Genomic DNA, 56827 nt, shown 5'->3' with positions numbered 1-56827 from the left:
ATGCCCGGGCCGGGCCGGGCGGCTTCGCATGGCCGGGCGGGCGGCTTGCTTGGCCGGGCGGGCGGCTTCGCTTGGCCCGGTGCTGCCAGGCCGGTCCGGGCCAGGCGGCTTGGGCGCGCCGGGTGGTTTGGCTTGCCGGGTGCTGTGCGGCTTGGCCGGGCCGCGCTGGGGTCGGGCGGCTTGCTTGGGCGGGTGCTGTGCGGCTTCGGTTGGCTGGATGCTGCGCGGCCGGGCCGGGCCGGGCCGGGCCAGGCGGCTTGGCCGCGTCGGGTGGTTTGGCTTGCCGGGTGCCGTGCGGCTTGGCCGGGCCGCTCCGGGGTCGCGCGGCTTGCCTGGGCGGGTGCTGTGCGGCTTCGCTTGGCCGGATGCTCCGCGGCCGGGCCGGGCCGGGCCGGGCGGCTTGGCCGGGGCCGGGCGGCTTGGCCGCGCTGCGGGGCTCGGCCCGGCCGGGCCGCTTGGCTTGGCGGTGATGTGCGGCCTCGCTTGGCCGGATGCCGCGTGGCCGGCCCGGCGCGGGCCAGGCGGCTTGGCTTGGCCGCGCTGGGTGGTTGGCTTGGCCGGGTGCTGTCTGGCTTGGCTGCGCTGAGCGGCTTGCGTCGTTGCGGCGCCTGGGGTCGTCAGCGGGCCGGCGGGTTAGCGGCCGGGGGGCGCGCTACCGTTGGGGCGGATTTCCGGGGTCACGCCGCTGATCACCGACGGGTCCGTGGTGGGTTCTGGCTCGTCCTTGCCGACGACCTTGCGCTGCATCGTCACGTTCTGCTCGCCTGTGCCGCCCAGCTGGATGTCGTCGTAGGCCTTCAGCGCGTGCGTCTCGTCGAAGTACAGGACCGACATCATCAGCGGCGTCGGTTCCTCCTTCTCCAGTCCGCGCAGGCCTGCGCCCCCGCTTGAGCCCTCCACCAGCAACCGGGTCTCCTGCGGCGGCGGCGTCACCCCGGACGACGCACTCGGCGCCGGTTCGCTCGGGGCCACCGACGAGGAGGGTGCCGGGGACGGCGCCGCCAGCACGCTCACCTCGCGCTTGTGGGTGTGGCCGGCCAGCACCACCGGCACCACCCCGGACAGCGGTGGCGCCATCGCCGGGTCGTGCACCAGCGCCACGTCCACCTTCGTCTGTGCCGCGCGGATCGTCGTCGCCAGGCGTTCGCCGCTGGTCAGCAGGGGGGACGTGACCGGCTCGTCCGCGTCGGCCGGGGGGTTTTCGCTCTTGTCCGGCGTGAACTCCGGGTCGCCGATGCCCGCCAATGTCAGGCCGTCGATCGTCACCGTGGTGTCGTCGAGCACGATCGCGTTCTTCTGCCGGGCCACGGCCTCTTGGATCGCCAGCGAGTCGTGGTTGCCGCGCACGTACACGTACGGCACTCCGAGCTGGCCGATGTTGCTCACGTACGAGGTCTCGGCGTTGCTGCCCCAGTCCACGATGTCGCCGGTGTCGACCACAGCGTCGATGTCCCACTGCTTCACGACCGTACGGATCACACCCCACGACGTCGGGTTCAGGTGCAGGTCGGACACGTGCAGGATGCGGGTGGTGTTACCGGACGGCTCGAACACCGGCAGCGCCGACACCGTCGTGTAGATCCGGCTGACGTTGCTGACCAGCTGCTGGAGCTGGTCGGCGTACCGGCCGTAGTTGTCCGCGATGCGCCGTGCGTCACCGACCACCGCCGGCGCGTTGACCAGCAGGCCCTCGTACCTCGGCTCGCTGATCGAGTCCGGCCGGATCGTGCCCGCGGCCAGCCCCAGGCTGCCGCCGGTCACCACCAGCGCCAGCACCCCGGCCGCCGCCACCCGCCGGATGTTGCGGAAGATCAGCGCCGACAGGATCAGCGCGCACACGATCGCCGCGCCCAGCGCCCGCAGCCCCAGCTGCAGCACGCCCTTGGTCACATCGTCCACGGCCGACTGCCCGGCCGCGCTGATCGCCGTCGGATCGTCGATCAGCGCCTCGGTGCGTTCCTGGTCCAGCGAGCCCAGGTCCACCTTCAGGTGGATCGGGCCGTCGTGGCTGTCCAGGTGCAGCGAACCCAGCGGCGGGATCTGCACCTCCGTGCCGCCCTCGATCGACGGGCTGATCGACATGTCGGCCCGGAACGGGCCCACCGCGACCTCCGACTGGGCGAACAGCATCGTGCCGACGACGACGCCGGTCAGGCTGACGGCCACGACCGCCGCCCAGACGCACAGGCGCCGGGCCCACGGCCGCTGCCAGGTACGGCTCACCGCGTCGCGGGCCCGCAAGATCTTCTCGTTCATGGTCGCCGGCTCACCTGCCCCCGTGCGCTGGTCGTCAAACAGTGAAGACGGTCAGCTCCGGCCGGCTCCGCCGTCGGAGAACACCAGCCGGATGATCTGGTCGTCGTCCGGTCCCGGCTCGGCGCCCTTCTCCCGGTTGGACGTGGTGACCCAGAACGAGCCGTCGGGGGCGGCCACCAGCCCACGCAGCCGGCCGTACTCACCGGCCAGGACCGACTTGGGCTGACCCAGCAGGGTGCCGTTCTCGGTCATGTCGACCATCCACACCCGCTGGCCCAGCAGGCAGGCCGTCGCGACCATCCGCTCCAGCACCGCCACACCCGCGCAGGACGAGTCGCCGATCGGCCAGCTCACCACCGGAGCGGTGAGCTTGGCGTCCGAACTGGCGCCGTCCGCCTTCGGCCACCCGTAATTCTTGCCCTTCTCGATCACGTTCAGCTCGCCGGACTTCTTCTGGTCCGACTCACTGGCGTACATCTTCTTGGCCGCGTCCCAGGCTATGCCCTGCACGTTACGGTGACCGGACGACCAGACCGGCGAGTTCTTGACCGGATTCCCCGGTGCGGGTTTGCCGGCGGTGGTGATCCGCAGGATCTTGCCGCCGAGGCTCTTCGGGTCCGGCGCCTGGTTGCCGGTCGCCGAGCCGTCGCCCGTCGTGACGTAGAGCATGCCGTCCGGGCCGAACGCGAGCTGACCGCCGTTGTCGTTCGCCGAGTGCGGGATGCCGGTGAGGATCGGCTCCGGCTTGCCCTTGAGCTTGAGCTTGGCGACGCGGTTGTCCTTCGCCGTCGAGTAGTAGATGAAGACGGTGGCGTCGGTCTTGTATTTCGGGGAGACGGCGATGCCCAGCAGGCCGCCGTCGCCGCCCGGCTCCGGCTCGGTGAGCCGCTGCACCTCGGTGACCTTGAGTCCCTCGGCGTCCGACTCCGGACCGACCTGCAGGATGCGGGCGGTGTCACGCTCGGTCACCAGGGCGGCGCCATCGGGCAGGAAAGCCAGACCCCACGGCACCTCGAGGTCCTTGGCCAGAACCGTGGCCGCCGCCGTGGCCTCGCCGCCGCTGCTGCTGTCCGGATCGGCGGAGACGGACGGGGCCGGCAGATTCGGCGGTTCCCCGGCCACATCGGGCTCCGGCGGACCGAAGCTGCACGCGGTGGTCAGGGCCAGCACGGCGCCAAGGGTCACGGCGCCCGCTCGGAACCGGCGACTGCGCTCGATCACACGACCTCCTCGTTTCCCCGGTCCAGGGTAGCGGGGCCGGCTGGGACGTCCGGCACACCTGGATCTCCGGCCGGGCAGGCGGCGCCCGGCGCGGCTAGGTTGGCACGGTGAAGGTCTGGATCGCCCACGAGAAGGGCCGCGAGCTGCTCGGCGACGTGCCGGACGGCGTCGAGGTCGAGGTCTGCGCCGATGCGGCCACGCTGCCGTCGGACCCCACGGACGTCCGGTTCTGGGTGCCACCGTTCAGCTCCACCGTGCGCGCCTCCGACCTGCTGCCGAAGCTGACCGGCCTGCGGGTCGTGCAGCTGCTCTCGGCCGGTGCCGACAACTGGGTCGGCCACGTGCCCGCCGGTGTGCAGCTGTGCGACGCGGCCGGGGTGCACGACGCGGCGGTCGCGGAATGGGTCCTGGGCGCCACGATCGGCTCGCTGCGGCAGTTCCCGGCCTTCGCCCGCGCCCAGCAGCGGCGCGAGTGGGCCCCGGCGGCGTTCACACCCACCGAGGAGCTCACCGGCAAGCGGGTGCTCATCGTGGGAGCCGGTTCGATCGGCCGGGCCGTCGAGCAGCGGCTGGCCCCGTTCGAGGTCACCGTGACCCGGGTGGCCCGCACCGCGCGTCCCGACCAGGACGTGCACGGGGTCGGCGAGTTGCCCGGCCTGCTGCCGCAGGCCGAGATCGTGGTGCTGCTCGTACCGCTGACCGAGCAGACCCGCGGGCTGGTCGACGGTTCCTTCCTGGCGGCGCTGCCCGACGGGGCCCTGCTGGTCAACGCGGCACGCGGACCGGTCGTCGACACGGCGGCGCTGCTCACCGAGGTCGCCTCCGGGCGGATCGGTGCCGCGCTCGACGTGACCGACCCGGAGCCGCTGCCCGTCGGGCACCCGCTGTGGGAGCTGCCCAACGTCTTCATCACCCCGCACATCGGCGGGGCCGTCGTCGGTCTGCTGCCCCGGGCCTACCGCCTGGCGGGGGAGCAGCTACGTCGGTTCGCCGCCGGGGAGCCGCTCGTCAACCGGGTCGTCGACGGCTACTGAGTCGTCCCGGAGCTCCTGCCCGCCGGCCGCGATGACCGCGGGCAGGTCGGCGGTGGTGACGCCGGTCAGCCGGATCACCTTGCCGTCGGTGAGCAGGGCGGACACCCGGCCGCGGTCGTCCGGCCCGAGCTGGTCGACCCGGGACCACGGGATGTCGACGCTGCCGAAGAGCGCGCGCACCCGCAGGCCGGCCGGGCCCACGTCGGTGCCGGCCCGCAGCGCCCAGATCAGCACGGCCAGCGGGATCAGCAGCAACGGTGTCAGCTGCCAGGTCACTCCGGCGAACGGGGCGGTGCCCACGAACGCGATCAGCGCAGCGACGACGAGGGCGCCGGACTTGCGGACGCGCAGGGCGGGTCGACTCACGTTCTCATCCTCGCACCCGCCGGATGCGGCGTTTTTGTCGGACCGGGCGGGGATACTGCTGGCCATGACCGAGCTGATAGCCATCGGCACCAAGAAAGGCCTCTTCCTGGCCACGAGTGAGGACGACCGGCGGAGCTGGCAGCTGAGCCCCGCGCACTTCCCCGGCATGTCGATCTATGCCGTCGCCATCGACAACCGCGGACCGCGGCCCCGCCTGCTGGCCGGGGTGGACAGCTCCCACTTCGGCCCCAGCGTCGCCATCAGCGACGACTTGGGGGCCACCTGGGAGGAGCCGGATGTCGCCCCGCTGGCCTTCCCGGCCGACACCGGCGTGGCCGTCGAGCGGGTCTGGCAGATCACCCCGGCCGCCTCCGGCGTCGTCTACGCCGGGGTCCAGCCGTCCGCGCTGTTCCGCTCCGAGGACGGTGGCCGGACGTACGAGCTGGTCCGAGCCCTGTGGGACCACCCGCACCGGCCCGAGTGGGGCGCCGGCTTCGGCGGGCAGGCGGTGCACACCGTCCTGCCGCACCCCGACGACCCCGACCGGGTGCTGGTCGCCATGTCCACCGGCGGCGTCTATCGCACCACCGACGGCGGTGCGTCCTGGGCGCCGGCCAACACCGGCATCAAGGCCTACTTCCTGCCCGACCCGTGGCCCGAGTTCGGCCAGTGCGTGCACAAGGTGGCCCGCGACGGCGCCGACCCGGAGCGCTACTACGCGCAGAATCACCACGGCGTCTACCGCACGGTCGACGGGGGCGACACCTGGCAGTCCATCGCCGGGACGCTGCCGGCCGACTTCGGCTTCCCGATCGTCGCGCATCCCCGCCGCGGCGGCACGATCTGGAGCTTCCCGCTGGTCAGCGACGGGCAGCGGGAGCCGGTCGAGCTGCGCTGCCGGGTGTTCCGCTCCACCGACGCTGGTGAGCACTGGGAGCCGCAGCAGGCGGGCCTGCCCGAGGAGCCGTTCTATCAGGTGGTGCTGCGCGACGCGATGTGCGCGGACGACGCGGAGCCGGCCGGTGTCTATCTCGGCACCCGCTCGGGCGAGGTGTTCGCGAGCCGCGACGAGGGCGAGAGCTGGACGTCCGTGGCGGCGCACCTGCCTGACGTGCTGTGCGTGCGGGCGGCGAGCCTCTGATGCCGACAGTGCTGGTCCCGGGGATGCTGCGCGCCGAGGCCGGCGGCGCGGCGCATCTCGAGGTGGGAGACGGCGGGACGTTGGGCGCGATCCTGGACGAGATCCGGGAGCGGTGGCCCCGGCTGGAACGAAGGATCCGCGACGAGAGCGGTGCGCTGCGGCGGTATGTGAACGTCTATGTGGACGGGGAGGACTGCCGCCGCTCCGGCGGCCTGGATACGCCGGTGCCGGGCGGTGCGGAGATCCAGGTGCTTCCGTCGGTCGCCGGCGGCTGAGGGCAGGGGGCACGGACGCCCGGGCAGAGGATCGGCGCGGCCGGGCGGCTGACGGAACGGCCGCTGGCGCTGCTGGCTGCCGGGAAACGCTTGCGGAATCTTTCGGCTGGATTGCCCTGCGGCTGTCCATACCCGACGATCTCGACGTGCGCAGCGAGACCGCGCGCACGTAACCTGTCCGGGGGACACTCGTTACCCGGTGTGGGTGCAGTGACTTCCCCTGGTCGCCGCCGCCTGGTCCGCCCAGCCCTCACCGTCCGCAGAGGATCACCCCCCACGTGGCAGTGCAGCCCACCGCGCGTCTTGGCACCTGGCGCCACCGGGTGGCCTTCCTGGCCGCCCCGGCGGCGGGCGCCCTTGTGCTGGTCGCAGCCCTGATCGGCCTGATCCCCGACCCGGCCGCGCTGGCTGTCGGCGTCGGCGGAGTCGCCGTCTGGGCCACCGCCGTCCTGGTGCACACCGCCCTGGTGATCCACCACCGGGACGGCACGTTCGCGGCCTGTCGCGGCGCCGGCTTCATCGGGATGGGCGCGCTGGCCACCGGCGCGACCACCGCGGTGCTCGTCGCCGACCCGCCCGGCCGGGGTTTCTACGCCGCCGCCGGGGTGGGCGCCGCCGCGGTTCTCTACATTCTCGGCACCATGCTGCTGCCCGGCGCGGCCTCGACGGTCGCGGTCCGGCTGCGGCGCGCGTTCGACGGGCTGGGGCTCGGTGTCGCCGTGGGCTTCGCGGCGTACCTGGTCACGCCCATGAAGCACACCCCGGTCGCGGCGCTGATCTGTGTCCTGCTCGCCGCGGCCGGCATCTCGATCGTCACGGTGATCGTGCTGCGGGCCCGGTTGCACCGTCCGGCCGCGCTGCGGTGCGGCGGTGGCGCCATCCTCGTGCTGCTCTCGCTCTGTGCCGCGGCCGATCTCATCCTGTCGGACCGCGCCGGATGGGTCGTGACGGTCTTCGGTCTGCCGCTCGTGGCCGGCCTGGGTCTCACCGCGGAGGGGGGCTCCCGGCGCAACGTGCCCGACGCCCCCGCGCCGCGCGAGAGGGACCAGTACCTCTCCGGTTATCCGCTGCTCGCCGTGCCCGCCGGCATCGGGGTCGTCGCCGCGCTGTACCACCTCGCCTTTCTCGGGCAGTTCGACAAGACCGCCGTGCTGCTCGGCATCTCGATGGTCGCCGTCCTGACCATGCGCGAGCTGCTGGTCGTCAGCGACATCCGCCGCTACACCGGGCAGCTGCGCACCAAGGAGGCGCACTTCCGCTCGCTGGTCGCCGGCGCCACCGATCTGACGCTGGTGCTCGATGACAAGCTGACCGTCCGCTGGCAGTCGCCGGCTGCGGCCCGGCTCTTCGGTCTCGCCGATTCCGAGGTCATCGGCCGCACGTTCCTGGAGCTCATCCACGCGGAGGATGTCCCCGGCGCGCAGGCCGGCCTGGAGACGCTGCTCTCCGGCGAGCACGACGACGGCCCGCCTGCCCTGCTGACCGCCCGGATCCGCGACGGGCACGGGATGTGGCGCGACACCGAGTCCACGGTGGCCGACCAGCGTTCGGTGCCCGAGGTCGCCGCCCTGGTCGTGCACGTCCGTGACGTCGGCGAGCGGCGGCACCTCGAACGCACCCTGCACAAGCTGTCGTACACCGACCAGCTCACCGGTCTGGCCAACCGGCGGGCGCTGATGCGGGACCTGCTCGAGCACCGGCGCCGCGCGGGGCAGCACGGCACCCTGCTCGTGATCGATCTGCACGGGCTCGCGGAGATCAACGACAGCAAGGGCCGCGAGATCGGCGACGCCGTCCTGATCCAGGTGGGCCGGCGGATCCGCAGCCTGCTCGCCGAGGACGACGTGGCGGCCCGGCTCGGCGGTGACGAGTTCGCGGTGCTGACCACCGACGGTGCGGTGCTCGCGTACGCGCTGGCCACCCGCATCGTGACGCTGCTGATGGAGCCGTACCAGCTGCCCGGCACGATCGTCGAGCTGCACACCAGCGTCGGGCTGGCCGAGCTGACCGGCGGCAGCGACTCCGAGGAGGTGCTGCGCCACGCCGACCTGGCCCGCAGCCGGGCCCGGCAGCTCGGCCACGACCGCGTCGAGTGGTACGACACCGACATCGAGATGCAGCTGCACCGCCGGATGGACCTGGAACGCGAGCTGCTCGGTGCGGTCGAGCGCGGCGAGCTCGACCTGGTCTTCCAGCCGGTCGTCTCGTTGAGCGACGAGCAGCCGGTCGGCGTCGAGGCGTTGCTGCGCTGGCGGCACCCGAAGCTGGGCACGATCATGCCGGCCGAGTTGCTGCCGATCGCCCGCGCGGTCGGCTGTGCCGCTGAGCTGGACGAATGGGTTCTCGACGCGGCCTGCCGGCACCTGGCCGGCTGGAGCGCCGGTGGCAGCGACTTCTGGCTGTCGGTGAACGTGTCGCCCCGCGAGCTGCTGACGGCCCGCTTCCCGGAACGGGTGGCGGAGATCCTCAACCGCCACGACCTGGGACCGGAACGCCTGGTCGTGGAGGTCCAGGAAGCCTGGGTCGCCGAGGACCTGCCGGCGGTGGTGGCGTCACTGACCGGCCTGCGCAAGCTGGGCGTCCGGGCGGCGCTGGACGACTTCGGCGCGGGCCAGGCGTCGCTGTCGCACCTGCGCAGGCTGCCGGTCGACATGCTCAAGCTGAACCAGATCCTGGTGAACACCCCGCCGGAGCCGGCGGTCGGCCCGGCGGTGATCGACGTGGTGGTCAGCCTGGGGCGCCGGCTGGGCCTGGAGACGGTCGCCAAGGGGCTCGAGACGGCGGAGCAGATCGAGCGGGCCCGGCGCGCGGGCTGCCTCTACGGGCAGGGATTCGCGCTGGCCAGGCCGGCGCCGGCGGAACGCATGGAAGCGTACCTGGACACGCACCGGGCGTCCTGAGCTCAATGCTCCCGGGGTGGGGCGGTGCTTCCGCGGGGAGTCAGGTGGGCCGTTCCCTCTTCCTCGTCGCCCACCGGCTCGCCGGCTATCGCGGCCAGGAGCTGGCGGGCCGCGTGAGCCCCGTACGCCGCGATGTCCCGGCTCAGGGCGGTCAGCGGCGGGTGGACCAGGGAGCACAGCGGGGAGTCGTCCCAGGCCACGATCGACAGGTCGCCCGGCACCGACAGGCCCATCTCCTGGGCCACCGACAGACCCGCCACGGCCATCACGTCGTTGTCGTAGATGATCGCCGTCGGGCGTTCCGCGTTGATCAGCAGACGGCGGGTCGCCCGGCCGCCCTCCTCGCCGGTGTAGTCCGACGGGACCGTGATCGCCTCGCTCAGCCCCAGTGACGCGCAGACCTCGGTGAACGCGCGCGTGCGGGTCTGGGTGTGCAGCAGATCCGGCAGACCGCCGACCCGGGCGATGCGCCGGTGGCCGAGCGCCATCAGGTAGCCCACCGCCTCGGTGATCGCGCCTGCGTCGTCGGACCAGAGCTGGGCCAGCTTCCCGGTGTCGCCGGGGCCGCCGATCACCACCGCCGGTAACTGGAGCTCGTTCAGCACCGGGATGCGGATGTCGTTCTCGCGCAGGTCGGTCACGAACACGCCGTCGACCCGGCGTTCGCCCCACCATCGGCGGTAGACCTCGGTCTCGGTCTGCGGGGTGGCCACCACCTGCAGCGTCAGCGCGTACGACCGGGCGGCCAGCTCCTGCTCGAAACCGCTGATCAGGCCCATGAAGAACGGCTCGATGCTCAGTATGCGGGCGGGCCGGCACAGGGTGAGGCCGACCGCGCGGGCGCTGGCCCCGGACAGGGCGCGGGCGGCGCTGTTGGGGTTGAAGCCGATCTCCTGGGCGATGGCCACGATCCGCTGCCGGGTCGCGTCGGAGACGCCCGGTTGCCCGTTCAGCGCGTACGACACCGCCCCTTTGGACACGCCGGCTCTGCGCGCGATGTCGGCGATCGTCGGCCGCTTCACTCGGGTCGCCTCTCTCTTCCAGGAACATCGCCAGTGGAGCGCTCTCACGCTACCTCGCTCCACCATGCCCCTGGCGGGGGCTGGGAACTTGATCGGTTAAGTGTTGCAGACCACAACCGATCGCGTAACCCCACAGAAGCATAGTGGTGGTTTTGCCCCGATTTACGGGTGCTTACAGCGGTTGGTAACGGGCGATGACATCAATATGAAACACGCTCTTGACAGCACGTGAGCCGCGTCATACGGTCGCGTCACTTATCCGGTTCAGTAAATTCTCAAAGCACTTTCCCTGGGTGGAGGAGTAATGGAACGGTTCGCCAAGCGGGGCGTGGCGCTGATCGCCGCCGGCCTTGCCGGAAGCCTGGTTCTTGCGGGCTGCAGTGGCCAGGACCTCGAGGGTGGCAGCGACAAGGCCGCCCAAGGACAGGTGACCCTGAAGGTCAACTTCTGGGGTGACATGGGCCTCGACAAGCTCAAGGCCGCGTACGAGAAGGACCACCCGAACGTCAAGATCGTGCTGAACTCGGGCGAGTACAACGCCCAGCACGAGGACCTGCAGAAGAAGCTGGTCGCCGGCAGCGGCGCCCCGGACATCTCCGCGATCGACGAGGGCTTCATCGTCCAGTTCCGCGGACAGAGCGACAAGTTCGTCAACCTGCTCGACAAGGGTGCGGCGAGCTACGAGTCGAAGTACCTGCCGTGGAAGTGGCAGCAGTCGATGTCCACCGACAAGAAGACCCAGATCGGTCTCGGCACCGACGTCGGCGGCCTGGCCATGTGCTACCGCTCCGACCTGTTCAAGAAGGCCGGCCTGCCGACCGACCGCGAGTCGGTCTCGAAGCTCTGGACGACGTGGGACGACTTCATCGCCACCGGCCAGAAGTACACCAAGGCCACCGGCAAGAAGTTCGTGGACTCCGGCACCAACATGTTCAACCCGGTGCTCGCGCAGCAGCCGCAGGGCTTCTACGACGAGTCCGAGCAGCTGCAGATGGAGGGCGGCCCCAAGGTCGCGTTCGACGTCGCCATGAAGACGATCGACGCCGGCCTCTCGGCCAACCTCGCCAGCTTCCAGCCCAACTGGGACCAGGGTTTCAAGAAGGACCAGTTCGCCGTGCTGGCCTGCCCGGCGTGGATGCTCGGCCACATCCAGGACACCGCGCCCGACCAGAAGGGCAAGTGGGACATCGCCACGATCCCCGGCGGCGGCGGTAACTGGGGCGGCTCCTGGTGGACCATCCCGAAGCAGGGCAAGAACGCCGACGAGGCCTACAAGTTCGTCGAGTGGATGGTTCAGCCGGCCCAGCAGATCGAGGTCTTCAAGACCGTCGGCAACCTGCCCTCGCAGCCCGCGCTGTACAAGGACCCGGCGGTGCTGGACTACAAGAAGGAGTTCATGAGCAACGCGCCCACCGGGCAGATCTTCGCCTCCACCGCGGAGGGCCTGAAGCCGCAGTACCTGGGCAAGAAGAACGGCCCGACCCGGGTCGCGGTGGAGAACGTGATCACCCGCGTCCAGCAGGGCTCGCTCAAGTCGAACGCGGCCTGGCCCGAGGCGGTCAAGGCGGCCCAGAAGGCAGCCACTTCTTAAAGCGAAACGACGGCGGGGCGGCCCGGGTGGCCGCCCCGCTGCTCCCTGGAAGGAGTGGCCGTGTCCCTCACCCGTAGCGCGCCGCCGACCGCGAATCCCGAACCGGCGCACCGCCGCGCCTCCGAGTCCGCGCCCAAGCAACGCAACTGGCTCCACCGCTTCGACAACAAGCGCGTCCCGTACCTGTTGATCTCGCCGTTCTTCCTGCTCTTCGCGATCTTCGGGTTGTTCCCGATCGTCTTCAACGGCATCGTCGCGCTGCGCAACTGGCGGCTCGACGACCCGACCCTCACCGGCTGGGCCGGCCTGGCCAACTTCGAGAGGCTCATCCACGACGACGCCTTCTGGAACGCGCTGGGCAACACGTTCGGCATCTTCATCCTGGCCACCGTGCCGCAGCTGCTGATCGCGCTGATGGTGGCCAACCTGCTCAACCGCAAGCTGCGCGGCAACACCTGGTGGCGGGTCGGCGTGCTGCTGCCGTACGTGACCCCGGTGGCCGCGTCGACGCTGGTCTTCGCCGTGTTCTTCTCCCGTGACAACGGCATGGCCAACTGGCTGCTGTCGCTCGTCGGCTTCGGCCAGGACACGCCGCTGGACTGGCGGGCGTACAAGTGGAGCTCGTGGATCGCCATCGCCACGATGGTCAACTGGAAGTGGATCGGTTACAACGCCCTGCTGTACCTGTCCGCGATGCAGTCCATCCCGAAGGACGTCTACGAGGCGGCGGCCGTCGACGGCGCCGGGCCGTGGCGGCAGTTGTGGCGCATCACCGTGCCGATGATCCAGCCGGTGCTGATCTTCACGGTGGTCCTGTCGACCATCGGCGGCCTGCAGCTCTTCAACGAGCCGATGCTCTTCGAGGAGAACCCGGCGGCCGCGTCCGGCGGCTCGAACGGGCAGTGGCAGACCATCGCGCAGCTGATCTACAAGGTCGGCTGGAAGGACCTCAACCTCGGATACGCGGCCGCCATGTCGTGGGCGCTGTTCGTGATCATCCTCATCGTCGCCGCCCTGAACGCCCTGGCGACGAACCGCCTCGGAGGAGGACGCCGATGACCGCCACCGCACCTCGGCTGAAGCCGCGCCGCCGCGCCGAGATCGGCCGCGCACCCCAGGACACCGGCGGCAATTGGCGTACCTACGTCGCCCTGGTCGCCGTGCTCGGGCTGTCGGCGTTCCCGCTGTACTGGATGTTCGTCATCGCCACCAGCACCGACGAGGCGGTCGCGCAGATCCCGCCGTCGGTGGTCCCCGGCGGCGAGTTCGTCAACAACCTGCGCGAGGTCTTCACCCTGCAGCAGGTGTACTTCGCGGCCTCGCTGATCAACAGCTTCATCGTCGCCTTCGTGGTGACGGCGTCCACGCTGTTCTTCTGTTCGCTGGCCGGCTTCGCGTTCGCCAAGCTGCGGTTCCCGGGCCGGGACAAGCTCATGATCGTGGTGATCCTGACCCTGACCGTGCCCAACCAGCTCGGCATCGTGGCGCTGTACATCCTGATGGGCAAGCTGGGCTGGAACGGGACCCTGCTGTCGGTCATCGCGCCGTTCCTGGTGAGCGCGTTCGGCGTGTTCTACATGCGGCAGTTCATCATGCACGCGGTGCCGGACGAGCTGATCGAGTCGGCGCGCATGGACGGCGCGCTGACCATGCGGGTGTACTGGAGCATCGTGCTGCCGGCCATCCGGCCCGCGCTCGCGGTGCTCGGCCTGCTGACCTTCGTGGCCACCTGGAACGAGTTCCAGTGGCCGCTGATCCAGCTCAACGGCACCGAGTTCCCCACCTCGATGGTGGCCCTGTCCGACCTCGCCAGCGGTAACTACGTCATCTACCGCCGGGTGCTCGCGGGCGCGTTCGCCGCCACGGTTCCGCTGCTCGTGCTGCTGGCACTGGGTGGGCGGCAGATCGTGCGAGGGATCATGGAAGGCGCCGTCAAGTCCTGACCGCAGGACGCATAAGGAGAAGCGTGACCTCGTACCGACCTCTGCACGAGGGTTGGGCGCTCAGCGGCGGCGACGTGGACAGCGTCGCCGCCACCGTGCCCGGCTGTGTGCACACCGACCTGCTCGCCGCGGGCCTGATCGACGACCCGTACCTGGACGAGAACGAGAAGAAGCTCGCCTGGATCGGGCGCACCGACTGGGTCTACGACACCGTGTTCCAGCACGAGCCCGGCGCCGGCCGCACGGACCTGGTCTGTGCCGGGCTCGACACCGTCGCCACCGTCGTGCTCAACGGCGTCGAGCTGGGCCGCACCGCCAACCAGCACCGGAGCTACCGCTTCGACGTGCGGGACGCGCTGCGCGACGGTGAGAACCAGCTGCGGATCCACTTCACCTCGGCGTACAGCTATGCCGAGGCGCAGCGGGACCGGCTCGGCGACCGGCCCAACGCCTATCCCGAGCCGTTCAACTTCATCCGCAAGACGGCCTGCAACTTCGGCTGGGACTGGGGTCCGACACTGGTGACCGCCGGCATCTGGCAGGAGATCGGCCTGTCGAGCTGGTCGCTGGCCCGGCTGGCCGAGGTCCGCCCGCAGGTCACCGTGGCCGACGGGGTGGGCACGGTCGAGGTGCGCGTGCGCCTCGAACGGGACACCGCCGGACCGGTCACCCTGACCGCGACCGTCGCCGGCGAGCGCGTGGAGACCACGACCGAGGGCGACGAGGCCGTCCTTTCGCTCACCGTGCGCGATCCCGAGCTCTGGTGGCCGATCGGGTACGGGGACCAGCCCCGTTACGACCTCGAGGTGACCGCGTCGGGGCCGGACGGCGAACTGGACACCTGGTCCCGCAAGGTCGGCTTCCGTGACGTGCGCATCGACACCGCACCCGACGCCGACGGCAGCGCGTTCACCCTGATCGTCAACGACGTCCCGGTCTTCGTGCGGGGCGTCAACTGGATCCCCGATGACGTCTTCGCCAACCGGGTCACCCGCGAGCGCCTCGCCGCCCGCTTCGCCCAGGCGATCGACGCGAACGTCAACTATCTGCGGATCTGGGGCGGCGGCCGGTACGAGTCCGAGGACTTCTACGACCTCGCCGACGAGCTCGGGCTGATGGTGGGGCAGGACTTCCTGTTCGCCTGCGCGGCGTACCCGGAGGAGGAGCCCTTCGCCTCGGAGCTGATGGCGGAGGCCCGCGAGCAGGTGGTGCGGCTGGCCCCGCATCCCAGCCTGATGATGTGGACCGGCAACAACGAGAACATCTGGGGCCACGAGGACTGGGACTGGAAGCCGGCGCTCGGCGACAGGACGTGGGGTGCGGGCTACTACTTCGACGTGCTCCCGGGCATCGTCGCCGCCGAGGACCCGAGCCGGCCGTACTGGCCGGGCAGCCCGTACTCGGGCCGGGACGACAAGCACCCCAACGATCCCGCGTACGGCACCATGCACATCTGGGACGTCTGGAACACCGACGACTACACCAAGTACCGCGAGTACCGGCCGCGGTTCGTCGCCGAGTTCGGTTACCAGGCACCCCCGGCGTACGCGACCCTGCGCCGGGCCATCAGCGACGAGCCGCTGAGCCACGACTCACCGGGCATGCAGGCGCACCAGAAGGCAGCGGACGGCGACGCCAAACTGCAGCGCGGCCTCGACGCCCACCTGCCCGCGCCCCGCGACTTCGACGACTGGCACTACCTGACCCAGCTGAACCAGGCCCGGGCGCTGTCGCTGGGGATCGAGCACTTCCGGTCGTTGCGCCCGCACTGCATGGGCACGATCATGTGGCAGCTCAACGACTGCTGGCCGGTCACCTCCTGGGCGGCCGTGGACGGCGACGGCCGCAAGAAGCCCCTCTGGTACGCCCTGCGCCGCTCCTTCGCCCCGCGCCTGCTGACCGTGCAGCCCCGCGACGGCGGTCCGGCCCTGGTGGCGGTCAACGACTCGGTGGAGCCGTGGACGGTGTCGGCGGTCGTCTCCCGCCGTACCCTCGACGGGCTCGTGCTGGCCGAGGTGACGCTCGACGCGACCGTCGCACCCGGCGCGGCCACGACGCTGCCGTTGCCCGCGGAGGTCGGCGCAGCCGCCGACGCCACGGCGGAGGTGCTGGTCGCCGAGGCCGAGGAGCACCGGGCCTGGTGGTTCTTCGCCGAGGACAAGGACATCGCCTGGCCACCGGCGAAGTTCGACGCCGTCTTTGAGGCGGTGGGCCCGGACGCGCGGGTCAAGATCACCGCGCATCACATCCTGCGCGACCTGACCCTGTCGCCGGATCGCCTCGACCCGGCGGCCGAGGTGGACGAGGCGGGGGTGACGTTGCTGCCGGGCGAGTCGGCGACGTTCGTCATCCGCGGCGGGGCCGGGCTGGAACCGACGGCTCTGTCCACCCGCCCGGTGCTGCGCTGCGTCAACGATCTGGTCTGACCGCCGGCGCCGCCGCGCCCAGCCTCGGGAACACCGGGCGCGGCGGCCCGTCGCAGCGCAGTTGTCCGGCCAGCCGATCGGCGCCGGAGGGCAGGAACGGCCGTAGCTCGCCGGCCAGCAGCTGACAGAGGCCGAGCACCTCGGCCAGCACCGGCCCGGGATCGGCCAGCTTCCAGGGCTGCGTGGCCTCGATGAGCCGGTTGCCACGGGCGATGTCGTCCCACAGCGCGCCGGTGGCCGCCCGGAAGTCGCCGGCGCGCAGGGCGGCATCGATGCGCTCCGGCAGTTCCGATTCCACGGCGGCCGGCCGGATCCGCCCGTGCCGGCGGGCCAGGGTGAGCGTCCGGTTGACCAGATTGCCCAGGCCGTTGGCGAGATCCCGATCGGCCCGCGCGACCAGCCGCTCGACGGTGAAGTCGGTGTCGCCGACCGGCGCGACCTCGCTGAGCAGCCACCAGCGCACCGCGTCCACGCCGAAGCGGTCGGCCAGCGCGACCGGATCCACGGCATTGCCGGCGCTCTTGGCCAGCTTCGCGCCGTCCACGGTCAGGTAGTCGTGCACCAGGATCGTGGTGGGCAGCGGCAATCCGGCGGACAGCAGCAACGCCAGCCAGTACACGGCATGGAAACGCACGATGCCCTTGCCGATGACGTGGACGCGTTCATCCGAGCCGAGCCACCAGGTGCGCAGCTCATCCCCGTCGCCCAGCGCGGTGACGTAGTTGGCCAGCGCATCCCACCAGACATAGACGGTCTGGTCAGGGTCGTCCGGCACCGGAATGCCCCAGCCGCCGGCGCGCGCGGCGGGCCGCGAGACGCTGAGATCGCGCAGCCCGGCCCGGACGAACGCCAACGCCTCGTTGCGCCGGGCCGCGGGCTCGACGCGCACCTGCCCGGACTCCAGCAGGTCGAGGATCCGCCCCTGATAGCGGGACAACCGGAAGAACCAGTTGGTCTCCTCGACCCGTTCCGGGACGGCCGGGTGCTCCGCGCAGCCGGACTCGTCCAGGAACTGCTCACAACCGGCGCAGTAGAGACCGGTGTAGCTGTGCCGGTAGAAGTCGGCCGCGGACCGCCGCCACAGCGCGGTCACGCCGAGCGCGTGCCGTGGGTCGGACCCGGTCCGGATGAAGTCGTCGAACGACAACTCCAGCGGCTCCCGCAAGCCGGCGAACCGGTCGGCGTTGGCGCGGACGAACGCGCCGACCCCGACCCCGGCAGCCCGGGCGGCGGCGACGTTCTTGAGCGCGTTGTCGTCGGTCCCGGTGAGGAACCGGACCCGCTCGCCGCGCTGCCGGCGGTGCCGGGCAAGCACATCGGCCTGCACAAGCTCGAGCGCGTGACCGAGATGCGGCGGCGCGTTCACGTACGGGATGGCGGTGGTGACGTAGAAGGTCATGCTCCCTCTTCCGCCCCGCCCCGAGCACGCCGTCCCCGCCCGAGGCGAGGACTTGTCCGGTGCTGACTACCGCACGCCGAACGGCCCCGCGAAGGGGCGCATCATCGACGGGCGCGGCGGCTGCATGAACCTCATGCTGGCAGCGCGCCGGACCCGCAGCCACCGCTTTATCGGCGACCAGGACGGCGACAACTCATGTGATTCCGGTCATCGTCGGTGATCGCTATTCCTTTCCGTCGTTGATTGGGCCAAGGTGGTCGTCGCGTCATCGAAGCGACGGAGGATTCAGGTGGATCGGCTCTGGAGCCGGATCGGCATCCGGGTGGGCTCGGTGGGTCTGCTCGTGGGCGGTCTCATCGGCGGTGTGTATCTCGGTGAGCATCAGACCGAGCAGCTCGCCGGCGACCAGGCCGGCCTTGTCGTGCAGGCCGACGCCGCGGATCTGCGTCTGCTCAAGGAGCGGCACGGCCAGCACGCGGCGGCCCGGGCCCAGCGGCGGCAGGCCGAGGAGGAGGCCGCGGCCAAGGCCGGCACGGCGGCCAAGGCTGCTGCCGGCAAGGCGCGCATGCTGAACCGCCGGGCCATCGAGAAGAAGGCCGACGAGAAGCGCCGGGCCGAGGCCAAGAGGAACGGGACCGTGGGCTTCGACGGGCCGATTCCCTCGTCGTGCAACGAGTTCAAGGGCAACCGGGCCATCGGGTGCGCGCTGATGATCGACGCCGGTTTCCCGGTCAGCCAGTTCGGCTGCCTCAACAAGCTGTGGAACAAGGAGAGCGGCTGGAACCACCGGGCCCGCAATCCCAGCTCCGGTGCGTACGGCATCCCGCAGGCCTACCCGGGCAGCAAGATGAGCTCGGCCGGCGCGGACTGGCAGAACAGCCCGGCGACGCAGATCAAATGGGGCCTCGGCTACATCAAGGGCCGGTACAAGACGCCGTGTGGGGCCTGGTCGCGGTCCGAGAGCACGGGGTCCTACTGATGGGCTACACCGGCCGGATCGTGGTCGCGCGATCGGCGGAGCCGCTCACCGCGCTGGCTGACGCCGACGTGCTCGACGAGTCGTCCTACGCGGGCGGGTGGCGGGCCGCGCAGCTGGACGGCGATTTGCGCAACGCCCTGCGGATGCTGGTGGCGGAGACCGGAGCACCGGCGATCACGGCCTTCATCCTCGACAGCGACGTCGCCGATGTCGAGGCGGCGACACCGGCGGGCGGCTACTGGCACGTCTACCTGCATCCGAAGAAGGCCGCCGACTACGGCGCTCCCGAGCTCGGGACGACCACGGCCGAGGTGACGGCACCGGCGCTGGCCTGGGCCGCCGAGGCCGGTCTCACGGCGGACGGCGAGGCGGTGCGGACGGCTCTGGACGCCACGAACGTCTTCGCCGAGGAAACCTTCGACGAACTGCTCGCGGCGCTCGGTATCAGACCGGCTTAGCCCGGAAGGCGGCCGACCGGCCGGCCACGCACGAAGCTCCGTGGGTGGCGGCCGGTCGGCCGGTGCTGCTTCTGCTGTGCGCTGACCCCGTACGAGATTATTCGGGGACCTTGCGGTAGGCGCCGTCGCTCGCGCTGGTGGCCATCGAGGCGTAGGCGCGCAGCGCCGCCGAGACCGGGCGCTGCCGGTCGGCCGGGGTGTACGGCTTCGGCCGGCGTTCCTGGGTGTGTCGGCGCTGGGCCAGCTCCTCGTCCGAGACGTTCAGGGTGATCGTGCGGCCGGGGATGTCGATGGTGATCTCGTCACCGGTCTCGACCAGGGCGATCAGGCCGCCGGACGCCGCCTCCGGGGAGACGTGCCCGATGGACAGGCCCGAGGTGCCGCCGGAGAACCGGCCGTCCGTGATGAGCGCGCACGCCTTGCCCAGGCCGCGGCCCTTCAGGAACGAGGTCGGGTAGAGCATCTCCTGCATGCCCGGCCCGCCGCGGGGTCCCTCGTAGCGGATCACCACGACGTCGCCGGCCAGGACCTGCTTGCCGAGGATGCCGTCGACGGCCGCGTCCTGACTCTCGAAGACGCGGGCCGGGCCGCTGAACTTCCACAGCTCCTCGGCCACGCCGGCGGTCTTGACGACGCAGCCGTCGGGCGCGAGGTTGCCGAACAGGATGGCCAGGCCGCCGTCGACCGTGTACGCGTGCTCGACCGAGCGGATGCAGCCCCCGGCCGCGTCCGTGTCGAGCGTCGCCCAGCGGTTGGTCGTGGAGAACGGCTGGGTGGTGCGCACCCCGCCCGGCGCGGCGTGGAAGAGCTCCAGCGCCTCCTCGCTCGCGTTGCCGCCGCGGATGTCCCAGGTCTCCAGCCAGCTGGTCAGGTCGGGGGAGTGCACCGAGCGCACGTTCTGCCGGAGGGCGCCGCCGCGGTTCAGCTCGCCGAGCAGGGCCGGGATGCCACCGGCGCGGTGCACGTCCTCCATGTGGTACTTCGGGCTGTTCGGGGCGACCTTCGACAGGCAGGGCACCCGGCGCGACACTGCGTCGATGTCGGCCACGCTGAAGTCCAGCTCGGCCTCGCGAGCGGCGGCCAGCAGGTGCAGCACCGTGTTGGTCGAGCCGCCCATCGCCACGTCCAGGGCGACCGCGTTCTCGAAGGCGTCGCGGCTGGCGATGGCCCGGGGCAGCACGCTCTGGTCGTCGTTCTCGTAGTACTGCTTCGCGATGTCGACGATCAGCGAACCGGCCCGCTCGAACAGGGCCTTGCGGGCGGTGTGGGTGGCCAGCGTCGAGCCGTTGCCCGGCAGGGCCAGGCCGATCGCCTCGGTCAGGCAGTTCATCGAGTTGGCGGTGAACATGCCGGAACAGGACCCGCAGGTCGGGCAGGCCGAGCGCTCGATGGTGTCGAGCTGGGCGTCGGTGACGTTCTCGTTGGCGCTGGCGCTCATCGCGTCGACCAGGTCGAGCTTCTCGTGCACCACGCCCTCGATGGCGACGGTCTTGCCGGCCTCCATCGGGCCGCCGGAGACGAAGACCGTCGGGATGTTGAGCCGCAGGGCGGCGATCAGCATGCCCGGGGTGATCTTGTCGCAGTTCGAGATGCAGACCAGGGCGTCGGCGCAGTGCGCGTTCACCATGTATTCCACCGCGTCGGCGATCAGCTCACGGCTGGGCAGCGAGTAGAGCATGCCGCCGTGGCCCATGGCGATGCCGTCGTCCACCGCGATGGTGTTGAACTCGCGCCCGATACCCCCGGCCTCGAACACCGCGTCGGCGACCAGACCGCCCATGTCCTTGAGATGGACGTGACCGGGCACGAACTGGGTGTAGCTGTTGGCAATGGCGACGATCGGCTTGCCGAAATCGTCGTCGGTCATGCCGGTGGCGCGCCACAGGGCGCGCGCGCCGGCCATCGTCCGACCGTGGGTCGAGGTCCGGGAGCGCAGCTCAGGCATTACTACATACTGCCACCGCGGGTAAGGACCGCGCCTGTGCCGGGCGACACCCAGTCCACTGCGCGGGACGCGATCATGTGTTGCGGTTCGAAACCGGTCGATCGGTCGGCTCCCGAAATGTGCTCCGGTACGGCAGAGTGTTCCCGTGCACTCACCGTCCGGCGTGGAGCTGGCCGGGCTGGCGAGCCTCGTGGTCGCGGTCCCGGCTGTCGCCCTTCTGGCCAACTCCGGCCGTAAGCACACCGGTGCTGCCCGCCGGGCCCATCTGCTGCTGGCCGCGGGTGCCGCGATAGCCACCGCCGCCGCGCTCGCCGGGTTGCTCAGCAACCTGTTCCTGGTGCATGCCCCGATGCGGCTGGCCTCGGCCGTCGCCGTGGCGATGGCCCTGGGCACCCTGACGCTGCTGGTCGGCACGCTGATGTTGCCGGGCGCGGCGGAGAGCCCGGGCGCGGCGCTCCGGCACCTGCTGGACGGCTTCGTCGTCGCGGCCGCGCTGTGGTTCGTGGGCTGGGTGCTGGTCTCACAGCCCACCCGGCTGCTCGGCGATCAGACTCCGTCGCGGTGCCTGTCGATGCTGTTGCCCGCGGGTGTCGCGGTGATCGCTCTCGGTCTGACCGCGGTGCTCGCCATGCACGCCCACCGGCCGCGGCACGTCACGGTCCGGGTGGCCGCCGGCGTCAGCCTGGTGGCCCTGGCCGCCACCGCGCTCTCCGGGGGCATCTGCCGCAGCTGGGCCGGGGTCGTACTGCTGGGCGCCGTGCTGCTGCCCGGCGGGCTGGTCGTGGTGGCCCGCGCCGTCAAGATCGCCGACCGGCCGGTCGAGGTGGTCGGCGACGTCACCCAGCGCAACACCGGGTACGCCTTCGTGCCGATGTCCGCCCTGGTGGCCGCGTTCGGCTACCACCTGGCCGTCGGCGGCCGCCTCGACGTCTTCGGCTTCCTCGGCGTGAGCATCGAGGGCTTCGCGCTGGTCGCCCGCCAGTATCTGGCCCTGGCCGACGTCAAGCGGCACACCCTGCGGCTGCGCCAGCGGGAGACGCACTTCCGCGAGCTCGCCCACACCGACCCGCTGACCGGGCTGGCCAACCGGCGCGGGCTGGTCCGGGCGCTGCGCCAGCCGCCGGTTCGCGAGCGCGCCCGGGTCCTGGTCGGGCTCGACCTGGACGGTTTCAAGAACGTCAACGACATGCGCGGGCACGACGTCGGTGACGCCGTGCTCACCGAGGTGGGCCGGCGGCTCGGGGCCAACCTGCGCGAGGGCGATGTCGCCGCTCGCCTCGGCGGCGACGAGTTCGCGGTGCTGATGTGGGCCACGCCCGAGGAGGCCATGGTCGCCGGCAAGCGGCTGCTGGCGGTGCTCAGCGAGCCCTACGAGACCGAGGACGGTTCGGTCTTCCTCTCCGCGAGCGTCGGCGTCGCCGACTCGCCCGCGCCGGGCGACACCGGCGAGCTGATGCGCGACGCCGACCTGGCCCTGCGGTACGCGAAACAGCGCGGCAAGAACCGCGTCGAGCGCTACCAGAAGCGCTACGACGAGCTGCTGCGCCGGCACAGCGTCCTGGAGAACGAGCTGCGTCACGCCATCGAACGCGAGCAGCTGCGCCTGGTCTTCCAGCCGGTCGTCGCGCTGCCGTCGATGCGGCCGGTCGGCGCCGAGGCCCTGCTCCGCTGGCACCACCCCGAGCTGGGCGCGGTCCGGCCCGACGAGTTCATCCCGGTGGCCGAGGAGTCCGGGCTGATCAGCATGATCGGCTCCTGGGTGCTGGACCAGGCCTGCCGGCAGCTCGCCCAGTGGCTGGCCGGCGGCCACGACGTCTGGGTGTCGGTCAACATGTCGCCCAAGGAGCTGCACGCCGCCGACTACGCCGCCCAGGTCGCCGAGGTGCTGGAGCGCTACCACGTGCCGCCGCAGCGGCTGGTGCTCGAGGTGACCGAGCACGCGGTGGCCACCGACATGGACGAGCTGATCCGCCGGCTGTGCGAGCTGCGGTCCACCGGCGTCCGGATCGCGCTGGACGACTTCGGCGCGGGCTACTCCTCGCTCGGGCAGCTGCGCAACCTCCCGGTGGACATCCTGAAGATCGACCACGCGCTGGTCGCCGAGCCGGAGTCGCGCACCGGCACGGCGGCGCCGCTGGTCGACGTGGTCGTCCGGCTGGGCCACCGGCTCGGCCTGGAAGTGCTGGCCGAGGGCATCGGCACCCCGGCGCAGCGGGCGATCGTCGAGGAGGCCGGCTGCCGGCTGGGCCAGGGTTCGCTGTTCGGCTGGGGCGTGCCCGCCGAGCACCTGCAGGCCCAGCTGGAGACCGTACGGTCGTCCGGCGCCCGCCCGGTCCCGGTGCAGCGGGCGCGTCCGCCGGTGCCGCCCAGCGCGCCCGCGCGGAGCCAGGTCATCATGCTGGGCCCGGGGATGCGGCAGGTCAGGGCGCTGCTGCCGACCGACCCGGCCTTCGTGACCGAGGACGGCTCGCGAACGGGTGACCAAGATGTGAGATCAGTTGACGCACCCCGTGAGATGGGGCAGTCTTAGCCGCATGTGCTTGTCGTCCCGAGTACTTATGTGAGCGCACTGTCCCTCGATCACGAGAGATGACAGTGCGCTAGGTCCCGTGCTTCGGCACGAGGACCTTTTTTGTTGCTCCGGGACCGTCCAGGCTCACCCATCCCGAACGAAGGTCTGAATCGCCATGACAAGACCCACACCCGAGACCCTCGCCCACCGTGCCACCCCGGCCACCGTCGCGGCGGCAGCCGGCACCCCGGCCGTAGTCACGGTGTCCCCGACCCCCGTCAGCGGGGCCGGCTCGCTCGTGCGGTCGCTCGAGGCGCTCGGCGTCGAAGTGGCGTTCGGGATCCCCGGCGGGGCGATCCTGCCCGCCTACGACCCGCTGTACGACTCCAAGGTCCGGCACATCCTGGTCCGCCACGAGCAGGGCGCGGGTCACGCCGCGACCGGCTACGCGCAGGCCACCGGCAAGGTCGGCGTCTGCATCGCCACCTCCGGCCCGGGCGCGACCAACCTGGTCACCCCGATCGCCGACGCCTACATGGACTCGGTGCCGATCGTCGCGATCACCGGCCAGGTGGCCCGGCCCGCGATCGGCACGGACGCCTTCCAGGAGGCGGACATCCAGGGCATCACGCTGCCGATCACGAAGCACAACTTCCTGATCCAGACGCCCGAGGAGATCCCGCGGATCATGGCCGAGGCGTTCCACCTCGCCCTGACCGGCCGCCCGGGCCCGGTGCTCGTCGACGTCCCCAAGGACGTGCTGCAGGCGGCCACCACCTTCGCCTGGCCGCCCACCCTGGACCTGCCCGGCTACCGGCCCACGCTGCACCCGCACGGCAAGCAGATCCGCGAGGCGGCCCGGCTGATCGCCCAGGCCAAGCGCCCGGTGCTGTATGTCGGCGGCGGCGTGCTCAAGGCCGGCGCCACCGACGGGCTGCGCAAGCTCGCCGAGCTGACCGGCATCCCGGTGGTCACCACGCTGATGGCGCTGGGCGCGTTCCCCGACTCGCACCCGCAGCACCTGGGCATGCCCGGCATGCACGGCACGGTCCCGGCGGTGTACGCGCTGCAGAAGGCCGACCTGCTGGTCACCCTGGGCGCCCGCTTCGACGACCGGGTCACCGGCAAGCTGGACTCGTTCGCCCCGGACGCCAAGGTCGTGCACGCCGACATCGACCCGGCCGAGATCGGCAAGAACCGGCACGCCGACGTCCCGATCGTGGGCGACGCCCGGCACGTCATCGACGAGCTGATCGCGGCGGTCTCCGCCACGGCGGGCGGCACCGCGGCGTACGAGCCGTGGTGGGCGCAGCTCAACGACCTGCGCGAGCGGTACCCGCTGGGCTACGACGAGCCCACCGACGGCACCCTCGCCCCGCAGCACGTGATCCAGCGGATCGGCGAGCTGGTCGGCCCGGAGGCGATCTACGTGGCCGGGGTCGGCCAGCACCAGATGTGGGCCTCGCAGTTCATCAACTACGAGAAGCCGGGCACCTGGCTCAACTCCGGCGGCGCCGGCACGATGGGCTACGCGGTGCCGGCCGCGATGGGCGCCAAGGTCGGCCGCCCGGACACCGCGGTGTGGGCGATCGACGGCGACGGCTGCTTCCAGATGACCAACCAGGAGCTGGCCACCTGCGCGCTGGAGGGCATCCCGGTCAAGATCGCCGTCATCAACAACGGCAACCTGGGCATGGTCCGGCAGTGGCAGACCCTGTTCTACGAGGGCCGCTACTCCAACACCGAGCTGGGCACGCACAAGCACCGCATCCCCGACTTCGTGAAGCTGGCCGAGGCGCTGGGCTGCGTGGGCCTGCGCTGCGAGTCGAAGGACGACGTGGACGCCACCATCAAGGCGGCCATGGAGATCAACGACCGCCCGGTGGTCATCGACTTCACCGTCGGCAAGGACGCCATGGTCTGGCCGATGGTCGCGGCCGGCACCAGCAACGACGAGATCATGTTCGCCCGGGACGTGCGCCCGGCCTTCGACGAGGACGACCTGTGACCAGTATGAACAAGCACACCCTGTCCGTGCTCGTGGAGAACAAGCCCGGTGTGCTGGCCCGGGTGTCCGGACTGTTCTCCCGGCGCAGCTTCAACATCGATTCGCTGGCGGTGGGCGAGACGGAGAACCCGGACGTCTCCCGCATCACGATCGTGGTCAACGCCGACTCCTCACCCCTGGAGCAGGTGACCAAGCAGCTCAACAAGCTGGTGAACGTCCTGAAGATCGTCGAGCTGGACCCGCAGCAGTCGGTCCAGCGCGAGCTCCTGCTGGTCAAGGTGCGGGCCGATCGCACCGTGCGCGGCCAGGTGCTCGAGACGGTCGAGCTGTTCAGGGCAAAGGTGATCGACGTCGCACCGGACACCCTCACGATCGAGGCGACCGGCAACCCCGACAAACTCGATGCGTTGCTGCGCGACCTCGAGCCGTACGGCATCAAGGAAATGGTCCAGTCCGGCCTGGTCGCGATCGGCCGCGGATCCCGTTCCATCACCACCGGCCCGGCGCTCCGCGCCGCCTGATTCACAGAGGATTTATCAATGACCGCCGAAGTGTTCTACGACGACGACGCCGACCTGTCCATCATCCAGGGACGCAAGGTCGCCGTCATCGGGTACGGCAGCCAGGGCCACGCGCACTCGCTGTCGCTGCGCGACTCGGGCGTCGACGTGGTGGTCGGCCTGAAGGAGGGCTCGAAGAGCCGCGCCAAGGCCGAGGAGCAGGGCCTCAAGGTGCTCACGCCGGCCGAGGCGTCGGCCTGGGCCGACGTGATCATGGTGCTGGCGCCGGACACCGCCCAGCGGAAGATCTACGCCGAGTCGATCGAGCCGAACCTCACCGCCGGCAAGGCGCTCTTCTTCGGTCACGGCCTCAACATCCGGTTCGAGCTGATCAAGCCGCCGGCGAACGTGGACGTGGCGATGGTCGCCCCCAAGGGCCCCGGTCACCTGGTCCGCCGCCAGTACGTGGACGGCAAGGGCGTGCCCGCCCTCATCGCGGTGGAGCAGGACGCCAGCGGTGGCGCCCAGGCGCTCGCGCTGTCGTACGCGAAGGCGATCGGCGGCACCCGGGCCGGCGTCATCAAGACCACCTTCAAGGAGGAGACCGAGACCGACCTCTTCGGCGAGCAGGCGGTCCTCTGCGGCGGTACGGCCGCGCTCGTGCAGACGGGCTTCGAGGTGCTCACCGAGGCGGGCTACGCGCCGGAGATCGCCTACTTCGAGTGCCTGCACGAGCTCAAGCTGATCGTCGACCTCATGTACGAGGGCGGCATCTCCCGGATGCGTTACAGCGTCTCGGACACCGCCGAGTTCGGTGACTACGTCAGCGGCCCCCGCGTGATCAACGCCGGGGTGAAGCAGGAGATGAAGAAGATCCTCGCCGAGATCCAGTCCGGCGAGTTCACCAAGGCCCTCATCGCCGACGACGAGGCCGGCGGCACCCGCCTGCAGCAGTACCGCAAGGAAGGCGCCGAGCACCCCATCGAGGTCACCGGCAAGAAGCTGCGCGACATGATGAGCTGGGTCGACCGCCCGATCACCGAAACAGCCTGACCTTTCAGGCCGGCGAACGCCGGATCGCAGTGCCGTCAGGCGCGCGATCCGGCGTTTTTGCGTAACCATTCGACTACTTGAAACATGGGCGTTACGTCTTGCTTACCAAAGCGGCGTCGTCATGGAATTGTGTACTGTTCGGGCGCTGTGGACTAGACAGCAGCGGGTAGATTCGCCGCATGCGTCTGGCTGATTCTTTTCGGAGCGAGCGCTTCGGCGCGGTCCGGATCCACGAGCTTCAGAGGGTCATCGAGCTGGACTCGGGCGCCCTGGGCGACGCCTTTTCGGCGGGCAGCCGAGTCGTGTCCTTCGAAGCATTACGCGCGGTCGAGTCGCAAATGGTAATCGTCGTGCCCTGCATGAATGAGCCACGAAGCGTCATCGAGGGCGTGCTCTCCGGAATTCCGCACGACTGCCTCATTGTGCTGGTCTCCAACAGCGACAAGCTGCCGGTGGACCGATATGAGATCGAGGCCCAGACCCTCGAGCAGTTCTGCCGGCTGGCCGGCCGCTCGGCGATCAGCGTGCACCAGAAAGACCCCGGACTGGCCGCCGCGTTCAAGGCGGCCGGGATGGAGGAGCTGATCGGCGAGGACGGTCTGGTCCGGGCCGGCAAGGGCGAGGCCATGCTGATCGGGATGGCCCTGGCCGCGATGACGGGCCGGCGCTACCTCGGCTACGTCGACGCCGACAACTACGTCCCCGGCGCCGTCCACGAATACTGCAAGGCCTACGCGGCCGGGCTGCACCTGGCCGACAGCCCGTACTCGATGGTCCGCATCTCCTGGCACTCCAAGCCGAAACTGCGCGACGGCCGGCTGTTCTTCAGCCGGCGCGGCCGCAGCTCCGAGATCACCAACGAATGGCTCAACCGCTTCCTGGCCGAATACTCGGGCTTCGGCACCGAGGTGATCGCCACCGGCAACGCGGGCGAGCACGCGATGACCCTGGACCTGGGCCTGAAGCTGCGGTTGGCGGGCGGCTTCGCCGTCGAACCGTACGAGTACCTGGACCTGTTCGAGCAGTTCGGCGGCATCCTGGAGAGCGCCAGCCCGGACGTGATGGCCAGCTCGGTGCCGGTGCTGCAGATCGAGACCCGCAACCCGCACTTCCACGACAACAAGGGCGAGGAACACGTGCAGGGGATGCGGATGCAGGCCCTGAACGTGGTCTACCACTCGCCGGTGACGCTGCCGTCGGTCCGCCAGGCGATCATCGACTTCATGGTGGCGCAGGGGGCTCTCGAGGTGGGTCAGGAGCCGCCGCGGGAGCGGGTCTATCCGCCGGTGGGGAGCTTGGATCTGGAGTTGTTGTACGACGGGCTGGATGCGGAGGCGTTGACGTTCCGGCAGTTCGATGGGCGGGCGTCGGCGGGATATGCGGCGGCGCCGCCGATTGAGCGGCACTGCATTCCGCGGCCTACGGTCTGAGTCGCGCCCGGCCTGCCGGTCCCGGCCGAGGGCCGGGTGGCGGCGTTTGCCGGGCCTGCCGCTGCTTTGGCGGCCTATGACTCAACGGAACCGCTCACCGTTGGTCGGGCCCGCTGTTGGTCGGGTCCGCCACTGCGGTGCCGCCTTCTGTGGGTGCGAGCGCCTACTGGTTGAGTGCAGCCCGTCGCTGGTCGACCCAATGTGGGCGGTCTCGCGCGGGGGCGCAGCCGACTGCGGTAGCGCGTCCTACTGCTGCGGTGCAGCCGGATGCTGGGGTGCGGCCGGATCGGCCGGCCTGATCTGCTCGGTGGGCGCCTGCTGAGCCGCGGCCAGCGGTATCGGCGGCGGCTGGCCCCCGTCCCCCGAAGCCGGCTGCCCCGAGGTGCTGCCGGTCTCCGGCTGCGCGGTCACGCCCGGCGCCGGTGGGGCCGAGGCGGGCTGCGCCGGCGGCTGCTGCCCGGACCACGGCGCCACCGCCGCCTCCGGCCAGGCCTGCTGCTGCTGCGCGCCCCAGCCCTGCGCCTGCTGCGGCGGATATTGGTACTGCGCCGGATACCCCGGCTGGGCCGCGTACCCGGCCTGCCCCGGATAGCCGGGCGGCGGAACATAGTGCGGCTGCGGCACCGCACCCCACTGCGGCTGCTGAGGCGGCGGGTAGTGCCCGGGCCCCCACTGCGGCTGCGGCGGGGCCTCCGGCGTGGTCAGTTCGTGCAGCCAGTCCCGCTCGGCGCGCGACCAGACCCGGCGGGCCGCCAGGTAGGCCGGGGCCTGGCCGAGCAGCGGCACCAGCAGCACGCCCAGGCCGACCACCAGGGCCAGCACGCCCAGCCGCAGCACCTCGGTCTCGGGGTCGCTCCCGGCCACCCCGGCGACCAGCAGGATCAGTCCGGCCACCAGGGTCAGGCCGCCGACGATCATCGGGCCGACAGTGATGCCGTCGCGCACGAAGGACCATGCGACCGCGGCCACGAGCGCTGCGCAGACGGCGACGAGCGCGGTGGCCAGGCCCTGCGCGGTGGCCTCGCCGACACTCTGCCGGAACGAGCCGGCCGACAACGCCACGACGGCTATGACCAGCAGCAACACCGACAGCAGGCCGAGTAGTGCCGCGGTGACGGCCACTCCGAACGGCACCCGCCGGGGCGGCTCGGGGATCGCAGAGCCGTGATCCTCGTCGATTTCTTCGGCGTCGGCCGGTGCTGGGGACATGCCGAGGAGGCTAGCGGTCCGGTGCGACAGGAAAGGGCACCGGGTATTTCGTACGTGTGAGGCCGGTCACCATGAGATGACATGCCGTAATGGTCCCGCCACACCCTACGATCGCGGAAAGGTCGGCGGCCGGCCGCCTGCGAGACAACAGGTGGAGACGTATGACTCCCGTGGTACTGATCGCTGAGGAACTGGCCCCCGCCGCCATCGACGTGCTGGCCTACGACTTCGACGTCCGCCACGTGGACGGCACCGACCGGGCCGCCCTGCTCGCCGCGCTGGCCGAGGCCGACGCGGTGATCGTGCGCAGTGCCACCAAGGTCGACGCGGAGGCGGTCGCCGCCGCCCCGCGGCTCAAGGTCGTGGCCCGGGCCGGCGTCGGTCTCGACAATGTCGACGTGCCCGCCGCCACCGCGCGGGGCGTCATGGTGGTCAACGCTCCGACCTCCAACATCGTCTCAGCCGCCGAGCAGGCGATCGCGCTCCTGCTCTCGGTGGCCCGGAACACCGCCGCCGCCAGTGCCTCGCTCAAACGGGGCGAGTGGAAGCGCTCCAAGTACACCGGGGTCGAGGTGCAGGGCAAGACCGTCGGGGTGGTCGGGCTCGGCCGCATCGGAGTGCTGTTCGCGCAACGGATGGCCGCGTTCGGGACCCGGCTGATCGCGTACGACCCGTACATCCAGCCGGCCCGGGCCGCGCAGCTGGGCGTGCGCCTGGTCGGGTTGGACGAGTTGCTGCGGGAGAGCGACTTCATCTCGATCCACTTGCCGCGTACGCCGGAGACGTTGGGCCTGATCGGGGAGAAGGAGCTGGCCACGGTCAAGCCGGGGGTGCGCATCATCAATGCCGCCCGCGGCGGCCTGGTCGACGAGCGCGCGCTGGCCGACGCGCTCGCCGAAGGCCGGGTCGGCGGGGCCGGCATCGACGTCTTCGTCACCGAGCCGACCACCGATTCCCCGTTGTTCGCGTTCGACAACGTCGTGGTCACCCCGCACCTGGGCGCGTCCACCGCCGAGGCCCAGGACAAGGCCGGGCTGTCGGTGGCCCGCAGCGTCAAGCTGGCGTTGCAGGGCGAGTTCGTGCCGGACGCGGTTAACGTGCAGGCCGGCGGCGTGGTCGACGAGGATGTCCGCCCGCTGCTCGGGCTGGCTGAGCGGCTCGGCAAGGTCTTCACCGCGGTTGCGGGCGGCATCGCGGCCAGCGTGACCGTGGAGGTGCGCGGCGAGATCGTGTCGCACGACGTGGCGGTGCTCAAGCTGGCCGCGACCAAGGGCCTCTTCGCCTCGGTGGTGGAGGAGCAGGTCACCTACGTCAACGCCCCGCAGCTCGCGGCGGACCGCGGCGTCGAGGTCGAGCTGGTCGTCGACCGCGAGGTCTCCGACCACCAGAACCTGGTCACGGTACGCGGCGCGCTGCCGGACGGGCGCACGGTCAGCGTGGCCGGCACAGTCACCGGTACGGGCACCCGCGAGGCGCGCAAGCTCACCCAGGTCGACGAGTTCGATCTGGAGCTCGGCGCGGGCGGCGTGCTGCTGTTCTTCCGTTACTCGGACCGCCCCGGCGTGGTCGGCGCGATCGGCTCCATCCTCGGCGAGGCCGGCGTCAACATCGCAGCGATGCAGGTGGCCCGCCGTCAGCTGGGTGGCGAGGCGCTGATGGCGCTGACCGTCGACTCCTCGGTGGACGCCGAGCTGCTCTCCGCGGTCGCGGCCTCGATCGGCTCCGCCAAGGGCAGCATCGTCGACCTGCGCGACGAGGATTAACGAGTTTTCACCGGGGGCGGATACACCGTGCCGTCCTGGAGGTCGAGCAGGTCGAGATTGAGCTCGCCGGCCAGTTTCTCGATCGTCTCGAGCACCGCGTCCGGGCACTGCTCGTCCAGCCGCATCTGGATGTGGTCCGCCGCGGCGTGCAGCGGGGCGCTCGCCCAGGGCGTGCCGGGCAACGTCGCGCGCGGCCCGCGGTCGGGGTAGTTGCTGGTCAGGGCGTCGTAGAAGGCGACGACGCGCGGATCGGCGGGGCGCTGTGGGTGCTCGCCGCGGGCGCACCGGGCGTTCGCGGCACGCACGTCATCCGGCATGGCCGTGTTGTCCATGGCCCACACCACGAGGTCGAAACTCACCGGCGCATGGTGCCATACCGCTGGGCGGTGAAGTCGGTTGTCGCCCCGACACGCGGGGGATGCGTCTTGCGCGACATTAGTCCGCATCGCTAGCGTTGGTCCTGCCGCGCGGGCTCCACGGCCGTGTCTTCGGGTGATGCTGTTGTGGTCGCTCCGCGTGGAGGATGCACCCCGGCGGGCGCGAGCCACGCGTACCTGTCGTGACAGCCCCCGCGATCGTTGCCGCGATCGACGGGGGTTGTTCGCGTCCGGGGTCCTTAACGAATCTTCACCCATACTCTGGGACCGCCGTGTCAGTGATCGGGACGGCGGACTAAGGTCGAGCGGTCGGACCGACTGAGGGAGTGGACGTGACGGTGGCGCGGATCGCGGTGGTGGCCGGCGACGGCATCGGGACCGAGGTGACCGCGCAGGCGCGCAAGGTGATCGAGGCCGTCCTCCCGGATGCGGAGTTCGACGACTACGACCTGGGCGCGCGCTTCTACAACCGCACCAAAGAGGTTCTCCCGCAAGCCATCCAGGACGAGCTGGCCGCGCACGACGCCATCCTGCTCGGCGCCATCGGTGACCCCAGCGTCCCGCCCGGCGTCCTCGAGCGTGGCCTGCTGCTCAAGCTCCGCTTCGACTTCGACCAGTATGTGAATCTGCGTCCGTCCCGGCTCTGGCCCGGCACGGTCAGCCCGCTCGCCGGCCTCAAGCCCGGCGAGATCGACATGGTCGTGGTCCGCGAGGGCACCGAGGGTCTCTACGTCGGCGCCGGCGGCGTCCTGCACAAGGACACCCCTGCCGAGATCGCCACCGAGGAGAGCCTGAACACGCGGCACGGCGTCGAGCGGGTCGTGCGCGACGCGTTCGGCCGGGCGCAGCGCCGCGAGCGGCGCCACCTGACCCTCGTGCACAAGACGAACGTGCTCACCCACGCGGGCGGGCTCTGGGCGCGCACCTTCGCCGCGGTCGCCGCCGAGTTCCCCGACGTCACCACGGAATACCAGCACATCGACGCCGCGAGCATGTTCATGGTGAGCAACCCGCAGCGCTACGACGTGGTGGTGACCGACAACCTCTTCGGTGACATCCTCACCGACATCGCCGCTGCCGTGACCGGCGGCATCGGCATGGCAGCCAGCGGCTCCGTCAACCCGGAGCGCAAGTACCCCTCGACCTTCGAGCCGGTGCACGGCTCCGCGCCGGACATCGCCGGCCAGGGCATCGCCGACCCCGCGGCCGCGATCCTCTCCGCGTCGCTGCTGCTGGAGCATCTCGGGCACCCCGACGAGGCCCGCCGAGTATCCGAGGCGGTCGCGGCCGAGGTCGCGTCCCGCACGCCGGGCGCGCCGCTGCGTACCGCCGAGGTCGGAGACCGGGTCGCCGCCACCGCGGCCGCCTGACTCACCTTCACACCCAGGTCATCCCGCCGGCCTTGCCGGCGGTCGATGACGGCTGCCCGGCTGTCGGCTTTGAACGACCGTTCGGGGTAAGTTCATGGAGCACTGCGGGTGCTACCTCTTCATTCTTTGTGACAGAAAGCAGGTCAACTGCCATGAGTGGTGGTGACAACCTCGACTTCGAGATCCGTCCGAACCCGGCGCCCGTAAGCGACGCGGACAGGACCACACTGCTGGCCAACCCGGGCTTCGGCCGGATCTTCACCGACCACATGGTCACCGTCCGGTATGCGGAGGGCAAAGGCTGGTACGAGCCCCGGGTGGAAGCCCGCGCCCCCATCCCGATGGACCCCGCGTCCGCGGTGCTGCACTACGCGCAGGAGATCTTCGAAGGCCTGAAGGCTTACACGACTGCGGACGGCGGCGTGACGATGTTCCGCCCGGACGCCAACGCCGCCCGCTTCGGGCAGTCCGCCCAGCGGATGGCCATGCCGGTGCTGCCGCAGCCGATGTTCCTGGAGTCCCTGCGCCAGCTGATCAAGATCGACCGGGGCTGGATCCCGCAGAGTGACGAGGGCAGCCTCTACCTGCGCCCGTTCGCGTACGCCAGCGAGGTCTTCCTCGGTGTGCGCCCGTCGATGGAATACCTCTACCTGGTGATCGCCTCGCCGGTGGGCGCCTACTTCAGCGGCGGGGTCAAGCCGGTGACGGTCTGGATCACGCCCGACTACACCCGGGCGGCGCCCGGCGGCACGGGCGCGGCGAAGTGCGGCGGCAACTACGCGGCCGGCCTCTCCGCCCAGGCCGAGGCCATCGAGCACGGCTGCGACCAGGTCGTCTATCTGGACGCCGTCGAGCGCAAGTACGTCGACGAGCTCGGCGGCATGAACGTCTTCTTCGTGCTGGACGACGGCTCGCTGGCGACGCCGCCGCTGACCGGCACGATCCTGCCCGGCATCACTCGCGACTCGGTCATCAAGCTGGCCGAGCGGGACGGTCGCCGGGTCGAGGAGCGGCCGGTCAGCTTCGAGGAGTGGCGTTCCGGGGCGGCCTCGGGCCGGATCCGTGAGGCCTTCGCCTGTGGCACCGCGGCTGTCATCACCCCGATCGGCACGGTGCGGTCGCCGGAGGGCGAGTTCACCGTGGCCGACGGCGGTTCGGGCGAGGTGACCATGGGCCTGCGTCAGCAGCTCGTGGACATCCAGCGGGGCCGGGCCGAGGATTCGTTCGGCTGGGTGCACCGAGTTCTCTGAGTTGCCGGTGGCGGGGATCGCGAGGCGCGGTCCCCGCCCGGGCGTCAGTACCGTTGCCGCATGGACATGCCGGGCCGGACGCAGCTGCCGATCGTCGCCGTCGCCAGTGGCAAAGGTGGAGTGGGCAAGTCGAGCATCGCGGTCGCGCTCGGGCGTGAACTGGTCCGGGCCGGATACCGGACCGGGCTGGTCGACGCCGACATCGCCGGTCCCGACGTGCCGCGGATGCTCGGCCTGCGCCGTGACGTGCCGGCCCGGTCGGTCACCCTCGCGCGGTGGACCGGCGGCGGCGGTTCCGGGCTGGAAGCGATGGAGGTGGACGGCCTCAAGGTCGCGTCCGCGGGGTTCCTGATGGCCGGCGGTCAGGGTCTGGCGCTCGGGTCCGACCTGGCCGATCTCATGCTCGGCCGGCTCCTCGGGGAAACGGCCTGGGGTGACGTCGAGGTCCTCGTGGTGGATCTGCCGCCCGGCATCAGCTTCACCCAGCAGGGCGTGCTTTCCGGGGCCGGCCGGGTGGCGACGATCCTGGTGGTCACGCCGGCCGAGGTCTCCCATCTGGACACCGGCCGGGCCCTCAGCACGCTGCGCGAGGTGCGGACGCCGGTGCTGGGCGGGGTGGAGAACATGGCGTACTTCCGGTGCCCCTGCTGCGGTGAGCAGACGGAGCTGCATGCGCCGGCGCCCGATGAGCGCACCATCTGGGCCGGCGGCGTCGAACGGCTCGCGCGACTTCCGTTCCGGCCCGACGCGGCGATCGACGGCACCGAGCTCGCCCCGGTCGTGCGCGCCGTCACCGCGTTCATCGCGGCGTGACGGCAGCACATCGCGGGGTGACCGGCCGCCTTCATCGCGGCGTGACAGCAGCGCTCAGCGTGGCGTGACTCGGCCGCACACATCGCGGCTTGACCCGGTCGCGCTCAGCGTGGCGTGTCCAGGAGCGTCTGCAGGACCTCCTCAGCCGACGGCATGCTGTTGATCTCGGCCCGAACGACCCGGGCCCGGCGGGTCAGGGACGTGTCCTCCAGCAGCCGGGTCGCGGTGTGCGCGACCGTCTCCACAGAGAGGTCCGCCGGCGGGACCACCAGGGCCACGCCCGCCTCCGCGGCTGTCGCGCTGTTGGCGAACTGGTCCGCGCCCTGCGGCAGGATCAGGTGCGGCAGACCGTGGCAGAGCGCGGCGACGATCGTGCTCGCGCCGCCCTGGGTCACCAGGCCGGCGCAGTGCGGCAGCAGCAGGGCGTGCGGTGCGAAATCGGCGATGCGCACGTTCGCCGGCTGCGGGCCGAAGCGGTCCGGGTCGCTGCCGGGTCCGGCTGTGACCAGCACGTTGACCGGCAGATCGCGGAGGCCGGCCAGCGCCGTCCGGAAGACCTCGGTCGCGCCGAAGAACAGTGTGCCCAGCGTCAGGTGCACGCTGCGTTCGTAGGGCAGTTCGTCCACGTTCCACGGCAGGCGCTCGCCGGGCAGGACCTCGCCCGAGGTCGGGCGCAGCGGCCGCCGGTTGCGGAAAGCGCGGACGGCGTCCGCCTGCAGAGCCGGCGGGCAGTTGTCCAGGTACGGAGTGTCGAGGATGGTGACCGGCAGGTCCGGCACCTCCCATTGGCTGCTCAGGTCGCCGAGCCGGGCCCCGAACCAGTCCCAGGCCTCGGCCGGCAGGGGACCGAGGCCGTGCACCGCGTGCCGGGCGCCGGTGCGGGCCGCGGCCACCGCGCCGGCGAGCTCGGTGATCGGGTGCACCACCAGGTCGGGCTTCCACTCCTCGGCCCGGGGCACCAGGGCGGCGGCCCGTTCGAACGCCGCCGCGCCGAACATGCCGGCGATCACCGTGGCCATCCGGCGTTCCGGCGGGACTGCCCCCAGGTCCGGCACCCGGGAGCGGAAGGCGGCGTCGGATTCCGTCCGGCTCGGGCCGATGTCCCAGGTCGTCAGCCCGCGCCGGCGTGCCTCGGCGACACCCTCGGCGCCGGAGGCGACGACGACGTCGTGGCCCGCCCGCTGAGCCGCCCGGATCAGCGGGAGCAGGGGCAACAGGTGCCCATGGGCCGGCCAGGTGCTGACAAGGACTCGCATGGACGGCAAGTAGACACCCGCCACGTAGCTCTGTCTGTCAGGCGGGCGTCAGCAGGTGCTCGCGCATGCTCGCCAGTTGGCCGGTGCTGAGGCCGATCTCGCGGACGTATTTCTCCACCGAGCCGTGGCGCTCGCGCAGGTCCCGCAGGAACAGCAGCATGGCGTCCTGCGGGCAGTCGAACATGTGGTACTTGTCGTGCACCAGTTCCGGCTTGGTCCGCAACAGGTACGCCGTCAGCGACTCCATCGCCGCCTCGGTCAGCGCGTAGTCCTGGGCGATGTCCGTATCGGACACTCCGAGCAGGGACAGCGTCAGCGCGCACACCACGCCGGTGCGGTCCTTGCCGGCCATGCAGTGCACGACCACCGGCACCGCCGCCGGATCCGCGATCACGCCCAGCGCCGCGGCCAGCCCGGCCTGTCCGTCCTCGGCGAAGTTGAGGTAGCGGTCGGCGAGCCAGCGCTCGTGCGGGATGTCCCCGGAGTGCTCGACCGACTCCCAGTCGACGTGCTCCACCACCAGGTTGCGGTAGTCCAGCCCCTCGGAGTGCGGCACCCGGCCGTGCAGCTCGACCTCGAACGGCCGGCGCAGGTCGATGACGGTGCGCACGCCCAACGCCAGGAAGGTCTCGAGGTCGGCACCTTTGAGCCGGTGCAGGGAGTCGGCGCGGAACAACCGCCGCCAGCTCACCGTGCGCCCGTCGAGGCCGGGATAGCCACCGACGTCGCGGAAGTTGTAGCTGGTCGAGAAGGTCAGGCTGCGGGGGTGATTGTCGACGGCCACCCGTCCAACCTAACCGCCATCGTCACGATGCAGCCGTGTCGAATTACTCACCCGTACGGGATCGGCTGTCTCAGCTTGTGGATTCTGGGCTCCCATCCTGGCGGCGCGTGGCATGCTTCGGGACGTGACCCACTCCGTGCTGATTATTCGCACCTAGCGCGCCGGCTGAATCTCCGCCGACGTGCAGACCTCCCGCATCCGCGGGGGGTCTTTTTGTTGGGTCGTCAGTCTCGGAAAGGAACCCCCATGACCTACCAGGTGTTCGACACGACGCTGCGCGACGGCGGGCAACGCGAGGGCATCAGCTACTCGGTCGTCGACAAACTCGCGGTCGCGCGGTTGCTGGACGAGTTCGGTGTCGGCTTCATCGAGGGCGGGTGGCCCGGTGCCATGCCCAAGGACACCGAGTTCTTCGCCCGGGCGCGCACCGAGCTGCAGCTGAAGAACGCGGTGCTCGTCGCGTTCGGGGCTACCCGCAAGGCCAACGTCGACGTGGCGCAGGATCCGCAGGTGCAGGCGCTGCTGGACGCGGAGACGCCGGTCGTCTGCGTGGTCGCCAAGTCGGACATCCGGCACGTCGAGCGGGCGCTGCGCACCACCGGCGAGGAGAACCTGGCGATGGTCCGCGACACCGTCGCGCACCTGGTTGCCAACGGCCGCCGCGCGTTCGTCGACTGCGAGCACTTCTTCGACGGCTTCCGCTACGACCCCGACTACACCGCCTCCGTGGTCAAGGCCGCGTTCGAGGCCGGGGCCGAGCGCGTCGTCATGTGTGACACCAACGGCGGCATGCTCCCGTCGATGATCACCGCCGCGATCAACGACGTGGTGGCGCGCACCGGGGTCGCCCCGGACCAGCTCGGCATCCACTGCCAGAACGACACGTCCTGCGCGGTCGCCAACACCATCGCCGCCGTCGAGGCGGGCGTCGAACACTTCCAGTGCACGGCCAACGGCTACGGCGAGCGGCCCGGCAACGCCGACCTGTTCGCCGTCGTCAGCAACCTGCAACTCAAGCTCGGGCTGAAGGTCCTACCGGACGGATGCCTCGAGAAGGCGACGCGGGTGTCCACCGCGCTCGCCGAGATCGCCAACATCGCCCCCGACACCCACCAGGCCTACGTCGGGGCCGCGGCATTCGCTCACAAGGCGGGGCTGCACGCGAGCGCGATCAAGGTGGATCCGCTGCTCTACAACCACGTCGACCCGTCGGTGGTGGGCAACGACATGCGGATCCTGGTGACCGAGATGGCCGGCCGGGCCAGCATCGAGCTCAAGAGTCGCGAGCTCGGGCTGGACCTGGCCGGCCACCCCGACACCCTCACGGCGGTGACCCGCAAGGTCAAGGACCTGGAGGCGGGTGGCTGGTCCTTCGAGGCCGCGGACGCGTCCTTCGAGCTTCTCGTACGCGGTGAGCTGCCCGGTGCCGACTTCGTGCGCCCGTTCGCGCTGGAGTCGTACCGGGTGCAGGTCGAGCACCGCGAGGACGGGTCGGTGGTCTCCGAGGCCACCGTCAAGGTCCGCGTACGCGGTGAGCGCGTCATCGCCACCGCCGAGGGCAACGGCCCGGTCAACGCCCTCGACGAGGCGCTGCGAGTGGCCCTGTCCAAGCACTACCCGGAGCTGAAGTCCTTCGAGCTGGCCGACTTCAAGGTCCGCATCCTGGAGGGCTCGCACGGCTCGAACGCGATCACCCGGGTCCTGGTGGAGACCAGCGACGGCACCCGCGACTGGACCACGGTGGGCGTGCACGAGAACGTGGTCGAGGCGAGCTGGAAGGCCCTCACCGACGCGCTCACCTACGGCCTGGCCCGCGCGGCCGCGGCCAGCACGAGCACCAGCACCGCCGCCTGATCCCGGCCCGGTCGCGCCTGACCAGCACCGGCAACGTGCTGGTCAGGCCGCCGGGACGTGCAGGGTCGCGGTGACCGCGCGGTGGTCGCTGTCCGGGATGCCGTGCACGCTGACGGCGCCCACGCCCAGGCGGCGGTCGGCCAGCACGTGGTCGATGGTCACCGGCGGCAGCGGATCGCCGTCGTACGGGCCCCATGTTCCGATCAGACCCTGACCCGCGGCGTCGGCGGCGTCGCGGTAGCCGTCGCCGATCAGGTCCCGCAGCGCCTTGTGGTCCAGCGTCGCGTTGAAGTCGCCGAGCAGGATCCGGGGCGGGCCGTTCGGGTCGGGGCGTGGCTCGGCGCCCAGGTCGTCGCGCCAGCCGTCGATCATCTCCAGCGCGGCCGGCGCGAGCGGGTGCGCCGACTCGACCGTGACGGCGACCGCGCCCGGGGGCTGGATCGTCCCGTACGCCTGGTTGAAGCCGCCGCCGTTGCGCCGTACGCCCGGGTCGGTGATCGGGTAGCGGGAGTAGAGCCCCGAGCCGCTCGCCCCGAACTCCCCGCCCAGCGACGAGTACGGCAGCAGCTCGCCCAGCCCGGCCGCCGCGAGGTTGCGCTGGCCGTTCGGGCTGAACTCCTGCAGGGCCAGCACGGCCACGTCGTTGTCCCGGACCAGCTTGACGATCGTGGCCGCGTCGGCGTTGCCGAAGAGCATGTTCGACGTCATCACGTGCAGCGCCACGCCACCCTGCGGGCCCCGGTCACTGTCGGCGAAGGCGCGGGGCAGCACCGCCACCGCGAACAGCGCGAAGGTGACCGTCGCGACCGCCGCCGCCAGCCAGCGCCGGGTCGCCAGCGCCGCGACCACCGGCACCACCGACCACGCCGCGACGTACGGCGTGAAGGCCAGGAGCTGCACCAGCGCGCCCCGCTCCCAGCCGCCGAGCCGGAGCAGCACCCAGGCGACGCCCGGCAGCACCAGCAGCCACAGCAGCACGTGCCAGACCGCCCGCCGGACCCGGACCGGTTTCGTCACGGGCGCCGAGCTGGTGATCGTCATGGCGGCGACGGTATCCGGCCGGGGCCACCATCACCGAGCGATCCCGGGGCACGTCACATCATCGGTAGGGGTTGAAGTTCTGCGCCGCCATCAGGAACCACGCGGTGGCGCCGACGTGCTGGCGCGGGAAGTAGCCGAACGCGAAGCCGGTGTCGAACGCGCTGGTGGCGGCCACGATGCCGGCCGCGGCGGGCAATGGGGTGCCGGTCCAGGTGCCGCCCTCGCCCGGGTTGGACAGCTTGCCGTGGTCCGCGTCGGCGGTCAGGCCCACCGTCTGCCCGGCGCCGAGGGTCCGCTGCGCGACGGCGGTCTGCCGCAGCAGCCGCTTGGCCAGTGCCGTGTCACCGCGGTCGTCGCGCTTGAGCAGAGCCAGGGCCGTGTGCCCGTTGCCCTCCAGCCAGACGGCGTCGCGGTTGTTCTCCACGGTGCTGCCGGAGACCGGCCCGGTACGGATCTTGGCCTGGCTGCTGTAGGTCACGCCGGAGACGGCGCCGTCGGTGTTCGCGAGATTCTCGGTGACCCAGTCCACGGCGTCGTCGTAGCGCCGGTCGTCCAGGCTCAGCAGCGCCCAGGTCTGCACGTCCTCGGGGATGTTGCCGATGTTGATCAGGTTCGGGTCCTCGCCCGGTACGCCGCCGAGCGTGCCGGTCCACAGGAAGCGCTCGGAGCGGTTCCACATGGCCCGCACGAAGTCCTCGGCCACGTCGGCGCGGGCGGTCCAGCGCCGGTCCCTGGTCAGCTTGGCCAGCAGCGTGAAGAGCCCGTACGCGTCGATGTTGTGCTCGGTCGAGGCCCACGGCTGCGGCGTCTCACCGTCGCCCTGCAGACCGCCGTGGTAGCCGCCGAAGCGGTACGGCGACTCCTTGTCCGCGATCCACCGGCCGAGGGCCACCGCGCCGTCGAGGTACTTGGTGATCCGGGTGTCGACGTAGAGCTGGGCCAGGGCGAGCGCCACCCAGGCCATGTCGCCGGTCGAGGAGCCGCCGAAGCCGTACGGCCACAGGAACGCCGCGTTGCCGTCCTCGCGCTTGAGACCGGGGAAGGACGGTCCGCCGCCGTAGAAGAGCATCGGCCCGGCCGCGTACGCCTGCCGGACCCGCCCGTCGGTGTACTTCTCGTCGTTGGCCTGGATCCACAGCAGGGCGTCGCCGATGAGCCGGGCCCGGCGCACGTTGGCCACCGTCGGGTTGGCCAGGTAGGCCAGCGCCGCGAGCGCATTGTCGTAGACGAACGCGGTCGTCATCAGCTCGCTCTCGTTGTTGTAGCTCTGCAGCAGCCGCGGCTCGCCGCCCTTGACGTAGGCGTCCTGCACCACGTCGAGGTAGTGGTAGGCGCGGCTCACCGGCTCGGCCAGCGTGCGGTCCACCAGGTGCCGCGGCGCGCAGGTGCCGGCGGCGGCGGAGTCCGGAGCGAGCAGCGGGGCGGCCACGGTGGCGGCGGCCGCCGCGGCGGGCAGGGTGAGCAGGCGCCGGCGGGAGAACGCTCCCGAGGTGGAGCTGAGGTTGGTGGGCATGTCGCGGAACTCCAACAGGTCTGAGAGCGCTCTCACGACGAGCGCTGGGCGCCATTGAAACCTGTCGGGCCCCGCCTGGCAAGCCGCGGGCCGCCGGCGATGTCGCCGGCGGCCCGCGGCACACCTCAGACCTCGGCGTCGACGACCTCGCCCAGGCCACCGGCCACCAGCTCGTCGCGGATCACCGCGGCGTCACCCTCGACGACGACGGTCAGGCCGTCGGGGTGCAGATGCCTCGCCGCGGCGGCGGACACCTCGGCCACCGTCGCGTCGAGCAGGCTGCGCCGCAGGGTCGCGTAGTAGTCGTCGGGCAGCCCGTGCACCACCAGCGTGGCCAGCGCACCGGCGATCGAGCCCGGCGTCTGCATGTCGACCGTGAGCTGGCCGGCCCGCCACGTGCGGGCCACCTCCAGCTCCTCCTCGGTGACGCCGTCCAGCCGGGTGCGGGTCACCTCGCCGACGGTGTCGGTCAGCGCCGGCGCGGTCACCGCCGTCTGCACCGAGGTGCTGATGCCGAACCGGCCGAACCGGCGGGTCATCGCGAAATCGGCGCGGATGCCGTACGTGTAGCCCTTCACCTCGCGGATCAGGTGGTTGAGCCGGGACGTGAACGCCCCGCCCAGCACCGTCGCCACCAGCGTCATCGACACGTAGTCGGGGTTCGCGCGTTCCGGCGCCCGGTGCCCGAGCCGCAGCGTCGACTGCACCGAGCCCGGGCGGTCCACCAGCAGCAGCCGGCGGCCGGCGGCGATCGGCACCCCCAGCGGTCCGGCCGGTGCGGTCGGCTCCCCGGTCGCCCCCGCGAAAGCGGCTGCCCCGAGCTCGGCCAGATCCAACTGGTCCAGATCACCGGCGACCAGCAGCACGCCCGGCCGCTTGAGCCAGGACTCGTGGAACGCGGTCACGTCCTCGACGGTGACGGCCGCGACCGACGCGGGATCACCGTGCAGCGGCCGGCCGTACCGCTCGGCCGCCCCGAAGAGATCCATCCGCAGCGCCGCGTCCGCCCGCGGGCCGGGCTGCGCCCAGTCCATCCGCAGCGCGGTCACCTCGTCGTCGCGCACCCGCGCGACATCGGCCGGATCCAGGCGCGGGGTGCGGGCCGCCTCGGCGAGCAGGTTCACGGCCCGGGACAGCAGCGCCACCGGTACGGACACACCGACCCGGAACGAGTCCCAGTCGACCGAGGTGGACAACTCGGCCCCGAGACCCTCCAGCGCCAGCGCGAACGCCGCGGAATCCCGGGTCGTGGTGCCCTCCTCCAGGCACTTGGCCAGCACGGTGGCCGTGCCCTCGCGGCCCGCGGACTCCCGCGCGCCACCGGCGTCGAGCAGCAGCGCGGCGGTGGCCAGGTGCTGACCCGGCATGTGCGCGGCGACGACCTCACCACCGGCCACCGAGACCCGCTGGATGTCCGGGAACGCGTACGGCCGGGAGTCGCCGGGGCCGGGCCGGGTGGCAACGAGACTCACTGGTCGGTCCCTTCGTCGGGCAGGTAGGTGAGGGTGACGCGGGACTCCGGGTTCAGCGTGCGGGCGGCGTCGAGGATGTCGCCGGCCGTGACCGACTGCCACTGCGGCAACCGGTAGGCCGCGCTGGTGGCGTCGCCGAACTGGGTCGCGTACCGGCCCAGGGTGTCGGCGCGACCGCCGACAGTGGACATCTGCCGCCACCACGAGGTGGTCAGCAGGGCCTTGGCCCGTTCCAGCTCGGCCTCGGTCGCCGGCTCGGTGGCCATGCTGTCCAGCACCTCGGCCACCCCGGCCTCCAGCCGCCCGGCGTCGACGCCGTCCTTGGCCGTGGCCGTGACGATCAGCGGGGCCGGGGCGTGGGCCAGGTCGACGCCGTACGCGCCGATGTAGTCCGGCTGGGCGATCCGGGCGCCGTCGGCGAGCCGCTGGTAGAGCCGGCTGCCCCGGCCGCTGCCCAGCACTGTGGCCAGGACGGTGATGGCGTCGTAGCCGGCCGTGCCGAACGGGTGGGTGCGGTGCGACAGATAGATCCGGGGGGCCGGGACCTTGCCGGTCACCGTCTCGCGGACCGGCTCGGTGGCCGCGCCGGAGATGTGCCCGCGCGGCGCCGGCGGGATGTCGGAGACGGACTCCAACGCCCCGAAGTACTTCTCCGCCAGGGCGAAGACCTCAGCCGGGGTGACGTCACCGGCGACGGTCAGCACCGCGTTGTTCGGCGCGTAGTACTGCTGATGGAACGCCTTGAAGGTGTCGAGACCGGCGGCGTTCAGGTCCTCCATCGACCCGATCGTCGCATGGTGGTACGGATGCCCCGGCGGATACAGCAGCGGCAACAGGCGCAGCCACGCGTCGCCGTACGGGACGTTGTCGTACCGCTGGCGCCGTTCGTTCTTGACGACCTCGCGCTGGTTGTCGAGCGTCTCCTGGGTCAGCGCCGGGACCAGACCGCCCATCCGGTCCGCCTCCAGCCAGAGCCCGAGCTCCAGATGCTCGACCGGCAACGTCTCGAAGTAGTTGGTCCGGTCCGGGTTGGTGGTCGCGTTGAGCGAGCCACCGGAGCCCTGGATCAGGCGCATGTGCTCGGTCTTGGCGACGTGCACCGACCCTTCGAACATCAGGTGCTCGAAGAGATGGGCGAAGCCGGTCTGGCCGGCCGGCTCATGCCTCGAGCCGACGTCGTACCAGAGGTTCACGCACACCACCGGCGCGGTGTGATCCTCGCTGACGACCACGCGCAACCCGTTGTCCAGGCGCGCGGTTTCGATGGGCCACGGATAGCCGGTCTCGGCGACCGGCGCGGGCTGAGCAGACACGCAACCTCCCTGTAGCGGCAGCCGGCTTCGACCGGCGCCGCCCCCAGTATCGCGGCTGAGCAGGCCGCTCCGCTCCTTCGCTTCGCTTTCGGCCCCGCTTGGTGTCATCGATACCAAGGGCGGGCGTCCGGCACGACCCCCAGGTCCGCGGCGCCCGCCCCCCGCACCGTTGCCGAGAAGGGGACCCATGACAGACATCGCATCCGACACCGACGCGCGGCTGCTGGAGCAGACGCTGTTCGAGGTCAAGAAGGTGATCGTGGGGCAGGACCGGCTCATCGAGCGGCTGCTGACCGCGCTGCTCGCCGGTGGGCACTGCCTGCTCGAAGGCGTGCCGGGGGTGGCCAAGACGCTGGCCGCGGAGACGCTCGCCGTGGCGGTCGGCGGCAGTTTCCACCGCATCCAGTTCACGCCGGACCTGGTGCCCTCCGACATCGTCGGCACCCGCATCTACCGGGCGTCGCGGGAGGACTTCGACGTCGAGCTGGGCCCGGTGATGGCGAACCTGGTGCTGGCCGACGAGATCAACCGGGCGCCCGCGAAGGTGCAGTCGGCGCTGCTGGAGGTGATGGCCGAGGGGCACGTGTCGATCGGCGGCCGGACCCATCCGGTGCCGCGGCCGTTCCTGGTGCTGGCGACCCAGAACCCGATCGAGAGCGAGGGCGTCTACCAGCTGCCCGAGGCGCAGCGTGACCGGTTCCTGATGCGGGTGGTCGTCGGCTACCCCAGCGACCAGGACGAGCTCGGCATCCTCTACCGGATAAGCGGCGTGCGCCCGGTCGCCCGGCCGGTGCTGGACACCGGCAAGCTGCTGGCGTTGCAGGCCCGGGCCCGCGAGGTGTTCGTGCACCACGCGCTGGCCGAGTACGTGGTCCGGCTGGTGCTGGCCACCCGCGACCCGGCCCGCTTCGGCCTGCCGGAGGTGGCCGGGCAGCTCGCGTACGGGGCCAGCCCACGAGCCACGCTCGGGCTGGTGGCGGCCGGACGGGCGCTGGCGCTGTTGCGCGGACGCGACTACGTGCTGCCGGGCGACCTGCTCGACATCGCGCCCGACGTCCTGGCCCACCGGTTGGTGCTCTCTTTCGACGCGGTCGCCGACGGGATCGCCCCCGAGTCGATCATCCAGCGCATCGTGGACTCCGTACCGCTGCCGGTGATCGCTCCCGCCCAGGAGCAGCACGGCCCGGGGCTGGGCGTGGCGGCATGAGCGACTGCACCGGACGGAGGCCACGAAGGCAGGGCCAGGAGCGCATGCCCGGAGATACAGCATGAACGAGGGTGCCTCCATCAACGAACTCGCACCGGAACGGCGGCTGCGGCGGCTCGAACTCATGGTCACGCGCCGGCTCGACGGGATGCTGCACGGCTCGTACCTCGGGCTCCTGCCCGGCATCGGCAGCGAGCCGGCCGGCAGCCGCGAGTACCGGCCCGGCGAGGACGAGGTCCGCCGGATGGACTGGGCGGTGACCGCGCGGACCGCGGTCGCCCACGTCCGTCAGGTCGACGCGGACCGGGAGCTGGCCACCTGGGTGCTGGTCGACGCGACCGCGAGCATGGACTTCGGCACCGCCGAGTTCGAGAAGCGGGAACTGGCCGTCGCCTCGGTCGCCGCGGTCGGCTTCCTCACCACCGGCGCCGGCAACCGGCTGGGCGCGCACCTGCTCGGCCCCGACGGGGTACGGCGGTTCCCGGCCCGGGGCGGCCGCAACCATCTGCTCGGCATGCTGCGCACGCTGCTCGCCGTACCCCGCTCCGCGCCGGTGACCGAGCAGGTACCCCTGGCCGAAGCGATCGACGGCCTGCACCGCGCGGTCAACCGCCGCGGTCTCGCGGTGGTGGTCTCGGACTTCCTCGACGGTCTCGACGAGGACGGGCTCGGGCCCGGCGCCCCAACCTGGGAACAGCCGCTGCGCCGGCTCGCCGCCCGCCACCAGGTGCTCGCCGTGCAGATCCGTGATCCGCGCGAGCAGGAACTGCCGGACGTGGGACTGCTGACCCTGGTGGACCCGGAAACCGGCCGCCGGCGTGAGGTGCCGACCGCCAGCCGCAAGCTGCGCGAGCGGTACGCCGAGGGGGCCCGCCGGCAGCAGGCGTCCATCGAGACCGGCCTGAAACGGGCCGGCGCCGCCCACCTCGGCCTGCGTACCGACCGCGACTGGGTCGCGGACATCGTCCGGCACGTGTACGCCCAGCGCCGCCTGGGCCGAGCATCCCGAACAGGAGCACGACCATGACGTGGCTTTCCCCGGAACGGCTGTGGCTGCTGGTGGCCGTGGCGGCGCTGGCCGTCGCGTACGTGGTGCTGCAGCGCCGCCGCAGCCGGTACGCCGTCCGCTTCACCAATCTCAAGTTGCTCGACCGGGTCGCACCGGCCCGGCCGCAGTGGCGCCGGCACGTCCCCGCCGGGCTGTTCCTGGCGATGCTGGGCCTGCTCGTGGTCGGCTTCGCCCGGCCGCAGTCCGAGGTGCGGGTGCCCCGGGAGCGGGCCACCGTACTGGTCGCGGTGGACGTGTCCCGGTCGATGCTGGCCACCGACGTGGACCCGGACCGGCTCACCGCGGCCAAGGCCGCGGCCCGCGAGTTCGTGGCCGACCTGCCCGAGCAGTTCAACGTCGGCCTGGTCGGTTTCGCCGGCACTGCCTCGGTGTTCGTGCCGCCGGTGACCGACCGGGCCGCGGTCGACGCCGGCATCGACCGGCTCGCCGAGGGCACGGCCGGGCGGGCCGGGACCGCCATCGGCGATGCCATCGCCACCTCGCTGGAGGCGATCCGCACGCTGGACGCCACCGCCGGTGAGGACGTGCCGCCGGCCCGGGTCGTCGTGCTCTCCGACGGCGCCAACACCGCCGGGCAGGACCCGGCCGAGGCGGCGACGCAGGCCACCGAGCTGGGCGTGCCCGTCGACGCCATCTCGTTCGGCACCGAGAACGGGACCATCGGCGGCAGCGCCCTCGGCGGTGGCGGCGGGGGCGGCAACCAGCCGGTGCCGGTCGACGGGCAGACGCTGCAGGCGGTCGCGGACGCCACCGGCGGCAACTACTTCGAGGCCGGCAGCGCCGAGGAGCTGCGGTCCGCTTACGCCGACATCGGCAGTTCGGTCGGCTACGAGACCGAGACGCAGGACGTGTCGGCGCGCTTCATCGGTATCGGCCTGCTGTTCGCGGCACTGGCCGCACTGGCCTCCATGTTCTGGTTCGCCCGCCTCCCGTAGAGGAGTTCTCTGATGACAATGACCACTGGGCTGGGCGGGTCGCCCCGGGGACCCGAGTTCCTCTCACCCGGCATCGACGAGCGGGCTGCGGGCGTACCGCCGGCCGACGCTGCTGGGGCACCTGCCCGCGCCGCCCGGCGCTGGCCGCTTCTCGCCGCGGCCGGGCTGACCGTGGTGGCGGTCTCCGCCGGCACCGGCGGGGCGGCCGGCTATCTGGCCGGTTCGCCGGACGCCACTCCCACCGACCCGGCCTCGGCGCCGCCGCCCGCGCCCGGCGCCGGGTTCGTCTTCGACGACCGCGGTCACATCGTCACCAACAACCACGTGGTCGCCGCCCGGGGCGGGGGAGCGGTCAGCGTGGTCGGCTCGGACGGGCGCCGGCTCACCGCCGAGGTTGTCGGCACCGACCCGAACAGCGACATCGCCGTGCTGCGGGTCACCCCGTCGGCCGCGCTGCGCCCGCTCGAACGCGCCGACCTCAGGGCCACCCGGGTCGGCGAGCCGGTGCTGGCGGTCGGCTCACCGCTCGGTCTTTCCGGCACGGTCACCGCCGGCATCGTCAGCGCGCTGGACCGGCCGGTGCGGCTGGGCGGCACCGTGCGGCAGACCGCGGTGCAGACCGACGCCTCCATCAACCCCGGCAATTCGGGCGGTCCGCTGGTGAACGCGCGGGGTGAGGTGGTCGGCGTGAACACCGCGATCGCCACCCTGGAGGGCGGCGGGTCCATCGGGATCGGCTTCGCCGTGCCGATCGACCGGGCCGCTCAGGTGGCCACGACCCTCATCGGCCGTGGATAGTCGACAGATGCGGCTGCTGGTGGTGGAGGACGAGGAAGACCTGGCGGAGGGCCTGCGGGTCGGTCTCGCCCGGACCGGGTACGCGGTCGACGTCGCGCTCGACGCCGCCGAGGCGTACGACCGGCTGACCGTGAACGAGTACGACCTGATGCTGCTCGACGTGAACCTGCCCGACGGTGACGGGTTCACCCTGTGCCGCTCGTTGCGCAACGGCGAGCTGGACACCCCGGGGGAGACCGACTTGCGGGTGCTCATGCTCACCGCCCGCGGTGGCCTCGAGGACCGGGTGCGCGGGCTCGACGAGGGCGCGGACGACTACCTGGTGAAGCCGTTCGCCCTGGCCGAGCTGCTGGCCCGGGTCCGCGCCCTGCTGCGCCGGGACACCGCCGGCACGTCGTCGGTGCTGACCGTCGGCGACGTGGTGCTGGACGTGGCCCGGCACGTCGCGACGCTGCGCGGGGAGCGGCTGACGTTGACGCCCAAGGAGTTCGGCGTCCTGGAATACCTGATGACCCGGCCCGGGCACGTGGTGTCGAGCGAGGAACTGCTCGAGCACGTGTGGGACGCCAACGCCGACCCGTTCACCCAGACCGTCCGGGTCACGGTCGGCACCCTGCGGCGCAAGCTCGGCGAGGGCTCGATCGAGACGGTGGTCGGCCGGGGCTACCGGCTGCGGGACGGGGCGGCGTGAAGCGCCCGGAGCTGTTCCGGTCGATCCGGTTCCGGCTCACGGTGATCTACTCCACGCTGCTCTTCGCACTGGCCGGGGCCGCCCTGGCGATCACCTACTTCGCGGTGGCGAAGACCACCGACCCGCGGCCGATCACCGAGCAGGTCGCGTTCCGCAAGCAGGGGCGGGTGATCATCGATCAGGTCACCGTCGCGGAGGTCAGCGAGATCGAGGCGGCGATCAACTACAACACCCTGCAGAATCTGCGCACCTACTCGCTGATCGTGCTGGGCGGACTCTTCGTCGCCAGCCTGGGGATCGGCTGGGTGCTCTCCGGCCGGGCGCTGCGCCCGGTGGGCGCGATCACCCGGACCGCCCGGGAGATCCAGGCCACCGACCTCTCCCGGCGCATCCGGCTCAGCGGTCCCCGCGACGAACTGCGGGACCTCGCCGACACCATCGACTCCATGTTGGACAGACTGGATGAGGCCTTCCACTCGCAACGCCAGCTGATCGACGACGCCTCGCACGAACTGCGCAGCCCGCTGGCCATCATCCGGACCAACCTCGACGCCTCGCTCACCCCGGCCGAAGCGACCCCGGAGGAACGCGAACGGGCGGTCGCCGTGGTGGACCGGGCCACGACGCGGATGTCGCGGCTGGTGGAGGACCTGCTGGCCACCGCCCGCCGGGATGCGCACGGACTGTCGGACGCCGACGTGGAGCTCACCACGATCGCCCGTGAGGCCGGCGAGGAGTCCTTCATCACCGACCGCGGCCTGCACCTGCGCTACCACCTGCCCGGGGAGCTGCACCTGATCGGGGACGCCGACGGGCTGCGCCGGGCCGTCGGCAACCTGCTGTCCAACGCCGTACGGCTGGCTCCCGGATCCTCCACCGTGACGGTCGCGACCGGCCGTACCGGATCATGGTTGTGGCTGGCCGTGGCCGACGAAGGTCCGGGCATCGCCCCGGCCGACCTGACCCGGGTCTTCGACCGCTTCTGGCGCGGGAAGCCGGAAACCGGCGCGGAACGGTCCCGGCAGCGCCGCACCGGGCTCGGCCTGGCGATCGTCCGGCAGATCGTGGAGTCGCACGGCGGTCAGGTGGCGGCCTTCTCCGAGCTGGGCCGGGGCAGCACCTTCGTGCTGTGGCTGCCGGCCGCCGACCGCACGGACGCCGAACCGCCGCCCGCGGTCAGCCCCTGGCCCTGACAACCGGATGGCGGCCCGGCGTGATCGCCTGCCATGCTGGGCGCGTGGCGGACGACGTACGGGTCAGTGACCGGTTGACGATCCCCGCCGCCGAGCTCTCGTGGCGGTTCTCCCGCTCCAGCGGGCCCGGTGGCCAGGGGGTCAACACCACCGACTCCCGGGTGGAGCTGTCCTGGGATCTGGCCGGCTCCGAGCTGCTGCCACCCTCGTTGCGGGAGCGCGCCCTCGAGCAGCTCGGCGGCCGGCTGGTCAACGGCGTGCTGACGATCACCGCCTCGGAGCACCGCTCGCAGCTGCGCAACCGCGAGGCCGCCGCCGCCCGGCTGGCCGCCCTCGTCGCCGGGGCCATCGCGCCGCCGCCACGGGCCCGGCGGGCCACCCGGCCGTCGCGGGGCTCCGTCGAGCGGCGGATCGCCGAGAAGAAGCGGCGCAGTCAGACCAAGCGCAACCGGCGGGCCGACACCGACTGACGGGTCAGCTGTTGTGCGGGGCCACGGCTTCGCGGTTCTCCGCCGCCAGGGCCGGGCCCAGCAGCTCCTCGCAGACCCGGATCAGCCGGGCCCGCAACGCCGACGCGCGGCGGGCGAACTCCCGCTGGCGGGTGACGTACTCCGCCTTGCCCTCGGCTGTCTCGATCTTCACCGGCTCCTGCCCGTACGACGTCAGGTCGTACGGGCTGGCCTGCATGTCCAGCAGGCGGATGTCGCCGGCCAGGGCGAAACAGTCCAGCGCCAGGGCGCCGGGCACCGCCGGGCCGAGCTTGCTCGCCCACTTGTGGCAGTCCATCGCCGCGTGCAGGCAGCCCGGCTGGTCCAGGTCGACCTGGGTGGCCCGGGTGGGCTGGAGGCGGTTGAGGCCCACCGCCTCGGGGGTGAAGAAGCGGAACGCGTCGAAGTGGGTGCAGCGGATCGGGTGCTCCTCGACCACCTTGTCCGTCTCGGCCTGGCCCAGGCGCAGCGGCAAGGAGTGCCGGTGCTCCGGCTGGCGGTAGACCATCGCCCACTCGTGCAGCCCGAAACAGCCGGAGAACGCCGGCCGGGAGGCCGTCGCGGCGAGCAGGCCGTGGATGTAGCGCACGCTCTCGCCGCGGGCGTGCATGTACGCCTCTGTGTCGAGGGTCACGACGCCGTCCGGGTACGACTTGTACCACTTCCAGGCGGCGTGCTCGGCCAGCCCGGTCGGTGCCGCGGCCAGTCCGGTGCCCACCCCGGGGTGCCAGCGGCGGAGCTGGGCCGGGCGGGTGCCGTAGTAGTCGTACAGGAAATCCTCTATGGCGTGCTTCTCGCCCGCCGCCTTGCGCGCGCGGTGCCCGGCCGTCATCTCGTCCGCCCGCTCGGCGTGGGCGCGGGCCAGTGGGATCCAGCTGACCGAGGGCAGCACAGTGGTCAGCGCGTGGGTTTCGCTGATCCGCATCGCACCAGCGTATCCAGCAAGTCCACTCCTATCGAGCCTCGGCGTCGTCTGTGGTGAGGAACGCCCGAACGAGGTCCGCCACCGCCGCCGGTGCGCTCTCGTCGGGAGCGTTGTGATCGAGGTCCGGCAGCAGGGCGTAGCGGGCGGCCGGGACGAGCTCCGCGAGCCGGGGCTGGACCCGGCGCAGCCATTCCGGGCTGCGGCCGCCCGCGATGATCAGGGTCGGTGAGCCGATGGCGGCGTACCGGCTGCCGTCGGAGTCCAGGCCGGCGACCACCCGGCATTCGGCCGGAAGTGTTGGAAGCAGCTGCCGGGTCTCCCGGCCCTCGGGCGTCTGCAACAGGAACCAGGCGAAGGCGGTGTAGACGGGCATCGGTACGACGCCGATCGGGGCGAAACCGAGCCCGGTGAGGAAGGTGGCCATCGCTCCGGCGGACCGCCCGCGGGCCAGCCGGCGCTCGAACTCGGGCAGGAACGTCGTGTCGATCGAGCCGTCGAGGCTGACCGCGGGCTCGTAGACCACCAGCCTGCTCAGATCGCGGCGGAGCGCGACGTGCATGGCGGCCAGGCCGCCGTAGCTGTGCCCGAACAGCTCGCCGGAGCCGGTGGCGGCCAGCACCGCGAGCGCGTCCTCGACCTCCCGCTCGATCGAGTAGCCCGGCCCGGGTGGGCCGCTGTCGCCGCGGCCACGACGTTCGATGACGTGCACGGTGCGGGAGTCCGCGAGGGATTCGGCGAGCCGGCGGTAGTGGTGTGAGCGGCGCAGACCGCCGGGGATGACGACCAGGCCGGGGCCCGATCCGGTGCTGGTCACGTGGAGCCGGGTGCCGTCGGCGCTGGTAATAGTTGGCATGCGAACGAATGTAGTACATCTACTACATCCTTGATAGTGTGCTCGACATGAAGACCATGACGGGGGCGGAGGTGACGGGAGTGGACACGGCGCCGGACGAGACCGTGCTCGACGTCCGCGACCTGCGCATGCGATACGGCAGCACGGACGTCCTGCACGGGTTGTCGTTCACCGCCCGGCGCGGCGAGGTGCTCGCCCTGCTCGGGCCCAACGGCGCCGGCAAGACCACCACCATCGAGATCCTCGAGGGCTTCCGGATGCGCTCGGCCGGCACGGTCCGCGTGCTCGGCGTCGACCCGGCCACCGGCGGCGAGGAGTGGCGGGCCCGCCTCGGCGTGGTGCTGCAGTCCTGGCGCGACCACGGCAAGTGGCGCGTCCGCGAGCTGCTGCACCACCTCGGCGGCTACTACGCCGACTACTCCACACCCGCTGTCAACCGTCCGTGGCCGGCGGACGAGCTGATCGAGCTCGTCGGCCTGGGCGCGCAGGGTGGCACCCGGATCAACCGGCTCTCCGGTGGCCAGCGCCGCCGGCTCGACGTGGCGATCGGCATCGTGGGCCGGCCGGAGGTGCTCTTCCTCGACGAGCCGACGGTCGGCTTCGACCCGGCGGCCCGTCGCGAGTTCCACGACCTGGTGCACCGGCTGACCGATGTGGACGACACCACCGTCCTGCTCACCACCCACGACCTCGACGAGGCGGAGAAGCTGGCCGACCGGATCGTCATCCTGGCCGGCGGCCGGATCATCGCGGACGGCTCGGCCGACCAGCTCTCCCGCCGGGTCGCGGGGGAGTCGGAGATCCGCTGGACCCGCGCCGGCTCCCGCTACGTGCACAGCGACGCCGACGCCACCCGCTTCGTCCGGGAGCTCTTCCGGCAGTACGGCGACGACATCGCCGACCTGGAAGTGCGCCGCGCCGGTCTGGAGGACACCTACATGACGCTGGTCCGCGAATCCGAGGCCGGCCGGGACACCGCCGCCGCCTCGGCCTTCGAGGTGGTCCGATGAGCGCCGTCTCCACCGCCGCCCGCAGCGGGCTGGCCCGCGGCGGCATCGAGCTGCGGCAGACCCTGACCAACGTGCTCGACCTGTGGACCTACATCTTCCCGGCGGCCCTGCTCGTGGGCACCGTCTATTTCATGCGCGACGCCACCGTGCCGGGCACCGACCTGTCGCTGGGCGCCCGCACGCTGCCGAGCACGCTCGGCATGGGCCTGGCCTTCGCGGGACTGCTCACGGTGGCCACGCTGCTGGTGACCGACCGCGAGGACGGCACCCTGCTGCGGGCCAAGGCCACGCCGAACGGGATGGCCGGCTACCTGGTCGGCAAGCTGGTCCTGGTCGGCGGCATGGCGGCGATCAGCCTCCTGCTGCAGATCGTGCCCAGTCTGTTCATCGTCGACGGGCTGCGGATCGACGCCGACGGGTGGCTCACCCTGTGCTGGCTGCTGCCGCTCGGTTTCGCCGCCACCATCCCGCTGGGCGCGGTCTTCGGCTCGCTGCTGGAGAATCCGCGCAACATCGGTCTGCTCCTGCTGCCGCTGGGCGGTCTGGTGGCCATCTCCGGCATCTTCTACCCGATCAGCGCCATGCCGGGCTGGCTGCACGGGGTCGCGCAGGCCTTCCCGGTCTACTGGCTAGGGTTGGGCATGCGCTCTGTGTTCCTGCCCGACGCGCTGGCCTCGGTCGAGCTGGGTCATTCCTGGCGGCACGCGCAGACCTTCGGCGTCCTGGGCCTGTGGGCGGTCCTCGGCCTGGTGCTCGCGCCGGTCGTGCTGCGCCGCATGGCACGCCGCGAGTCGGGCTCGGCTGTCGCCGCCCGGCGCGAGAAGGCCATGACGCGGATCGGGTGACGGACGACGCATGAGCAGTGAGATCACGTACAACCGCATCGCGATGCTGCGCGCCGAGCGCGGCATCTCCCGGCGCCAGCTCGCCGACGCCCTCGGCGTGCACTACCAGACCGTGGGCTATCTCGAACGCGGCGAGTTCAGCCCGTCCCTGCACCTGGCCCTGCGGATCTGCGACTACTTCGAGGTGCCCGTCGAGGTGGTGTTCTCGCTCAGCCCGTTCCCCCGGCTGGGCACCGAGCCCGTGCCGCGTACGGCGTAGCCTCGATCCTGCGTTGTCTCGCTCAATGGATGGGGTTATCCGTGCGTTTCGCTCGTTTTGTTCATGCCGGTGGCGTGTCCTTCGGGGTTGTCGAGGGTGAGTCCGGGGCCGGGGCCAAGGGCCTGACGATCGCCGAGATCGGCAGCCTCCCGTTCGAGCAGGTGCGCTTCACCGGGCAGCGCTGGGCCCTGGCCGACGTCCGGCTGCTCGCGCCGATCTTCTCCAGCAAGGTGATCGGGGTCGGCCGCAACTACGCCGACCACGCGGCCGAGCTCGGCAACGAGGTGCCCAAGGAGCCGCTGATCTTCATCAAGCCGTCCACCTCGGTGATCGGCCCGAACGACGCGATCCGGATCCCGCCGCAGTCCCAGCAGGTCGAGCACGAGGCCGAGCTGGCCGTGGTGATCGGCGCGACCGGCGCCCGCCGGGTGGACCGGGCCGGTGCCCAGCGGGCCATCTTCGGCTACACGGTCGGCAACGACGTGACCGCCCGTGACCTGCAGCGCACCGACCCGCAGTGGACCCGGGCCAAGGGCTTCGACTCGTTCTGCCCGATCGGGCCGTGGATCGAGACCGACCTCGACGTCAGCGACCTCGAGGTGCGCTGCGAGGTGGGCCGCAACCCGGACGAGATGGAGGTGCGCCAGCTCGGCCGGACCAAGGACATGGTCTTCGACGTGCCGACCCTGGTGTCCTACGTCTCGCATGTCATGACGCTGCTGCCCGGCGACATCATCCTGACGGGCACCCCGGCCGGAGTGAGCCAGATCGTCTCCGGCGAGACCGTGATGGTCAGCGTTCAGGGCATCGGCGAGCTGCGCAACCCGGTCGTCTCGCTGGACTGAGCCGCGCCCGCCTGTCGTTCGATCCCGTCGAGCAGCAGCCCCAGGCCGTAGGCGAAGGCGTCCGTGGCCTGCTGGTCCGGGCCCCGGTCGAAGCCGCCGGCGTTCCAGAGCCCGGTCATCGCGGGATGCTGCTCGACGTCGAACCAGTCCTCCCACAGCCGGCCCCGCCGGCTCCACCAGCTGTCGTTCGACTCGCCGCTGGTCCGGCGCAGCTGGGTGTTCTCGCCCTCCTGCCGGGCCGCGGCGGTCACGAACATGGTGATCGTCACGGCGGCCGTGTTGCGGCTCGACACCGGCAGGCCACCCAGCGTGGACAGCACGTACTCGCTCTCGCGCAGAGTTCCGGGGCCCAGCGGCGGGCGGATCCGGGAGACCTGGCACAGCCACGGGTGCTCCCGGTACATCGCGATCGTGCGGTCGGCGTACAGCTGGATCTGCTCGCGCCAGTGCGCCGGCCGTTCCTCGCCCGGTCCGGGCAGCCGCCGGCGGCCCAGGACCTCGTCGACCATCAGCTCCACCAGCTCGGCCCGTGACGGCACGTAGGTGTAGAGCGTCATCGTCGCCACCCCGAGCCGGGTGGCCACCTGGGCCATCGAGGCCGCGGCGAGTCCGTCCTGGTCGGCCACGGCGATGCCGGCCGCCACCACCTGGTCCACGGTGAGCCGGGGCGGGCGCCCGGTGGTCGCTTTGCGGGCCTGTTTGTGCCGCCACAGCAGCGGCAGGATCCGGTCGGGATCGGTGGCCCCGCTGAACTCGGTCATCTCGTATACCCTACGAGAAGAGTTTCCGTAGGGCATACGAGAACTGGGGAGGGCACATGAAGATCCTCGTCACCGGTGCGACGGGCGGCGTGGGCCGGTTGGTGGTGGACGAGCTGCTGGCGCTGGGCGCGACCGACGTGCGGGCGCTGACCGTCAACCCGGACAGGGCCGGCCTGCCGCCGCAGGTCGAGGCCGTCCGGGGCTATCTCGGCCGGCCCGGGACGCTGCCGGCCGCCCTGGCGGGCGTCGACCGGATGTACCTGGCCCCGCTGGTGGAGACCAACGAGCGGGTGTGCCGGCTGGCCGCGGCCGCGGGGGTACGCCGGATCGTCGACCTGGCCGGCGCCAAGGGTGATCACTGGCAGGTCATCGAGGACGGCGTCGAGGCCTGCGGGGTGCCGTTCGTGCACCTGGAGCCGGGGGAGTTCATGAGCAACTCGGGGATCTGGTCGGCCCAGATCGCCGCGGGGGACG

50 protein-coding genes (1 of these 50 running past the window's edge) are annotated in these 56827 nt (G+C 71.5%); 33 read left to right on the top strand and 17 right to left on the bottom strand.

What is annotated here, in order from left to right; translation table 11 throughout:
* Positions 1-633 precede the first annotated feature (633 nt).
* Entirely contained in the window at positions 634-2256 is a 1623-nt protein-coding gene (locus ACWEOZ_RS25340) for a metallophosphoesterase family protein (protein ID WP_451913150.1), read from the bottom strand.
* Between the two features lie 51 nt (positions 2257-2307).
* Positions 2308-3477: a PQQ-dependent sugar dehydrogenase gene (locus ACWEOZ_RS25335; RefSeq protein ID WP_451913149.1), complete on the bottom strand. Its 1170-nt coding sequence runs from the start codon at positions 3475-3477 to the stop codon at positions 2308-2310.
* Positions 3478-3584: 107 nt separating this feature from the next.
* Here ACWEOZ_RS25335 and ACWEOZ_RS25330 point away from each other — a divergent pair, with 107 nt between their 5' ends.
* Entirely contained in the window at positions 3585-4511 is a 927-nt protein-coding gene (locus ACWEOZ_RS25330; RefSeq protein ID WP_451913148.1) for a 2-hydroxyacid dehydrogenase, read from the top strand.
* Here the strand turns inward: ACWEOZ_RS25330 and ACWEOZ_RS25325 are convergent.
* Complete coding sequence (locus ACWEOZ_RS25325) at positions 4455-4877, bottom strand: PH domain-containing protein (protein WP_451913147.1); 423 nt, start codon at positions 4875-4877, stop codon at positions 4455-4457. The genes ACWEOZ_RS25330 and ACWEOZ_RS25325 overlap by 57 nt on opposite strands.
* A gap of 64 nt (positions 4878-4941) precedes the next feature.
* On the opposite strand from ACWEOZ_RS25325, the gene ACWEOZ_RS25320 reads away from it, so the two are divergent.
* The 3 genes from ACWEOZ_RS25320 (at position 4942) to ACWEOZ_RS25310 (ending at position 9193) form a co-directional block, all read left to right on the top strand.
* Positions 4942-6018 carry a WD40/YVTN/BNR-like repeat-containing protein gene (locus ACWEOZ_RS25320; protein ID WP_451913146.1) on the top strand — a complete coding sequence of 359 codons (1077 nt, stop codon included), beginning with the start codon at positions 4942-4944 and terminating at the stop codon, positions 6016-6018.
* A complete protein-coding gene (locus tag ACWEOZ_RS25315) occupies positions 6018-6293 on the top strand; it encodes a ubiquitin-like small modifier protein 1 (RefSeq protein ID WP_451913145.1) in 276 nt (91 codons plus the stop codon). Before ACWEOZ_RS25320 ends, ACWEOZ_RS25315 begins: the two co-directional genes overlap by 1 nt.
* 278 nt (positions 6294-6571) lie before the next feature.
* Positions 6572-9193: a putative bifunctional diguanylate cyclase/phosphodiesterase gene (locus ACWEOZ_RS25310; RefSeq protein WP_451913144.1), complete on the top strand. Its 2622-nt coding sequence runs from the start codon at positions 6572-6574 to the stop codon at positions 9191-9193.
* 2 nt (positions 9194-9195) lie between these two features.
* On the opposite strand, the gene ACWEOZ_RS25305 is transcribed toward ACWEOZ_RS25310, so the two are convergent.
* Positions 9196-10215 carry a LacI family DNA-binding transcriptional regulator gene (locus tag ACWEOZ_RS25305; RefSeq protein WP_451913143.1) on the bottom strand — a complete coding sequence of 340 codons (1020 nt, stop codon included), beginning with the start codon at positions 10213-10215 and terminating at the stop codon, positions 9196-9198.
* A gap of 304 nt (positions 10216-10519) precedes the next feature.
* On the opposite strand from ACWEOZ_RS25305, the gene ACWEOZ_RS25300 reads away from it, so the two are divergent.
* Genes ACWEOZ_RS25300 through ACWEOZ_RS25285 form a run of 4 tightly spaced genes read left to right on the top strand, consistent with a single transcriptional unit; the run spans position 10520 to position 16175 of the window.
* Positions 10520-11806, top strand: a complete 1287-nt coding sequence (locus tag ACWEOZ_RS25300; protein ID WP_451913142.1) for an ABC transporter substrate-binding protein — start codon at positions 10520-10522, stop codon at positions 11804-11806.
* A gap of 60 nt (positions 11807-11866) precedes the next feature.
* A complete protein-coding gene (locus tag ACWEOZ_RS25295) occupies positions 11867-12865 on the top strand; it encodes a carbohydrate ABC transporter permease (protein ID WP_451913141.1) in 999 nt (332 codons plus the stop codon).
* Positions 12862-13749 carry a carbohydrate ABC transporter permease gene (locus tag ACWEOZ_RS25290; protein WP_451913140.1) on the top strand — a complete coding sequence of 296 codons (888 nt, stop codon included), beginning with the start codon at positions 12862-12864 and terminating at the stop codon, positions 13747-13749. The genes ACWEOZ_RS25295 and ACWEOZ_RS25290 overlap by 4 nt, the downstream gene beginning before the upstream one ends.
* 23 nt (positions 13750-13772) lie before the next feature.
* Positions 13773-16175 (top strand): glycoside hydrolase family 2 protein, encoded by a 2403-nt coding sequence (locus tag ACWEOZ_RS25285; RefSeq protein WP_451913139.1) that lies wholly within the window; start codon positions 13773-13775, stop codon positions 16173-16175.
* Here ACWEOZ_RS25285 and ACWEOZ_RS25280 read toward each other — a convergent pair.
* Positions 16159-17574 carry a methionine--tRNA ligase gene (locus tag ACWEOZ_RS25280; protein ID WP_451913138.1) on the bottom strand — a complete coding sequence of 472 codons (1416 nt, stop codon included), beginning with the start codon at positions 17572-17574 and terminating at the stop codon, positions 16159-16161. The genes ACWEOZ_RS25285 and ACWEOZ_RS25280 overlap by 17 nt on opposite strands.
* A gap of 52 nt (positions 17575-17626) precedes the next feature.
* Here ACWEOZ_RS25280 and ACWEOZ_RS25275 point away from each other — a divergent pair, with 52 nt between their 5' ends.
* The 3 genes from ACWEOZ_RS25275 to ACWEOZ_RS25265 all read left to right on the top strand — a co-directional run bounded on the left by ACWEOZ_RS25275 (position 17627) and on the right by ACWEOZ_RS25265 (position 19011).
* Positions 17627-17794, top strand: a complete 168-nt coding sequence (locus ACWEOZ_RS25275) for a hypothetical protein (RefSeq protein WP_451913137.1) — start codon at positions 17627-17629, stop codon at positions 17792-17794.
* 69 nt (positions 17795-17863) lie between these two features.
* A complete protein-coding gene (locus ACWEOZ_RS25270; protein ID WP_451913136.1) occupies positions 17864-18553 on the top strand; it encodes an aggregation-promoting factor C-terminal-like domain-containing protein in 690 nt (229 codons plus the stop codon).
* Positions 18553-19011 carry a hypothetical protein gene (locus ACWEOZ_RS25265; RefSeq protein ID WP_451913135.1) on the top strand — a complete coding sequence of 153 codons (459 nt, stop codon included), beginning with the start codon at positions 18553-18555 and terminating at the stop codon, positions 19009-19011. The genes ACWEOZ_RS25270 and ACWEOZ_RS25265 overlap by 1 nt, the downstream gene beginning before the upstream one ends.
* Positions 19012-19108: 97 nt before the next feature.
* On the opposite strand, the gene ilvD is transcribed toward ACWEOZ_RS25265, so the two are convergent.
* Positions 19109-20956, bottom strand: coding sequence for a dihydroxy-acid dehydratase (ilvD, locus tag ACWEOZ_RS25260; RefSeq protein WP_451913134.1), 1848 nt, complete (start codon positions 20954-20956; stop codon positions 19109-19111).
* Positions 20957-21101: 145 nt separating this feature from the next.
* Between ilvD and ACWEOZ_RS25255 the strand changes: the two genes are divergently transcribed.
* The 5 genes from ACWEOZ_RS25255 to mpgS all read left to right on the top strand — a co-directional run bounded on the left by ACWEOZ_RS25255 (position 21102) and on the right by mpgS (position 28459).
* Positions 21102-23486, top strand: coding sequence for a putative bifunctional diguanylate cyclase/phosphodiesterase (locus ACWEOZ_RS25255; protein ID WP_451913133.1), 2385 nt, complete (start codon positions 21102-21104; stop codon positions 23484-23486).
* A gap of 157 nt (positions 23487-23643) precedes the next feature.
* A complete protein-coding gene (locus tag ACWEOZ_RS25250) occupies positions 23644-25476 on the top strand; it encodes an acetolactate synthase large subunit (RefSeq protein WP_451913132.1) in 1833 nt (610 codons plus the stop codon).
* A gap of 5 nt (positions 25477-25481) precedes the next feature.
* Positions 25482-25997, top strand: coding sequence for an acetolactate synthase small subunit (gene ilvN / locus ACWEOZ_RS25245; RefSeq protein ID WP_023561968.1), 516 nt, complete (start codon positions 25482-25484; stop codon positions 25995-25997).
* A gap of 18 nt (positions 25998-26015) precedes the next feature.
* Complete coding sequence (ilvC, locus tag ACWEOZ_RS25240) at positions 26016-27029, top strand: ketol-acid reductoisomerase (RefSeq protein ID WP_433721600.1); 1014 nt, start codon at positions 26016-26018, stop codon at positions 27027-27029.
* Positions 27030-27208: 179 nt separating this feature from the next.
* Positions 27209-28459, top strand: coding sequence for a mannosyl-3-phosphoglycerate synthase (gene mpgS, locus ACWEOZ_RS25235; protein WP_451913131.1), 1251 nt, complete (start codon positions 27209-27211; stop codon positions 28457-28459).
* A gap of 246 nt (positions 28460-28705) precedes the next feature.
* Here mpgS and ACWEOZ_RS25230 read toward each other — a convergent pair whose 3' ends face one another.
* Complete coding sequence (locus tag ACWEOZ_RS25230; RefSeq protein WP_451913130.1) at positions 28706-29668, bottom strand: hypothetical protein; 963 nt, start codon at positions 29666-29668, stop codon at positions 28706-28708.
* A gap of 161 nt (positions 29669-29829) precedes the next feature.
* On the opposite strand from ACWEOZ_RS25230, the gene serA reads away from it, so the two are divergent.
* Positions 29830-31431: a phosphoglycerate dehydrogenase gene (gene serA, locus ACWEOZ_RS25225; RefSeq protein ID WP_451913129.1), complete on the top strand. Its 1602-nt coding sequence runs from the start codon at positions 29830-29832 to the stop codon at positions 31429-31431.
* On the opposite strand, the gene ACWEOZ_RS25220 is transcribed toward serA, so the two are convergent.
* Positions 31428-31763, bottom strand: coding sequence for a hypothetical protein (locus ACWEOZ_RS25220; RefSeq protein ID WP_451913167.1), 336 nt, complete (start codon positions 31761-31763; stop codon positions 31428-31430). The two genes, serA and ACWEOZ_RS25220, sit on opposite strands and share 4 nt — an antisense overlap.
* A gap of 383 nt (positions 31764-32146) precedes the next feature.
* On the opposite strand from ACWEOZ_RS25220, the gene ACWEOZ_RS25215 reads away from it, so the two are divergent.
* The 3 genes from ACWEOZ_RS25215 (at position 32147) to ACWEOZ_RS25205 (ending at position 35241) form a co-directional block, all read left to right on the top strand.
* Positions 32147-33178, top strand: a complete 1032-nt coding sequence (locus ACWEOZ_RS25215) for a 3-isopropylmalate dehydrogenase (protein ID WP_360829338.1) — start codon at positions 32147-32149, stop codon at positions 33176-33178.
* 152 nt (positions 33179-33330) lie between these two features.
* Complete coding sequence (locus tag ACWEOZ_RS25210) at positions 33331-34428, top strand: branched-chain amino acid aminotransferase (protein ID WP_451913128.1); 1098 nt, start codon at positions 33331-33333, stop codon at positions 34426-34428.
* Between the two features lie 60 nt (positions 34429-34488).
* Complete coding sequence (locus tag ACWEOZ_RS25205; RefSeq protein WP_451913127.1) at positions 34489-35241, top strand: P-loop NTPase; 753 nt, start codon at positions 34489-34491, stop codon at positions 35239-35241.
* A 104-nt stretch (positions 35242-35345) separates the two neighbouring features.
* On the opposite strand, the gene ACWEOZ_RS25200 is transcribed toward ACWEOZ_RS25205, so the two are convergent.
* Both ACWEOZ_RS25200 and ACWEOZ_RS25195 read right to left on the bottom strand, forming a co-directional pair.
* Positions 35346-36497 (bottom strand): glycosyltransferase, encoded by a 1152-nt coding sequence (locus ACWEOZ_RS25200; RefSeq protein WP_451913126.1) that lies wholly within the window; start codon positions 36495-36497, stop codon positions 35346-35348.
* Positions 36498-36534: 37 nt separating this feature from the next.
* The gene (locus ACWEOZ_RS25195; protein ID WP_451913125.1) at positions 36535-37281 is read right to left on the bottom strand and encodes a tyrosine-protein phosphatase; all 747 of its coding nucleotides are present in this window, start codon (positions 37279-37281) and stop codon (positions 36535-36537) included.
* A 246-nt stretch (positions 37282-37527) separates the two neighbouring features.
* Between ACWEOZ_RS25195 and cimA the strand changes: the two genes are divergently transcribed.
* Complete coding sequence (cimA, locus tag ACWEOZ_RS25190) at positions 37528-39135, top strand: citramalate synthase (RefSeq protein ID WP_451913124.1); 1608 nt, start codon at positions 37528-37530, stop codon at positions 39133-39135.
* A gap of 42 nt (positions 39136-39177) precedes the next feature.
* Here the strand turns inward: cimA and ACWEOZ_RS25185 are convergent, their stop codons facing one another.
* The 4 genes from ACWEOZ_RS25185 to ACWEOZ_RS25170 form a co-directional block, all read right to left on the bottom strand.
* Positions 39178-40176, bottom strand: coding sequence for an endonuclease/exonuclease/phosphatase family protein (locus ACWEOZ_RS25185; RefSeq protein ID WP_451913123.1), 999 nt, complete (start codon positions 40174-40176; stop codon positions 39178-39180).
* A gap of 58 nt (positions 40177-40234) precedes the next feature.
* Positions 40235-41725: a hypothetical protein gene (locus ACWEOZ_RS25180; RefSeq protein WP_451913122.1), complete on the bottom strand. Its 1491-nt coding sequence runs from the start codon at positions 41723-41725 to the stop codon at positions 40235-40237.
* A gap of 89 nt (positions 41726-41814) precedes the next feature.
* On the bottom strand, positions 41815-43161 hold the full coding sequence (locus ACWEOZ_RS25175; RefSeq protein WP_451913121.1) for a M16 family metallopeptidase: 1347 nt from the start codon (positions 43159-43161) through the stop codon (positions 41815-41817).
* Complete coding sequence (locus tag ACWEOZ_RS25170; protein ID WP_451913120.1) at positions 43158-44474, bottom strand: M16 family metallopeptidase; 1317 nt, start codon at positions 44472-44474, stop codon at positions 43158-43160. Before ACWEOZ_RS25170 ends, ACWEOZ_RS25175 begins: the two co-directional genes overlap by 4 nt.
* Before the next feature lie 187 nt (positions 44475-44661).
* On the opposite strand from ACWEOZ_RS25170, the gene ACWEOZ_RS25165 reads away from it, so the two are divergent.
* From ACWEOZ_RS25165 to arfB, 7 genes are all read left to right on the top strand, one after another.
* The gene (locus ACWEOZ_RS25165) at positions 44662-45681 is read left to right on the top strand and encodes an AAA family ATPase (RefSeq protein ID WP_451913119.1); all 1020 of its coding nucleotides are present in this window, start codon (positions 44662-44664) and stop codon (positions 45679-45681) included.
* Between the two features lie 61 nt (positions 45682-45742).
* Positions 45743-46708, top strand: coding sequence for a DUF58 domain-containing protein (locus tag ACWEOZ_RS25160; protein ID WP_451913118.1), 966 nt, complete (start codon positions 45743-45745; stop codon positions 46706-46708).
* On the top strand, positions 46705-47685 hold the full coding sequence (locus tag ACWEOZ_RS25155; protein ID WP_451913117.1) for a VWA domain-containing protein: 981 nt from the start codon (positions 46705-46707) through the stop codon (positions 47683-47685). Before ACWEOZ_RS25160 ends, ACWEOZ_RS25155 begins: the two co-directional genes overlap by 4 nt.
* 12 nt (positions 47686-47697) lie before the next feature.
* Positions 47698-48483, top strand: a complete 786-nt coding sequence (locus ACWEOZ_RS25150; RefSeq protein WP_451913116.1) for a S1C family serine protease — start codon at positions 47698-47700, stop codon at positions 48481-48483.
* Between the two features lie 7 nt (positions 48484-48490).
* Positions 48491-49174 carry a response regulator transcription factor gene (locus tag ACWEOZ_RS25145; RefSeq protein ID WP_451913115.1) on the top strand — a complete coding sequence of 228 codons (684 nt, stop codon included), beginning with the start codon at positions 48491-48493 and terminating at the stop codon, positions 49172-49174.
* Entirely contained in the window at positions 49171-50367 is a 1197-nt protein-coding gene (locus ACWEOZ_RS25140; protein WP_451913114.1) for a sensor histidine kinase, read from the top strand. The genes ACWEOZ_RS25145 and ACWEOZ_RS25140 overlap by 4 nt, the downstream gene beginning before the upstream one ends.
* Before the next feature lie 44 nt (positions 50368-50411).
* Positions 50412-50837, top strand: a complete 426-nt coding sequence (gene arfB, locus ACWEOZ_RS25135; RefSeq protein WP_451913113.1) for an alternative ribosome rescue aminoacyl-tRNA hydrolase ArfB — start codon at positions 50412-50414, stop codon at positions 50835-50837.
* A gap of 4 nt (positions 50838-50841) precedes the next feature.
* Here the strand turns inward: arfB and ACWEOZ_RS25130 are convergent, their stop codons facing one another.
* A complete protein-coding gene (locus tag ACWEOZ_RS25130) occupies positions 50842-51780 on the bottom strand; it encodes a 3-methyladenine DNA glycosylase (protein ID WP_451913112.1) in 939 nt (312 codons plus the stop codon).
* A gap of 28 nt (positions 51781-51808) precedes the next feature.
* Positions 51809-52633: an alpha/beta fold hydrolase gene (locus ACWEOZ_RS25125; RefSeq protein ID WP_451913111.1), complete on the bottom strand. Its 825-nt coding sequence runs from the start codon at positions 52631-52633 to the stop codon at positions 51809-51811.
* A gap of 56 nt (positions 52634-52689) precedes the next feature.
* On the opposite strand from ACWEOZ_RS25125, the gene ACWEOZ_RS25120 reads away from it, so the two are divergent.
* Genes ACWEOZ_RS25120 through ACWEOZ_RS25105 form a run of 4 tightly spaced genes read left to right on the top strand, consistent with a single transcriptional unit; the run spans position 52690 to position 55592 of the window.
* On the top strand, positions 52690-53643 hold the full coding sequence (locus ACWEOZ_RS25120) for an ABC transporter ATP-binding protein (protein WP_451913166.1): 954 nt from the start codon (positions 52690-52692) through the stop codon (positions 53641-53643).
* Positions 53640-54488 carry an ABC transporter permease gene (locus ACWEOZ_RS25115; RefSeq protein ID WP_451913110.1) on the top strand — a complete coding sequence of 283 codons (849 nt, stop codon included), beginning with the start codon at positions 53640-53642 and terminating at the stop codon, positions 54486-54488. The genes ACWEOZ_RS25120 and ACWEOZ_RS25115 overlap by 4 nt, the downstream gene beginning before the upstream one ends.
* 10 nt (positions 54489-54498) lie before the next feature.
* Entirely contained in the window at positions 54499-54747 is a 249-nt protein-coding gene (locus ACWEOZ_RS25110; RefSeq protein WP_360550047.1) for a helix-turn-helix transcriptional regulator, read from the top strand.
* A 41-nt stretch (positions 54748-54788) separates the two neighbouring features.
* A complete protein-coding gene (locus ACWEOZ_RS25105) occupies positions 54789-55592 on the top strand; it encodes a fumarylacetoacetate hydrolase family protein (protein WP_433721573.1) in 804 nt (267 codons plus the stop codon).
* Here ACWEOZ_RS25105 and ACWEOZ_RS25100 read toward each other — a convergent pair.
* On the bottom strand, positions 55547-56353 hold the full coding sequence (locus tag ACWEOZ_RS25100) for a TetR/AcrR family transcriptional regulator (protein ID WP_451913109.1): 807 nt from the start codon (positions 56351-56353) through the stop codon (positions 55547-55549). The genes ACWEOZ_RS25105 and ACWEOZ_RS25100 overlap by 46 nt on opposite strands.
* Positions 56354-56409: 56 nt before the next feature.
* Between ACWEOZ_RS25100 and ACWEOZ_RS25095 the strand changes: the two genes are divergently transcribed.
* A protein-coding gene (locus ACWEOZ_RS25095) for an SDR family oxidoreductase (protein ID WP_451913108.1) crosses the window boundary here: on the top strand, positions 56410-56827 show its 5' portion. The gene runs 386 nt beyond the window's last position; 418 of the gene's 804 nt are visible here — the first part of the coding sequence; the start codon lies at positions 56410-56412; its stop codon lies beyond the right edge, outside the window.

It is taken from the genome of Actinoplanes sp. NPDC004185 (assembly GCF_053603475.1).
This window is presented reverse-complemented; position numbering and strand designations above follow the sequence as displayed.

What these genes read in the sequence shown, in the direction of transcription:
- ACWEOZ_RS25200 (WP_451913126.1), bottom strand. Translation starts at nt 36,497, where the DNA reads ATGCGAGTCCTTGTCAGCACCTGGCCGGCCCATGGGCACCTGTTGCCC.
- ACWEOZ_RS25220 (WP_451913167.1), bottom strand. Translation starts at nt 31,763, where the DNA reads ATGGACAACACGGCCATGCCGGATGACGTGCGTGCCGCGAACGCCCGG.
- mpgS (WP_451913131.1), top strand. Translation starts at nt 27,209, where the DNA reads ATGCGTCTGGCTGATTCTTTTCGGAGCGAGCGCTTCGGCGCGGTCCGG.
- ACWEOZ_RS25230 (WP_451913130.1), bottom strand. Translation starts at nt 29,668, where the DNA reads ATGTCCCCAGCACCGGCCGACGCCGAAGAAATCGACGAGGATCACGGC.
- ACWEOZ_RS25210 (WP_451913128.1), top strand. Translation starts at nt 33,331, where the DNA reads ATGAGTGGTGGTGACAACCTCGACTTCGAGATCCGTCCGAACCCGGCG.
- ilvD (WP_451913134.1), bottom strand. Translation starts at nt 20,956, where the DNA reads ATGCCTGAGCTGCGCTCCCGGACCTCGACCCACGGTCGGACGATGGCC.
- ACWEOZ_RS25250 (WP_451913132.1), top strand. Translation starts at nt 23,644, where the DNA reads ATGACAAGACCCACACCCGAGACCCTCGCCCACCGTGCCACCCCGGCC.
- ACWEOZ_RS25160 (WP_451913118.1), top strand. Translation starts at nt 45,743, where the DNA reads ATGAACGAGGGTGCCTCCATCAACGAACTCGCACCGGAACGGCGGCTG.
- serA (WP_451913129.1), top strand. Translation starts at nt 29,830, where the DNA reads ATGACTCCCGTGGTACTGATCGCTGAGGAACTGGCCCCCGCCGCCATC.
- ACWEOZ_RS25145 (WP_451913115.1), top strand. Translation starts at nt 48,491, where the DNA reads ATGCGGCTGCTGGTGGTGGAGGACGAGGAAGACCTGGCGGAGGGCCTG.
- ACWEOZ_RS25280 (WP_451913138.1), bottom strand. Translation starts at nt 17,574, where the DNA reads ATGACCTTCTACGTCACCACCGCCATCCCGTACGTGAACGCGCCGCCG.
- ACWEOZ_RS25205 (WP_451913127.1), top strand. Translation starts at nt 34,489, where the DNA reads ATGGACATGCCGGGCCGGACGCAGCTGCCGATCGTCGCCGTCGCCAGT.
- ACWEOZ_RS25290 (WP_451913140.1), top strand. Translation starts at nt 12,862, where the DNA reads ATGACCGCCACCGCACCTCGGCTGAAGCCGCGCCGCCGCGCCGAGATC.
- ACWEOZ_RS25110 (WP_360550047.1), top strand. Translation starts at nt 54,499, where the DNA reads ATGAGCAGTGAGATCACGTACAACCGCATCGCGATGCTGCGCGCCGAG.
- ACWEOZ_RS25100 (WP_451913109.1), bottom strand. Translation starts at nt 56,353, where the DNA reads ATGACCGAGTTCAGCGGGGCCACCGATCCCGACCGGATCCTGCCGCTG.
- ACWEOZ_RS25300 (WP_451913142.1), top strand. Translation starts at nt 10,520, where the DNA reads ATGGAACGGTTCGCCAAGCGGGGCGTGGCGCTGATCGCCGCCGGCCTT.
- ilvN (WP_023561968.1), top strand. Translation starts at nt 25,482, where the DNA reads ATGAACAAGCACACCCTGTCCGTGCTCGTGGAGAACAAGCCCGGTGTG.
- ACWEOZ_RS25320 (WP_451913146.1), top strand. Translation starts at nt 4,942, where the DNA reads ATGACCGAGCTGATAGCCATCGGCACCAAGAAAGGCCTCTTCCTGGCC.
- ilvC (WP_433721600.1), top strand. Translation starts at nt 26,016, where the DNA reads ATGACCGCCGAAGTGTTCTACGACGACGACGCCGACCTGTCCATCATC.
- ACWEOZ_RS25120 (WP_451913166.1), top strand. Translation starts at nt 52,690, where the DNA reads ATGACGGGGGCGGAGGTGACGGGAGTGGACACGGCGCCGGACGAGACC.
- ACWEOZ_RS25130 (WP_451913112.1), bottom strand. Translation starts at nt 51,780, where the DNA reads ATGCGGATCAGCGAAACCCACGCGCTGACCACTGTGCTGCCCTCGGTC.
- ACWEOZ_RS25150 (WP_451913116.1), top strand. Translation starts at nt 47,698, where the DNA reads ATGACAATGACCACTGGGCTGGGCGGGTCGCCCCGGGGACCCGAGTTC.
- ACWEOZ_RS25125 (WP_451913111.1), bottom strand. Translation starts at nt 52,633, where the DNA reads ATGCCAACTATTACCAGCGCCGACGGCACCCGGCTCCACGTGACCAGC.
- ACWEOZ_RS25155 (WP_451913117.1), top strand. Translation starts at nt 46,705, where the DNA reads ATGACGTGGCTTTCCCCGGAACGGCTGTGGCTGCTGGTGGCCGTGGCG.
- ACWEOZ_RS25315 (WP_451913145.1), top strand. Translation starts at nt 6,018, where the DNA reads ATGCCGACAGTGCTGGTCCCGGGGATGCTGCGCGCCGAGGCCGGCGGC.
- ACWEOZ_RS25185 (WP_451913123.1), bottom strand. Translation starts at nt 40,176, where the DNA reads ATGACGATCACCAGCTCGGCGCCCGTGACGAAACCGGTCCGGGTCCGG.
- ACWEOZ_RS25340 (WP_451913150.1), bottom strand. Translation starts at nt 2,256, where the DNA reads ATGAACGAGAAGATCTTGCGGGCCCGCGACGCGGTGAGCCGTACCTGG.
- cimA (WP_451913124.1), top strand. Translation starts at nt 37,528, where the DNA reads ATGACCTACCAGGTGTTCGACACGACGCTGCGCGACGGCGGGCAACGC.
- ACWEOZ_RS25265 (WP_451913135.1), top strand. Translation starts at nt 18,553, where the DNA reads ATGGGCTACACCGGCCGGATCGTGGTCGCGCGATCGGCGGAGCCGCTC.
- ACWEOZ_RS25165 (WP_451913119.1), top strand. Translation starts at nt 44,662, where the DNA reads ATGACAGACATCGCATCCGACACCGACGCGCGGCTGCTGGAGCAGACG.
- ACWEOZ_RS25115 (WP_451913110.1), top strand. Translation starts at nt 53,640, where the DNA reads ATGAGCGCCGTCTCCACCGCCGCCCGCAGCGGGCTGGCCCGCGGCGGC.